Origin of the sequence: Lutibacter holmesii (assembly GCF_042679665.1) — a bacterium.
GTDB lineage: Bacteria > Bacteroidota > Bacteroidia > Flavobacteriales > Flavobacteriaceae > Lutibacter > Lutibacter holmesii.
Genome location: NZ_JBHTMV010000003.1, coordinates 1 through 57,671, shown reverse-complemented (window position 1 = coordinate 57,671; position 57,671 = coordinate 1). Strand labels below are relative to the sequence as shown.

Genomic DNA, 57,671 nt, shown 5'->3' with positions numbered 1-57,671 from the left:
ATTAAAAGGAAGAACTATTTTAAAAGTAGTTTAATGCCTTTAAAAAAGTAAAAAAAAGCCGAAGATTTCTCTTCGGCTTTTTTTGTTTCTTGTCATTTTGAGCGAAACAAAGTGAAGTGAAAAACCTCTAGATTCTTCATTTCATTCAGAATGACATCTATTCTTTTAATAACTCATTTCAACAATTTTGGCAACCATAGTTGGCGTTACTTTTCCTTTTTCTCCAATGCCTTTCCAACCTCTTTCGGTAAAACGTTTTTTAATTTCTTGTGCAGTTCCTTTATAGTTTTCAGTATAATCAGAAAGCTTTGTGTTTATTCCTAATGATTGGAAAAAAGCAGTTGTTTTTTCAATTCCAGCTTTAGCTTTTTCCTCTAAAGTACCTTCAGTAATGTTCCAAACACGTTCCGCATATTGTGCTAGTTTTTCTTTCTTGTCTTCAAAATTCACGGTGTAATGACTATCGGCAATAATTGCCAAGGTTCGTGCGTGGTCAATGCCAAACAAAGCTGTTAATTCGTGCCCAATTGCGTGAATTGTCCAATCACTTGGTACACCTTTTTGAATCAATCCGTTTAAAGCCATAGTACAACTCCACATAAAGTTAGAAGCTGCTTTATAATCAAACGCATCATTCAACATTGTAGGCGCAATTTCAACCAAAGTTTGTAAAATGCTTTCAGCAAAACGATCTTGTAATTTTGCATCTACCGAGTAAGTCATGTATTGTTCTAAAACGTGTGTAAAAGCATCAGCTAAACCATTTGCTATTTGACGTTTAGGAATAGATTTTATAACCTGTGGATCTAAAATTGAAAACTGTGGAAATAATCCTGGTCCGCCCATAGCAAATTTTTCTTTGGTTTCAGATCTAGAAATTACTGCACCCGAATTCATTTCCGATCCTGTTGCTGGTAAAGTTAAAACTGTTCCAAAAGGCATTCCTTTAAAAATTCTAATGTTTTTAGTTAATATTTCCCAAGGTTCATCACCTTCAAATAAAGCTGCAGCAGATAAAAATTTGGTTCCATCAATTACAGATCCGCCACCAACAGCTAATAAAAAAGTAATGTTTTCAGTTTTAATAATTTCTAAAGCTTTCATTAAAACTTCATATTCTGGATTTGCTGGAATTCCACCAAATTCTAGTACTTCAAAGTCAGCAAGTGCTGCCGAAACTTGTTCGTAAATTCCGTTCTTTTTAATGCTTCCTCCACCATAAAGTAGTAATACTTTTGCATCTTTAGGAATTTCATTTGAAATTTTAGCAATTTCATCTTTTCCAAAGATAATTTTAGTCGGATTTTGAAAATCAAAATTATTCATAATTGCTGTTTTTAATTATTATTCAATAACTGTTACTAAATCTTCTGTTGATTTTCTAACTTTTTTAAGGTTAACCAACCAATCGTTTTCAGTGTCTCTGTACCCAACAGGTAATAGTACACAGCTACGTAAACCTTTTTCGCGTAAGCCTAAAATTTTGTCTACCGCTTCTGGTTCAAATCCTTCAATTGGAGTAGTGTCTACACCTTCATAAGCAGCAGCAATAATTGCTGCACTAAAAGCAATGTACGCTTGTTTTGCAGCGTGATTAAAATTGATTTCTGCATCTTGTTTTGGGTAAAAACTCAACAATTTTTGGCGATAAGCTTCCCAACCTTCGTTTTTAAAACCACGTACTTCATTTACCAAATCAAAAGCCTCGTTAATTCTATCTTCAGTGTAGGTATCCCAAGCGGCAAAAACCAATAAATGAGAACAATCTGTAATCATAGATTGGTTCCAAGATACAGGTTTAATTTGTTCTTTAATTTCTTGATTTGTGATAACTAAAATTTCAAAAGGTTGCAATCCGCTTGAAGTTGGTGCTAAACGCGCAGCTTCAATAATATTGTCAATTTTATCTTGTGAAACTTTTTCTTTATTCATTGCTTTAGCAGCGTATCTCCAATTTAATTTGTCTAATAATTCCATTTTTTTAGTTTTTGTTTATTGCTATGTTTTTTATTTTTTCTGAAGTAATAATTTGTGTTTCTGAAGTTGAATTTGCTAAGTTTATCATAGCTTGAGCAATATGTTCAGCCTCAGTAATGTTATATTTTTTTAGTTTTCCGAAGAAAAAAGGTTGTAGTATTTTAAAAAGTACCAATCCAATATTTTCGCCAAAACGTTGTTCATTTCTGTTGCCTTTAATTATTGAAGGCTGTAAAATGTAGGTGTTTTTAATTTTTGTTGAAAGCACATCACTTTCCATTTCACCTTTTGTTTTGTTGTAAAAAACGCTACTGTTTACATTTGCTCCAATTGCAGAAACTACACAAAAAGTTTGAATGTTGTTTTCTTTTGAAAGTTTTGCAGCCGTAACAGGAATTCCGTAATCAATGGCTTTGTAAATTTCCTTATCTGGTGTTTTTTTAGCAGTTGATCCAATACAACAATATACTTCGTCAGCTGTAAAATCTGCCTTAAAATTTTCTAATTCCAATAAATTTCCTGTAAACTGAATTACTTTTGAAGGTAAACCTTCTATCTTTTTTCTAGAAAATAATTTAATGGTTTTGTAACGGTCATCATTCAATAATTTTTCTAAAACTAATGATCCTGTTAATCCTGAAGCACCTAAAATAATTGCTGTTTTTTTCATAAGTTATAGTTTTATGCTATCCCAAGCAATTTCAAATGCAGCGTTTAAAGTTTCCTGCTTTAATTCACAACTGTTTTTATATTGTTTGTTTGTTAAAAATGCCAACGGATAAATTGTAAATGCATATAGTAAATAGGGTGAAATAGGTTTTATAATTTGTTCTTGTTTTCCTCTTTCCCACAAATCAAGTAATGGTTGTAAATGTTTTAAACCTTCTTTCTTAATGGCATCATCAACAATTGGTGTGTTATCGCACTGTGATAAAAAATTAGACTCTTCAGTTTGTTGTAACTTAAAATGCGCAATATTATACCAAATTTGTTTGAAACTTTCTTTAATACTTTGTTTTTCGTTGTAATTTTTAAAGGCATTTGTACTAAACAACACCTTCATTTCTAAATACAATTGATTGATTAAATCTTGTTTGTTTTCAAAATAAATATAAATAGTTGCAGGAGACATTTGGGCCAACTTTGCAATTTTGCTCATCGGCGCTGCATGAAAACCTTGGTTATTTACCAATTGAAGTGTTGCGTTTAATAAAGCAGCACGTTTTTTATCGCATTTTTGTCTAATAGCCATTTTATTTGAGTAAAAATTATAGACAAATATACATCACAAAAAGAATGAATATTCATTTTGTAAATATAAATTAATGTTAAAATTTAAAAAGAGTACTTTTGTAGCTTAATGAAACATATGAAAACTAAAGGTAAAAATAGCGGGCAATTACATCCAAACAATATTCATAAAAATGGCTATAATTTTAAAGAATTATGTGAAGCCTATCCAAATTTAAAAGAATTTGTATTTGTAAACCAATATGGGACAGAAACTATAGATTTTGCAAACCCAAAAGGTGTAAGAGCTATTAATACGGCTTTGTTATTTAAATATTACAATATTTCATTTTGGGATTTTCCTGATGATAATTTATGTCCGCCAATTCCTGGTCGGGTAGATTATATTCATTATTTGGCTGATTTGTTGAAATCTTCTGGTATTCATGAGCAAGTGAATGTTTTAGATATTGGAACAGGAGCAAATTGTATTTATCCATTGCTTGGAAATGCTGCTTACGGTTGGAGTTTTGTTGGAACCGATATTGATAAAAAATCATTAGACAGAGCAGGTGCTATTGTAAAAAAAAATAAGCTTGGTGCTGTTATAAAGTTAACACAACAAAAAGATGCCACGCACATATTTGAGGGTGTTTTAACAAACGAAGATAAGTTTGCCGCAACTATGTGTAATCCGCCGTTTTTTAAATCGCAGCAAGAAGCAATGCAGGCAAATGCACGTAAATTAGAAGGTTTGGGAAATGCAGATACTGTTGAGCCACGAAATTTTAGTGGGAAACAACAAGAGTTATGGTATAAAGGTGGCGAAAAAGCATTTATTCATACCTATTTGTATGAAAGTTCTAAGTTTAAAACGCAATGTTTTTGGTATAGTACGTTGGTTTCAAAAAAGGAGAATGCAGAAAGTATGTTAAGTTCTTTAAAAAAATTAGGTGCAACTGAAATTAAAACCATTCCAATGCATCAAGGTAATAAAGTAACACGTGTTATAGCGTGGACATTTTTAACTGCTGAAGAGCAAAAAGAATGGAATAATTAGTGGTTATTTATTCACAATTAATTCCCAAAAACCAACATCAACCCAATTATTAAATTTATAGCCTACTTCATGAAAGTGTGCTATTTTTTTGAATCCTAATTTTTCGTGAAATTTTTCACTTGCTTCATTTGGAAGTGAAATGCAACCCAAAATAACGTGAAAATTTTTACTAGTTAATTGCTTAATTAATTCTTTATATAAAAGCGTACCAATTCCTTTTTTAGGCGTATTGTGTTTTAAATAAACCGTGCTTTCTACGGTATGTCTATATGAAAATCGTGAGCGCCATTCGCTTCCGTAGGCATAACCAATAATTTCTCCGTTTTCTTCATAAACAATCCATGAAAATTTTGCTGTTACTGCTAAAATTCGCTTTTCAATTTCCTTAGCATCTATAACTTCTTCTTCAAAAGTAACTATTGAATGAAGAATGTAGTAATTGTAAATATCTGCAATAGCTTGCGCATCTTTTATTTGAACACTTCTAATCATTTTCTTGAATTAATACCAACGCTTTTTTTTCTTTTTTGAAGCTTCTGATTTTCTGCCTGATCTGTGTTTACTTTTTCCTGGTGTTCTGTGAACTTCTTTTTTAGCTTTTGGATCTAAAACATACGGATGCTCATTCATAACCGGAATAGTGGTATTTATAAGTTTTTGAATGTTGGCAATGTATGGTTTTTCATCTGCAGCGCAAAAAGAGTACGAAACGCCAAGTTTACCTGCACGACCTGTACGTCCAATTCTATGCACATAGGTTTCAGGAACATTTGGAATGTCAAAATTAATTACAGCATCAAGGTTGTTAATATCAATTCCACGAGCGGCAACATCGGTAGCTATTAAAATATTTATGTCGCCATCTTTAAATTTCTCTAAGGCATTTTCACGATCATTTTGTGTTTTATCACCATGAATACTATCTACTTTATAGCCGTTTCCTTTCAGCATTTTTTCCAATTTAGCAATACCCATTTTGGTGCGTCTAAATATTAAAATATTACCTTCAATATTGTTTCGTAAAAGGTACAAACACAATTCCATTTTATGTTGTTTGTGTACATAAAACAACAATTGTTGCACATTTTGTGCTGTAGAAGATGAAGGTGTTGCGTTCACCGTTTCAGGTTCTTTTAAAATAACATTTGCTAAATTAATAACCTTATTAGGCATTGTTGCAGAAAATAATAAAACTTGTTTTTCTTGCGGACATAAACGTTCAATTTTTCGAACATCATCAATAAAACCCATATCTAACATTAAATCTGCCTCATCTAAAACTAGGGTTTCAACATAATCTAAATTTATAAAGTCTTGTTTGTGTAAATCCAACAATCTACCTGGTGTTGCCACCAAAATATCTACACCTTTTGTAAGTATATCTTTTTGAGGTTCAATAGATGTTCCTCCGTACACAACAGCTGTTCTTAGATTTGAATATTTTCCGTAGCGTTTAAAACTTTCTTGAATTTGCAAGGCCAATTCTCTGGTTGGACTAACAATTAATGCTCTAATTTTTTTGCCTTTTTTACCCGAATCTTGTTTGTTAAATAACAATTGTACAATAGGCAATGCAAAAGATGCTGTTTTACCTGTTCCTGTTTGTGCTGTTGTAATTACATCCTTTTTTGCTAAAACTAGCGGAATGGTTTGTTGTTGAACAGGCGTTGGAACGTCGTAATTTTGTTCAGCAATGGCTTTTAAAATTGATTTATTAAGCTGTAAGTCTTTGAATTGCATAGGTGTTGTTTAAAACAAGTTTTATGCAAAGATACAGTAAAATAGGGAAGTGTGTTTATAAAACTAATAAACCAAAATTTCGCATTTTTTTTAAAGGTTTTGAATACCAAAACAACTCAAAATCGCTGAATGAAAGTTCAAAATCTTCTTTTAATTGAGAAAATGACAAGGTGTTTTCTTGTTGTACAGATAGTTTTTCTAATGCAGCAAATAACCATTCGCCTTGTTCTTTTTTAAATGAAATTTCTAACAATTCATTTTTAGAGTGAAATGCGAAATGTACAAGGTTTAATGTTCGTCCTCTTTTGGTTTTAGAAGTATAAGAAATCAAAGGTTCTGTACCCAACCAAACAATTTTGGCTGAAGGTTTTGTAGTTAAATTTTCTTCAGAAGTTAAACAATCTTCAATAAAATACGATTGAATATTTGTAGGTGGAATTTCAAAATCAAACCAATCTTGAAGGGGAACATCAAAACCAACGCCGTGCATAAAATTAAAGATAGATTTTTTTAATCCGTAACTAAACTGACTGTGATCAATGCCGGTTTCGTCTAAAAAATCAATATCATTATTGGCAAATGTAATTTCTTTATAGTCTGGAATTACACCATATTTTTCAGGAGCTAATCCAATTGGACTGTGCGTTGTTAGTGCAAATTGATGCCAAAATCCAGAATTGATAATGCCTAATTCAAATAGTTGACGTACCATTTCTAAACTATCTACCGTTTCTTGTACTGTTTGTGTTGGAAAACCATACATTAAATAAGCGTGTACTAAAATATCGGCTTCAGTAAAATTAAGGTTTACCTGAGCAACTTGCTCCACAGTGACACCTTTGTCTATTAATTGTAATAAACGGTCTGAGGCTACTTCTAAACCTCCTGAAACGGCAATTAATCCTGATGCTTTTAAAAGAATGCACAAATCTTTGGTAAAACTTTTTTCAAATCTAATATTTGCCCACCACGTAACGGTTAAATCACGTTTTAAAATTTCTAAAGCCAAAGCTCTCATTAAAGCTGGTGGTGCAGCTTCATCTACAAAATGAAAACCTGTTTCTCCAGTTGTTGCAATTATTGCCTCCATTCTGTCTACCAACAATTTGGCAGTTATGGGTTCATAAACTTTAATATAATCTAAAGAAACATCGCAAAACGTACATTTTGCCCAATAGCAACCATGCGCCATAGTGAGTTTATTCCAGCGGCCATCACTCCATAAACTGTGCATTGGGTTTGCTATTTCAATTACTGAAATGTATTTATTTAACAGCAAATCGTTATAATCAGGTGTGCCTAATTCACTTTGTTTGTAATCTTTTTTTGTGGAATTATTTACATAACTAACCTTGTTGTTTTCAACTAAAAAAGTGCGTTTAAACTCTTTTTTTTCTTCGGAAGGATTTAGAATGTTGTTTAATAATAATTCTACCGGTAATTCGCCATCATCTAAGGTAATATAATCGAAATAATCAAAAACGCGTACATCTGAGACTGAACGTAATTCGGTATTTGGAAATCCGCCACCCATTGAAACAGTAATTTCAGGATGCTTATTTTTTATGAATTCAGCACAACGAAAAGCGCTGTATAAATTTCCCGGAAACGGAACAGAAATACACACTAGTTTTGGTTGAACTGTTGTTAATTTTTTGGCTAAAATTTGAAGTGTAACTTCATCAATATAAGTGGTGTTTTCTTGTAGCTTGTTGTAAAGCTCATTAAAACTGTTGGCGCTTTGCCCCAAACGTTCTGCATACCTACTAAAGCCAAAATTTTCATCAACACACTCTTTTATAAAATCTGAAATGTCTTCTAAATATAATGTTGCTAAATGCTTTGCCTTGTCTTGAATTCCCATCGATCCAAAAGCCCATTCTAAATCGTCTAATTGATCAAATCTTGATGCTTTCGGTAAAAATGAAGTGGTGCAAATTTGGCGTGCTAAAGTTTGATTATTTCCTTGAAGAAAAGCTAAAACAGAATTTATAGTGCTTAAATAATTATTTTTTAACGCATAAATTCGTTGAGAATTTTCTGAAGTTATGGTTTCGTTTTCTACTGCATATTCAAAAATAGAAGTCAAGCTATTTTTTGAAAATAATTCTAAAATAACTTCAATTCCTAAATCTATTTGATAAGAACTAATGTTTTTAGTGTTTAAAAAACCTTTTAAATAAACGGTCGCCGGATATGGCGTATTTAATTGTGTAAAAGGCGGCGTTATGAGTAGAATATCTTTTGCCATTTTAATCTTTAATAGATCTTAAATATAAGTTTTCTACTTTTTCTCTAGCCCAAGGTGTTCTGCGTAGAAATTTTAAACTTGAATTTATAGTTGGATTGCTGTTAAAACAATTTATTTTTATTCTTTTTCCTAACTCTTCCCAACCATAAAATGATACTAGAAATTGCACAATTTCAGCAAGTTTAACACCGTGTAACGGATTGTTTGGTTGAATTTGAGGTTGGTTTTTATTTTTCTCCATAAATTGCTTGTTGTGAATACATTATTTTTTTAATTCAGCAGCAATAACTGCAATCATTTCATTAAATTCTTTTTCATCGTACAAGCGAGAAAGGAAAATAATTTTTCCGTTTTTATCTAACACAATATTTCTGGTAACTCCTGCTTTTGGTAAAGTAAAACTTTCAAATAACGAGCCATCTTCATCAATAGTAAACGGATATGTAACTTGCATTTGAGTAATAAAACGTTCCACTTTTTCGCGTTTTTCTTTCAAGTCAATTCCAACCAACAAAAAGTCTTCATTTTTAAATTGTTGCCAAACTTCACTTTCTAAATGTGGCATTTCTTTTCGGCAAACGCTACACCAAGAAGCTGTAAATTGAAGTACAACTACTTTTCCTTTTAAACTTTGGTTGGTATGTTTTGTGCCATCCATTAAGGTAAAATTTAACTCAGGAGATTGCTCACCAACTTTAACTTTGTAACCTCTGGTAGCATCTTCTTGTGCGAAACTTATGTGTGCAACTAATACCAGTGCAATTAGTAGTAATTTTTTCATGTGTTTAAATTAATTTTGGCAAAGATACTTTAAAATTAAATAGCTACTGCTTACGTGCTATTAGACGTGCTGATCTATAAGAATTACGTTTCCATCAGGATCTAAAACAATCATATTTGCTGGTCCTTTTGTGTTTTCTTTAGCTTCAGTAATTGGTTGTATGCCTTTGGATTTTAAATGTTGTTGTATTTCACGAACATCATTAAAATTGGTTAACTCGTTGGCATTTTCATCCCAACCCGGATTAAAAGTAATTATATTGTTTTCAAACATTCCTTGAAAAAGTCCTATTAATGAGTTTTCGTTTTTCATAATAAGATAGTTTTTTTCAATATTTCCTCCAAAAACAGTGAAGCCTAAATTTTCGTAAAATTCTTTGGAAGCGTGAATGTCTTTTACGTTTAAACTAATTGAAAATGCACCTAATTTCATATGTTGTAATTTATAGTTAAAGCTATAAAGTTACATTTTTTAATTTTTGGGTAGCAATGGGTTTGCTACCCAAAAATTAGAGTATTTTTTGAAAACATAGGCTGTTTTCAACGTTTTCATAAAAGCCAAAATTTTGTGTAATGGTGTAGCCACATTTTTTATACAATGCAATGGCTTCGGGTTGTTGTTTGCCGGTTTCAAGAATACATTTGTCAAAATTTAGTGTTGTTGCCCATTGTTCAAGTTCGTTTAAAACTGCTGAAGCAACACCTTTTCTTCTACCTTGTATGCTCACATACATTCGTTTTATTTCAACAAAATTTCCTTCATGAATTTTAAAAGCACCACAGCCAACAGCTTGGCTATTTTCATAAGCAATAACTACATGTTGTAAACCGTCAATTTTATTAAATTGATCGTAAAAACCGTGTTCAACACCATCACGTATTTTTAAATCGGCATCTAACAATTTTACGAGTGCAACAAAATCACTGTTTTGAAAATTGGTTCTTTTTAGCGTAATCATTTCAATTTAATTTTTAGCAACAACCAGAGCTTGGTGAACAACAAGATTCAGTAGGTTTATTTAAATCTGATAAACTTACTTTTTGCTTTCCTTCAGGAATACCACAGTTGTCTTTTGCCAAACAATCTGTGTGTTTAGATGTTAGTAAAAAAGTGCGACCATCAAAATCAACATTGTATTTTTCAATGGTTTTTCCTTGGTACTCAACTTCAACTTCTAAATCTTCAATACCCAAAACTTTTTCTGAAAGTTCAATAATATGCACTAATTTTTCTGGATGTAATCTGTGGTCATAATCATCAGCTTCCCACAATTGAAAGTTTACAACTTCTTCATTTCTTACGGTACCACCACAATCAATAAAATGCTTTGTAATTTTACCAACTTCAGTTACGTGAAAATGATTTGGAACTAAGGTTCCGTTTGGTAATTGAAAAGCAATTGTTTGTAGCGTGTTTAAGTGTTTTTTAATTTCAGATAGTTTCATTTTTTTAGTTTTAGCAGCAATTAGTTGATGGGTTAGTAGTTAAAAATTGCGTTAAGGTTTTTTGAATTTTCATCCAATTTTCTTCATCAATACAATAGCAAACGCTTGTTCCATCAATATTTCCTTTAATTAATTGTATGTTTTTTAATTCTTTTAAGTGTTGAGAAATTGTAGGTTGTGCCAAGCCAATTTCTTGTACTAGATCTCCGCAAATACAAGATTTAGATTTTAATATGTATTGCAGAATGGCAATTCGAGCCGGATGTCCCAGTACTTTTGCAATTTTTGCAATGTTATTTTGTTCGTTTGTAAATATTTCTGATTTGGTAATTCCCATACTTAAATTATTATATTGCAATATTACGATTAATAACAAAAAACCACAATAAAAAGTGTAGAAATAGGAAAATTTTAACGTTTAAAAATTTTTAAATACACAGTTCACCTTTAAACACAATAACAGCTTCTCCTTTTATAATTAGTTGGTTGTTTTCTATTAATTCAACCTCCATAGCGCCAGTTCTTTGTGAGGCTTGAAAAGATTTCATAGCTGTTTTATTCAATTTTTCACTCCAATATTTAGCTAAAAAAGTATGAGTAGCACCGGTTACCGGATCTTCGTTAGAACCGCTCCAAGGCCAAAAATATCGAGAATGAAAATCGTATTCGCTTGTTGAAGAGCTTGTTACTAATACACCATTTATAGAGTTATTGGTTTTTACCAAGGCTTCAAAATCTGGGGTTAGTTTTGCTAATGCTGAGGTACTTGAAATTTCTAATAATAAAATATTAGTCTCTTTATTGTAAACGCAATTATTTATTTCAGAAATACCTAAAGCAGTTAATAATTCTTTTGAAACTGTTGCTTTTGTAGTTTCATAAACAGGAAAAACCATTGAAATTTTTTCACCTTCTTTTTTTGTAACAAGTTCAATATTTTGAAACGTTGTAAAGTGAATTTCTTCAACCGAAGTATTTTCAAATATTATTTTTGCTGAAGCCAATGTAGCGTGTCCACACAAAGGAATTTCCATAATTGGTGAGAAATACCGAATGGAATAATTGTTGTTTGAAATATGTTGAACAAATGCTGTTTCAGATAAATTTAATTCGGCTGCAATTGCTTGCATTTTTTCATCAGAAATAAGTGTTGTTACTATACAAACGCCAGCCGGATTTCCTTTAAATGCTGTATTAGTAAATGAGTCAACAATATAAGTTTTCATAATTACATTTGAGGTATGCCGCCTGAAGCAATTAATAAAATAGCCGCAATAAAATTAATGGCTAAAATAATAAGTACAGGTTTCCAAATAGCTTTTTTCTTGTATTTTAAATCTTCAGGAACTTCTTTTTTCCAAATAAAATTATACAACAAATAAATTCCAATTAAATTTGAAATAATTGAAATTAAAAAGGCGGTAATTAGATCAGAAAATGTAGCTAAATTGGTAAGTGAAACTTTTTCAGTAAGATTTAAAAACTCATAAATATAAGTTAGTGAAAAGGAGTACATAAAGGTTCCAATAATTACAAACCAACCACTATTTTTTTTATTGAGTTGAAACAAGTTTAAAATCATTAAAACACTGCCACCAAAAACTGAAAATAAGGCTCCAAAAATAAAGATAGATTGCGTGCTATACAATGCCGGAATTTCTTTTGATTGGGCATTTGCTGTTGTAAAAGGTGTTTCAATTTTTGTAGCTTCAGCAGCTTTTATTGCTTGTGCTTCTTGTTTAATTTCATCAGCATTTTCAACAATAATTCCTCTTTTTTCTAATTCTAATACTGCAGAAAGTACTGCGTATTCTTGAAAATGATCTTTATTTTCGGTATAGTTTTTCAATTCAGAATCAGACATTTTTGCCATTCTTAATGAAAGTAAACTTTCGTTGCTCATTGTTTTAAAGTTATGTATTTTGTTAAGTTAGACTTTAAAATTTGCTGAATTTCTAGTTCATTTTCAGAAATTGTTTCGGTAAATAAAAATCCAAAAACAGCATATTTTCTAAAATCTACTTTTCGCAAATTTAAGGGTTTTTTAAAGTCTTTTAATAAAAGATCATAATTAAACAATTCTATTTGATTTTCTGCAATACCAGAATTGTTATTAATAACCAGCAGCATTTCCATCTTTTCTAGACTCTGATGCACCGTAATACACACCGTTTTCTTGATCGAACATAATGGCTTGATAGCCGCCATAACTTCCTAAACCAAAACCAACTTTGTGTCCTTTACTCATTAAAGTTCTAATAACTTCGTATTCAAAACCAGACTCCAATAAAACTTGTCCGCCATTGGTCATTTTCCCACCCGTTGGCTCTGTAGAACCTGTATGTTGCATACGTGGCGCATCACCGGCAGCTTGCAAATTCATATCAAAATCTATTAAGTTCATTACAATTTGAGCGTGACCTTGCGGTTGCATTGCGCCGCCCATAAGTCCAAAACTAATCCACGGTTTTCCATCTTTTGTTATAAATGCCGGAATTATGGTGTGAAACGGACGTTTATTTGGTTCAATAACGTTGAAATGACCTTCTTCTAACGAAAACAATTCACCTCTATCTTGTAGCATAAAACCTAAACCTGGAGGCACCATTCCTGAACCCATTCCGCGGTAATTACTTTGAATAAGAGACACCATATTTCCTTCTTTATCTGCAACAGTTAAATACACAGTGTCTCCGTGTTCTAATTCCCCAGGAGAATATTTACGAGCCGCATATTTTCCTATTAATGCTCTACGTTCATTGGCATATTCTTTTGAAATTAATGTTTCAACTGGTAGTTTATTAAAAGCTGGATCTGCATAATATTTTGCACGATCTTCAAATGCTAGTTTTTTAGCTTCAATAAAATGATGTACATAGTCTGCACTTCCAAATCCCATGTTTCTAACATCATAGCCTTCCATAATATTTAAAATTTGCAAGGCTGCTATTCCTTGTCCGTTTGGTGGTAATTCCCAAACATCGTATCCTCTGTAGTTTGTTGAAACAGGTTCAACCCATTCTGAAGTATGGTTTGCTAAATCTTTTTCACTTAAAACACCACCTTCAGCTTGTAAAAAATCTGCAATTGTTTTGGCTATTTCGCCTTTGTAAAAAGCATCTCGACCACCTGTTGCAATTTTTTGATAAGTGTTTGCTAAATACGGATTTTTAAAAACAACTCCTTTTTTTAAGGCGCCATTTGGCATATACGTTTCACTGAAATTTGGGTAATCTTTAAATCTTTTAGAAGACATGTTTAAGTAATACCCAATTAATTCTGTAACAGGAAACCCTTCATTTGCATATTTTATGGCAGGTGCTAAAAGTTGCTCCATTTTCATACTTCCAAACTTTTTGTGCATTTCAAACCAACCATCAACACAACCGGGAACACTCACAGGTAAGGCTCCAAAAGCTGGAATACTGGTCATGTTTTTGTCTTTAAAGTACTGTAAATTCAATTTTTCAGGTGAACGCCCGCTTGCATTTAATCCGTACAATTTTTGTTCTTTTGCGCTCCAAATAATGGCAAATAAATCGCCTCCAATTCCTGATCCTGTTGGTTCCATTAAACCTAAAGCTGCATTGGCTGCAATTGCGGCATCAATGGCATTTCCGCCATTTTTTAAAATATCTAAACCTATTTGGGTAACCAAAGGATGGCTGGTTGCAACCATTCCGTTTTGTGCAATTACTTCAGATCTGGTGGTGAATGCTTTTCCGTTTACTCTATCTTGTGCTTGTGCAAATGTTATGTTTAGTAAAAGTGCTATTGCAATAAATTTCAATGTTTTTTTCATTGTGTTTAAAATTATTTTTAAGTTGATTCTGGAAAAATGAGTTGCATAAAAATACAATAAACTTTAAAATAAAGCTGCTACAAATGTTATTGAAGCTAATTTTATTAAAAATGAAGTAAGTTTTTGTAACTTTAACAATATGATAAAAGATATAAAACTAGCCGTTTTAATTGACGGCGATAATATTCCTTCAAAATACATTAAAGAAATGATGGAGGAAATTACAAAATACGGAACACCTACAATTAAACGTATTTATGGCGATTGGACCAAGCCACATTTGTCTAAATGGAAAAATATTTTGTTGGAAAATGCCATAACACCAATTCAACAATATGGTTATACAACGGGTAAAAATGCAACAGATTCGGCAATGATTATTGACGCTATGGATATTTTATATTCAGAAAAAGTAAATGGTTTTTGCTTGGTTTCTTCAGATAGTGATTTTACAAAATTAGCCACGCGCTTGCGTGAGGCAGGTTTGGTTGTTTACGGAATTGGAGAAAAAAAGACACCTAATCCGTTTATTGTTGCTTGTGATAAGTTTATTTATTTAGAAATTTTGGCGATGGATGAAGATGATATTCAAGATGGAAAAGCTGTTCATAAAAAAGCAAATATTGATAAAGTAACGCCAAAAGTAATTCGTTTTTTAAGAAACTCTGTTGAAGATGCGGCTGATGAAGATGGTTGGGCTTTTATGGGTGATGTTGGGTCTCTTATTTTAAAAAAGCAACCCAATTTTGATTCGCGAAATTTTGGATTTGAAAAATTAACACCATTTTTTAAATCGTTACCTCAATTTGAAATTGAACAAAAAGAAGGTGGAGGTCGTTTTAAATTAATTTATGTGAGGAACAAGCGTAAAAAATAAAGCAAAGTTGCTATGAAATTCAACACTAAAAAATGGAGCGTTATTCTTGGAGTGCTTCTTCTTCTAATTTTTTCAATAAACAGTATTTTAAGTGTTGTTGTTTCTAACCTTGTAAACACACAATTACAAGAAATTAATGAACAGAAAAAGTTAACTATTTCTGTAGGTAAAATTAATTTAAATGTGTTTACTGGAGATTTAAATCTTAAAAATGTACAGGTAAAACCTGATAGCTTGTTTTTTGAAAACTTTAAAAAAGGCCTTGCAGAAAAAGCAAGTACTTCTGAATTTACTTTGTCTGAACTGAAAATAAAAGGATTTGGTATTTATGCTATTTTAGTACATAAAGAAGTGTATGCGCGTAAAATTATAGCAAAAGGATTGCAATTAAATTTGTATAAATTAGACAATCCTTTAGATGTTGAAAGTAATTCTACCGAAGGGAAAATAGCAAGAATTGATTCTATTTTTATAAAAGAAATTAAACAAATAGATTTTAAACGTGTTGTTTTTGAAGATTTTGATTTTAGAATTATGAACGTTAAAAATGCCGATACACTATTTTCTTATAGTGGAGAAGCTTGTGAAATTTCAGGTGTTAATTTAGATGCGCATCCTACTATTGAAAATTATTTTGTAGTTGATAAAAAAGACTTAGAAATTAACTTTAAAGAGCAAGAAATAAAAACCAACAACGGAGATTATACAATTGGTCTAAATGACATTAAATACAATTATAAAAGCAGCTCATTGGTTATATCTAATTTTAAATTAAACCCCACTTTAGATAAGAAAAAATTGGCAGCAACGTACCCATACAATACTGAAGTTTATGAAATAAACACCAAAAACATTCAATTTAAGGGGTTTTATTTAGATAGTATTTTAAGAAAAGGAGTTGTTAGTTTAGACACAGTTTTAGTTGAGCAACCAATATTTGGTATTTATATTGACCAAACAAAACCACAAGATTTAAATAAACGGCCTAAATTTTTAAATGAATTATTAAAAGGAGTCACGGAACCTTTTAATATTGAAAAAATACTGCTAAAAAATGGAGAACTTAATTACCGTGAAAAGCACGAAAAATTTAAAGAATTAATGGTTTTAGACATCTCAAATTTGAATGCTGAATTTAGTAATGTTACCTCTTTAAAGGATAGCTTGGACTTTGGAAGCGATTTAAAAATAAATTTAAAAGGAAACATTTGTAAAGTAGCTCCGTTAAACTTAGATGTTGTAATGCATTATAACACTTATAATAATTCGTATTTGTTTACAGGAAGTGTTGGAGCAGCAAATTTTATTAATTTTAATGATGCGCTGTACGCAGGAACTGGTGTAAAGTTTGAAAGTGGTAAATTACAGCAAATGAATTTTACGGTTACAGGTACTACTGCCGGATCAACAGGTAAGTTACTTATGCGGTATACCAATTTAAATGCCAAAATTTTTAAAGATCATAAAAAGAAAAAAACCATTTCTTGGATTGGAAACTCTATAATTGTTGACTCTAATCCTACTAAAAAAGGGAAACTAAGAGTTGGTGCAATTGAGTTTGAAAGAGAACCCCATAAAGGTTTTGGAAATTTACTGTGGAAATCAGTTTTATCTGGAATGGTAAACACTGTAAATCCTGTAGGTAAAATTGTAAAAGAAGAAAAAAAGAAAACACAAACAGTGCATAAAAAAGAAAAAAAGAAGTGGTTTTCTAAATTTTAAAAAACCTCTATTTTTTTTTCAATAAAAATTAAAACTATCTTTAGAATAGCAATGTTTTTTATTCTAAAGATAGTTTTGTGTAAAAAATAAAGATCTAAAGACCAATGTTTTTTGGTGGGTATTTTTTAAAAGTTAAAGCGTGTTGTTTCATTTTTGCGCCTAATGTTGCAAGCCAAGCACTTCTTCTATGACCAACAGGCATTTTTTCTTGTGGGTCTATGTATAAATTAAATAACCAAGGTGCTAAACCAACATCTTCAATAGTAGCATAATCAATATACATATGTGTTGAATGTGGAATAATAACTTTTACGTGTTCCTTGTATTCTTTCATTCTCATAGCCATAAACTCTTTTCCCCACCAAAAATAAGCAGCTTCTCGGTTTGTTTTTCCTTCGGGAAGGAATAAAAAACTACTTTGATCAATAAAATCAAAATATTTATCGCTTGGTAAAGTTGTTCTATCAACACCAGCCAATCTTAAACTTACGCCAAATAAATCCATTAAATCAAAAACTCCGTTACTTTCAGATCCTGGAGCAATCATTCCTGGCCAATAAGCAATTCCTGGAACTCTAACTCCACCTTCAAAAGTTGTTCCTTTAGCTCCTCTAAAAGGCGTGTATCCTGAATCTGGCCAAGAATCCATTTGCGGACCATTATCAGAAGTTACAAAAACAAACGTATTTTCTAGTAAACCTTCATCAGTCAAGGCTTTTACAATGTTTCCTATGTGCATATCAACTTCAGCTATGGCATTTTTATATTGGTATTTTGCGGCGCTTAATCCAGGGTAATCTGGGTTGTCATGATTGTCTGCGTGCACTTTCATGAAACAATGTTCTAAAAAGAAAGGTTCGCCAGATTTTGCAAAATCTTTTATTTTTGAAATAGAAAAATCTGTTAATACTTGATCAGCTCTACCAATATCTTCAAGAGATTTTACTTGGCTTACTTTTTCGGTTTTACCACCTTTCCAGCCATGTTGTAAATGGTCGTCAGGTTTAATACTTTCAAAATCTTTCATTCGTTCTTCATTTAGAACTAAATCAGGATAACGTCTAGGATCAAAACCTTGTGAAATTTCCTTTTGAGCAGGGTAATAACCTAAATATTCATCAAAACCAATATCGTGAGGTCGCATACCAATACTTTCACCAACATGCCATTTTCCGGTAAGTAAAGTGTAGTAACCTGCATCACTTAAAATTTTGGCCAAACTTAATTCGTCTTCCCAAGGGTTTGAGGTAATTTTGTCTCCGGCTAAAATAGGTCTAATAAGTCCAGTTCGTACTGGAAGCCTTCCTGTTAAAATTGCAGATCGGGTAGGAGTACAGGTTTGTTGTGAGTAGCATGAGGTTAGTTTTAAACCTTGTGCTGCCAATTTATCCATATTTGGAGTTTCAGCACCAATTGCGCCTCCACCACCGTAGCAACCAGGATCACCGTAACCCATATCATCAACAATTAACCAAACTATGTTTGGTTTTTTGCCAGTCTTTTTTTCAAGGTCGGCTAATTTTTTTGTAATTGCTTTTTCTTGTTCAGGGTGCGGAATTGAAGGTTCAAAATTTTCAGCTGTTTTTACAGATCTGTCAAAGCTTTGTGCGTATATTTGAAAAGTAGCAGTTGCTATTAAAATAAAGCATAGAAACAATTTTTTCATAAGTGATTAATTAGTTTAGTAGTTTTTATTCTTCTTTCATTGAAAAATTGACTTTCAGCATAGGTTTAGTACCTAAATTTTCAGGTGCCTCCTTACTGGCCGTTTCAATGTTAATTTGTGTTGAGTCTTTAGTTGTTTTTAAATATTTTTCTACGTTTGTTAAAAGTGTTTTATTGGTTAAAGCTACAATTGAGTCTATAACCGTTGGTGTTGTAAGTGCTAAACACGCTTTGTTAATTGATAGTGTGTCTTGTGCAATTTTTTTACGTACAAAGTGCTCAAAACCTTTTTCATCTTTCAAATAATCTTTTTTCTTTTTTTTGAAATAAAGTTTACCTACTTCAGCTTTAGCTATGGCTTCTTTTTGTAGCTCAGGATCAACATAATGCACTAAATCTATTTTAAGCTCTGGCTTTTTGTCTTCCAAATCTAGCAACATGTTTAATTGTTTTATATGTTGATCTGAAGGGATTGAATCTAAATAATTAAAGTGAATAGCTTCAAAATCTTTAGGATCTCCACCAAATAAACCAGCTAATAACTTACCTGGACTTGCAGCTACTTTAACAATTAAATTTTTAAACGTTGACCAAACAATTGTTTTTATATCTAACGAAGGATCGTTTAAATCACCTCTTACAGGAATATCAAGGTTTACTTCTCCATTTTTATCGGTTAAAATAAACAGTGCAAATTTAAGCGGTAAATTATATAAACCTTTTTGCGTACTGTTGAGTGATGGGTTTTTAATAAGTAATTTGTTTTCGCTGGTAATTTGTCCGTTTATTACTTTTGAGTTTGAATAATAATACATATCACCTTCTAAAATGGTATGCCCCATATAATAACCTGTGTAAATATTAATATCTGGCAGTTTAAATTTTTCAATAGAAATATCAATATTAAGGTTGTTTAAATCCAAAGGGTTTAAGCCTAATTCAGCTTTTAAAGTCCCTCGTTTATTTAGCAACATATTTGAATAAATAGTTAACCAGTCTGCATCACTTAAAATACTATCTGAATTGATGGTAATATCACTTAAATGATAGTTAAACGGACTTCCAGTTAAATTGTCTGTGTAATCTGTAATTCCTTGCTGAACAGTTAAATGATTGATTGCATAAAACAAGGAGTCATTTTGGGTAGTAGTTTTGTTTTCTTCTTCTTTTTCTTGTATTTCTTCGGAAGTGATTTTAAATATGTCGAAAAAATTATTACTAACAGAGTCTAACTTAAAAAACACATAAGGTTCTTTAATTTGTAAAGTATCTATTATATACGAACTTTTGGCATTGTTAATTTCTTTTAAAACACAATTTATTTTTTTTACAGCTAAAAACTTTTTATCCTGTTGGTCATTCATTGCAAAGTCTTCAACCTGCACATTTCCTGAAACGGTTGAATTATCTACTTGGTTAATGTTTCCTGAGATACTTAATTTGCTGTTAACTAGTCCTTTCAGGTAATTAATATTGACTGACTGTTGTGCATACTTTATAAGTGGATCTAAAACTAAATGATGTACCGTTAAATCAGCTTTGTACTCACCACTTTTAGGATCTACTTTTACTGAAGATTCAAAATAACCATTATTGGCTAAATTAAACTTAATACCTGCTTCACTTTTATTATTTTGATCCCATCCTATAAATGGTACAAAAAATGATAAATCGTTTATTTTTGCTGTGTGATCTATATTTTGATTGTTAAAATAAAAGTTAGCACCTTTAATTTCTATATTAGAAAGGCTGTATTTAATAGGTTCTGCAGTTGTATTTTCTTTAGGTATAGTATCTGTTGAGGTGTGAAATGCAATTAAATCATCAAAGTTAAAAACAGAATCTTTTTGTACGGCATTTAAATACAACCCTTTTACATAAAATTGCTCTAAAACAAACTCATCATATAACATTTGGTAAGGCTCTAAATCAACAATTAAAGTATCAAACGAAATAAATGGTGTTGCTTCATCTTGTTCAAGCATTTTAAAATCAAGTACTTTTGCTGTTCCTGTAAAATAATTAATTTTTAATTTTTCAATTTCTACCTGCCGCCCAATTAGTTCTTTACTGTGTTTTATTACGTAGTTTTTCCCTAAAGTTGGCAATGCTAATAAAGCTATAACAACAATTGTAAAAATTGATAGTAGTGTTATAAGAATAATTTTTTTCAATTTCATAGCTAATGAATTTATAGAACCTGACTTTTTTTGAATGTTTTATTTATTAACTTGTTGTTTAATATTTTCTTTTAAATCTTGTAAAGTTAAAACAAATTCTCGTTGTCTAATAACTTGCAGTTTATATTCCTTTAATTTTTGGGTAAGTAAATTCCAAAGCACCATATTTTCATGAAAATTATTGTAGTTGGCTTTTGGGCCGCCTTCAATAAATAAGTCTTTTTCGTTTTTTGGTGAAATAGTTACATAATTCATGTGTTTGTTAGTAAAAGGTTCAATACTAAATAAATATCTGTTCATGCTGTATTCATGCGCCTCGTTTATGTTTAGCAGTTCTTGCTGCATTTTACGTAAAAGTTTTACGGTTTCTTTATTCTTTATTTTTGAAATATATCCATTTGAAGATAGTTCTTTTGTTGCAGGAAAATTGAAAATTTGTTTAGGTACTTTTACAAATGCACCTAAATTTTCTTGTAAATACGCAAGCGAATCTTTGTTGGGTGACGTTATAATTTTAAGGCAGTTGGTAACTTGTAAAATAAGCGTATCAATTTCTTTATTTTTTATTTTACCATTTTTTATAGCAGGTTCTAATTCGTGTTGAATGCTTACAAAATAGGCTTTTACTTTTTGTTGTTCCACGTGATCTGTGTACATTCCATAAATTGCTAAAGCCAGTAAAATTGCAATTTTAAATAGAATTATTTCTAACAAACCATTTTTTATAAACCTACCTGATTTATCTTCTTTTTTTGAATGCGCTACAAGTCTTTTTACAAATGGATTCATAGTTTTAAAGTGTTTGTTTTAGTTTTTTTAAATTAATATAAGCAAAAACTACACTTACCCTTAACATGTTAGATTTTGCATTATTGTCACCAGCTAAAATTTTATCGTATCCAGCAAATATAGAAAGTGGTGCTGAAATTTGATAACCTAAGTTTACACCACCACCTAAAATATTGTTTAAGTTATCATCTGAAATACCATCTGCTTTTGTTGTTCCTCCGTATTGGTATCGTAAGTCAATACCAGCCCAAAGTTTTTTAGTGAAATTATGTGTTAAATGATTTTCAATAATTAATAACGGATCTTGTTCAACCACATTTGCAGAGTTGGAACGTGCAGGGTCGTTATTTTTGGTATAAAATTGAACACTTGGTATTATTTCAAGCCAAGTAGCATTTTCTGAAATGTTTTTATGAAATGGAATTGCCATAGTTGCTCCAAACTCAAATGCAGAACGATTGGTTCCTAAATTTAAAAGTTTTTCGCTATTGTATGTTCCAGAGTACCAATATTTAAATAAGGCATTTAAGCTAAATTGTGGTTGGTGTTTAGAAAATTCCAGCGCGTTTAAAGCTGGTGCTCCAATTAAACCATATTCCAACGCTACATATCCATCTGAAAAACCAGAAGCTGTTAATCCTTCATTTATTTCTTTTATAGGTGTAGCTATATTAGCATTTAATGAACCTGGATTCAGCATAAAAAAAACACGTGCAAATTTTTTACCAATACCAAATGTATGTACAAAAGTAGTTGGAAATAGTTGAATTTTTATATCAGCATTTTTCACCAAAATGTTATCTCCAGGTAATAAATTTTGATCTAAATGTAAATATTTAACATTCAAAGCCCATACGCCTTTTGGCGCAAATAGATGCGCTCTTGGCCCATCTCCTTGCGCAAATAAACCGCTACTAATACTAAAAAAAAGAAGTATTAATATGTATTTATTTTTTAACGGCATTTATAAAAGTTTAATGTGTACAGCATTAATTTTATTGTCAAATTTAAATGGTGCTTTTTCAAGGTAATCAAAAGAAACAGGTGAGCCTAAGTCTATACCTACGTCTAAAGTTTCACTTGCCGAAAATGCGGCAGGAACAGTACCTAATGTTTGTACATTTCCTACTTCTTTACCATCTACAGTTAAGGTTATTTTTGCTGGTGCACCAGGTTTATTGTCTTTTATAACGGTAGTTATTTCAAAGGTGTGTTTTCCTTTTTTAATTTTTGAAGCACTTGCCACTTTAAATTGATGAATAATCATCATATTATATTCATATTTTAAATAGCCATTTTCCATATAACAAGTTAATCCGCCACCAATACCTCCAAGTGCGTACAATACACCATTTTGGTTGTCATTTACTTCTAAGTCAATTACAACTGTATTGCTTTTTTTACCAAGCCCTGGAGCTGCAAATTCTGGCATTCTGGTAGTGTTTTGGTCAAAGTGCCATTCAGTATAAGGAGATGTAATAATATCTTCAGGGTGTAATCTTAACCAAATACCTGCACCAATTGGAAAAACTTTATTTTCTTTGGCTTCGGTTAAAAATAGTTGTTGTAATTCTGCTAGTTTTTCAGGGTATTGTTCTGATACATCTGTAGCTTGAGAAAAATCGTTACTTAAATCATATAATTGCCAAACATCTTTTTCAGAATCCCAATCAGCCAATCCTTTTTGTGCAGATAGCCAAGGGTATAATGGCCCAAAAGTGCTTGCAAACCAACCTTCGTGATAAACACCACGACTTCCGTTATTATCAAAAAATTGAGTTTTTTTCAAGTTTTCAGCATTTGCATCTGTAAAAGTTGCTGCAAAGCTTTTACCATCAATAGGATCTTGTTCAAACCCATTCACTACTTTAGGATTTGGTATATTTAAAATATCATATAATGTAGGTGCAATATCGTTTACGTGTAAGAATTGTGTTCTTGGTGTGTTGTCAGGTTTAATTCCTTTAGGCCAAGAAATAACCATTGGGTTTCGTGTTCCTCCAAAATGTGCTGCAACTAACTTTGTACTTTTAAAAGGTGTGCTTCCTGCCCAAGCCCAACTTGCGTGATACATGTTTTCAACTTTATTTGTACCTAAGGCATCTAATCCGCCAATTTTATTTAAAGCTTCAATTTGTTGTTCTATAGTGTTTGGAATTTGATTTTGAGCTAACAATTCACTAATACTACCTTGTTGACCTTCGGCACTAGAACCATTGTCTCCAAAAATGTAAATTACAATGGTATTGTCTTTATAACCCATTTCATCCATTCCATCTATTAATTTGGCTACTTGGTGGTCTGTGTGTTCAACAAATCCAGCAAATATTTCCATTAATCTCAATTGAAATGCTCTTTCTTTTTCAGGAATGTCTTTCCAAGCAACCATTGTTGAATCTCTTGGAGTTAGTAAGGTACCTTCAGGGATTATTCCCATTTCTAACTGACGTTTATACACGCGTTCGCGATACGCATCCCATCCTTCGTCAAATTTTCCTTTGTACTTTTCAGACCATTCTTTAAAAACGTGGTGAGGTCCGTGTACAGCTCCTGGAGACCAATACATAAAAAACGGTTTGTCTGGTGCGTATGCTTTGTGTTCTCCCAACCATTTTAAGCCTTTGTCAGCCATATCTTCTGTTAGGTGATATTTTGGGTCGTGTGGAGGTTCAACAGGGTTGTAATTTTCAAATAAGCGAGGTTCGTATTGCGAAGTTTCACCCGCCATAAACCCATAAAAATATTCAAATCCATAACCGTTTGGCCAAAAATCTTTTGGTCCCATTGCGGTGGTTTGGTTTGCAGGTGAGTTATGCCATTTTCCAAATGCAGATGTATTATAACCATAATTTTTAAGCACTTCAGCAATGGTTGCAGATGTTTTTGGAATAATACCTGTATAACCGTCAAAATTTACAGCACGTTCTGCTATAGTTCCGCTACCTACGCGTGTATGATTTCTTCCGGTTAGCAAAGAAGCACGTGTTGGTGAACAAATTGCTGTTGTATGAAATTGTGTATAAATAATTCCTTCTTCGGCTAGTTTATTTAATGCAGGTGTTGCTACCTCACCTCCAAAAGTTTCTGAAATACCAAAACCAACATCATCAATTAAAACTATTAAAACGTTAGGTGCATCTTTTTGTAAATGTGTTTTTTTTGGCCAAGGAGCTAGTTTACTTTCTGCTAAAGTTTCTCCCGTTTGACTGGTTGATGGAATGGTTGGAAAAGGAAGAATACTACCATCTTGCTTTAAATTGTTTTGGGAGTTGGCGCTTTCATGTTGCTTGTTACACCCAACCAATAGAATAATGGCTGAGGTTAAAATAATTAGTTGCTTTTTCATTTTTTAAGTTTTAGTAAACTCAAAAATAAATATTTTATGATAGTTGTAAGTGAAAAAAAAGTAATTTTTATGTATTTAATCCTGAAAATAAGTGAATTGGGGTTGAATTATGACTAGCATGTGTTGTTTTAGGTTCGATTACTAATGTTTTGGTATAGAGGTTTCTAGATAAACTCTCTGTTTAGAATAAAAGCTTACCTAAAAACATACATTTATTGTAACAATTGTTTATTGAATGGAAAGTTAACAGTTACACTATAAAAAACTTGAAAGGGGTTTGTTATTTTGTTTTTTTACTGTAAAACTTTTTTTTATTGCTGTTGCTGTCTCCTTTTTTAGCTTTTTGTTTTGCTCTATAGTTTTTCTTTTTTCGTTGATTTTTTGTAAGCTTTGGAGCTAGAGGAATTTCTTCATTTTCATCTAAAGGGAAAGGGTGCTCTTTAATAACAGGAATTTGTTGATTAATTAATTTCTGAATATCTTTTAAATATTCTTTTTCTTCTTGGTTACAAAATGAAAGTGCTATTCCACTTGCTTTTGCTCTTCCTGTACGCCCAATTCTATGAACATATGTTTCAGGGATATTTGGTAAATCGTAATTAATTACTAGCGATAAATCAGAAATATCAATACCTCTTGCAGCAATATCTGTGGCAATTAACACATGTAAATCTCCATCTTTAAAATGACCTAAAGCGCGTTGACGTGCACTTTGAGATTTGTTTCCGTGAATGGCTGCCGATTTAATTTGAGATTTTGCTAATAAGCGAACTACTTTATCTGCACCATGTTTGGTTCTTGAAAACACCAATACAGACGCATCAGGATTTTCTTTTAATAAATGAATTAATAATTTAGACTTATTTGGTTTACTTACAAAATAGATTGCTTGTTCTACTTTTTCAGCTGTTGCTTGTTTAGGTTTTATGGTTACTTTTTCATGTCTTCCTAAAATTTTAGTAGATAATTCGACAATTGAAGCAGGTATAGTTGCCGAAAAGAAAAGAGACTGACGTTTTGCTGGTAACTTGGCAATTAGTTTTTTAATATCGTGTATAAAGCCCATATCTAACATTTGATCAGCTTCATCTAATACAAAAAATTTGATATCGTTCAGTGAAATATATCCTTGAGAAATTAAATCTAATAAACGACCTGGTGTAGCAACTAAAATATCTACACCACGCCTTAAAGCATCAGTTTGTGCATGTTGTTTTACACCTCCAAAAATAACCGTGTTTTTTATATTGGTGTACTTTCCGTAAGCAGTAATATTATCGTTAATTTGAATGGCTAATTCACGCGTAGGCGTTACAATTAACGCTTTAATTTTACGTTTTCCTTTTATTTCTTGAATTCCGTTGTATAAATGTTGAATAATTGGAATTGTAAAAGCAGCTGTTTTTCCTGTTCCTGTTTGTGCGCAACCTAATAAATCTTTTCGGTCTAATAAAATAGGAATAGATTGTTCTTGTATAGGTGTTGGGTTTGTGTATCCTGCGTCGTCAAGTGATTTTAAAATAGGCTCAATAATCCCTAATTCTTTGAATGTCATATAATTTAAATAAGTTGGCAAAGGTAAGTGAATAGTTTGGATAAATAGTGTTTTAAGCTAAAACGCATAAAACAAGTAGTTTAAATACATAGATTTTATCAACTTGGTTATTCTAAGATTGTTTACTTTTGCCAACTTAAAAATAAAACATAGTATGAGTTACCAATTAATTTGTTCAGATATTGACGGTACATTGTTGAATAAAAATAGAGAGTTATCTAAAGCAACAATTGAAGAAGTACAGCGTGTAGCACCTATTCCAATGGTGTTAATTTCATCGCGTATGCCAAAAGCATTACGTCACTTACAGATTGAATTTGGGAATGTTTCAACACCATTAATTGCGTATAACGGTGGTTTGGTGTTAGATAAAGACCGTGTATTGCATTCTACTTTTATTAAAAATGAAGTGTTGGCTGAAATTATTAGTAAAAGTGCTGATACAAGTATTCATTTAAGTTTATATCATGCTGATGAATGGTATGTTCCTTCTATGGATTATTGGGCAAAACGTGAAGAAAACAATACAAAAGTAACGCCTGAAATAAAATCGTCTGTTGAAGTTTTAAATACTTGGATTCAAGAGGGGAAAGGAGCGCATAAAATTATGTGTATGGGCGATGCTGAAGAAATTGATGCGTTGTACAAATCATTAGAAATAACTTTCTCTAATGAAATTATGTTGTACCGTTCAAAAGATACCTATATTGAAATTTCTCATAAAGATATTTCTAAAAAAACGGCTATTGAAGTGTTGTTAAATAATCATTACACAGATATTTCAATGAACAAAGTAATTGCTTTTGGCGATAATTACAATGATATTGAAATGTTAAAAGCTGTTGGTTTAGGTGTTGCAGTAGCAAATGCAAATGAAGAAGTTTTACAAATTGCTGATGCCGTTACAGACACGAATAAAAATGATGGCGTTGCAAAAGCAATTAAAGAATTTATAAAGTAGTTGGTATTTACAAATAATAGTACTTAAAATTATTGATTGAAATAAAAAACGGTTATTCAGTAGATCTAAAATGTAGTTTTATTTAATTTTTCCTATTATTTCTGAAGCTGACTCGGCGCAACGTTCACCATCCATAGCAGCTGAAACAATTCCGCCAGCATAACCACCACCTTCACCGCAAGGGAATAAACCTTCAATTTCAGGGTGTTCTAATTGTTCGTTTCTTGGAATATTTACAGGTGATGAGGTTCTAGATTCTACACCAATAATATTGGCTTCTTTAGTGTAATAACCGTGCATTTTTTTTCCAAAAGCATCAAAACCTTTTCTTAGTCTTCCACCAATTTGCTTTGGTAAAATTGAATGTAAATTTGCCGATTTTAACCCTGGTTGGTATGATGTTGGGTTTAAGGTGTTAGAGTATTTTCCTTCTACAAAATCAGTCAAACGTTGTGCAGGTGCAGTTTGAGTTTTTCCACCAGCAATCCAAGCTGTTTTTTCTAAATCTTTTTGAAATTCTAGGCCTTTTAATACACCAAACTGTTCATATTTACGCAAATCTTTTTCGGCATTAATTTCAACCACAATTCCAGAATTGGCATACAAATTATTTCTTTTTGAAGGTGACATTCCGTTTACCACAACTTCGCCATTGGCTGTTGCAGCTGGGACTATAAATCCGCCCGGACACATACAAAATGAGTATACACCTCTGTTTTGTACTTGATGCACCAAACTATACGAGGCCGCTGGTAATAATTCGTCGCGTTTGCCTTTGCAATGATATTGAATGGAATCTATAATTTCCTGTGGATGCTCTACACGAACCCCCATAGCAAATGATTTAGCTTTTAATGAAATATTTTTACGATGTAATAAATAGTAAATATCTCTAGCTGAATGTCCTGTTGCCAATATTACGGCATTCACAGGCATTTCAGTGTCGTTTTTAAGCTGAATTGCAGTTAGTTTATTGTTTTTTATAACAAAATCTGTGACACGACTTTCAAAATGAATTTCTCCACCATATTTTAAAATGGTTTCACGAATATTTTTTACAACAGTTGGTAATTTATTGGTACCAATATGTGGATGTGCATCTACTAAAATTTGATCTGTTGCACCATGATAAACTAAATTTTCAAAAATACGTCTAACATCGCCTCTTTTTAAACTGCGTGTGTATAATTTTCCATCAGAATAGGTACCTGCTCCACCTTCACCAAAACAGTAATTTGAATCTTCATCAACCAAATGAAATTGATTGATAGCACGTAAATCACGTCTTCTATCTTGTACATTTTTACCACGTTCTAACACAATTGGTTTAAAACCTAGTTCAATACAACGTAAAGCTGCATACATACCGGCAGGTCCAAAACCTATAATATGAATTTCTTTGGCGTTAGAAACATCTTTGTAATTAAAACTGTAAGCTGGCTTTTCAGGAATAGCTTCGTTTATATAAACAGCTAACTTGTAATTGAAAATAATTTTTGCTTTACGGGCGTCAATTGATTTTCTAAGTACTTTTATGGCAGTAATTTCACTTTTATCAATATCCAAATGGTGAGCAGCTTTTCGTTCTAAAAAACCTGTAAATTTTTCTTCTCTAAGCTGTACTCTAATTTGAATTTCTTTTACCATAGCGGCAAAATTAATGAAATTAAAGCGATTAAACTATTGTAGCGGTAAGTGTAGTTGCTTTTTTAAATATAGCAAATAGCATTGTTACGTTTACATCCAGTTTAGTAGAGATAAGCCTATACCAAATGTGGTTTGTTTATGGTTGAAATCAATTAAACTTTCTCCGTAGCCGTGAGAAAATTGAGTGTAAATTCTTAAATTATTATAAAGCTCAGCAGCATAATCTATTTGAATACTTCCGCGGTTGTTACTGCCGGTATTTAAAGAATGCCTTCCTCTAAAACTTATTTGATGCTTTTTGTATTTATGCGCCACTAACAATTCTGCTCTTCCAACATAGTTTTCAATGTTTGGATTGTTGTCATCTTCAAAATCTTCTGAAATTCGAATCCAAGGTTTAAAAATAACTGCCCATCCTTTGGCTTCTAAACCAAAACGAAAAACAATACGATTCCAACTTCGTGAAAGCGGGTTTGATCTTCCGTTGCTTTGATGCATTAATCCGATACCTGAATAAACGCCTTGTAAACCAAATAACTTATATTTTGTGGGAAGCATAAATATTACTTCGGGTTCGTAATTGGTTTCTCTAAACGGTCTAGAGTATGCTTCATTATACACTTGCCAGCGTGAAGATTGTGTGTAGGCAATCCATAAGTCTCCACCTGTTTTTTCTCCTAAAATATTTTGTAAAACTTTTGTTTTAAAACTTAGCTGAAATTTTAATTCAACTTGATTTAACTCTAAAGGAACCGGAACTGTATTTGCAGGATTTTCACTTGTAGGTTGCTCGTTAATATCGTTTGTGTAATTGGCAAATAAAATATAAACAGGTTTATAAGGTTCAAATTTAAATAGCTGTTTTTTATTACTAGGTTGCACTAAACCCCAGCGTTGAGAAAGCGAAACGGTTTCCATGTCAAATTCATTTTGAGCATTTAAAACCAAAATAGTTATAAAGAAAAATAGAAAAGTTAGTTTTAAGTTCATGCTATTTTCTTATTAAACTAAAATGACCTTTTTTCTCACGAATATTCCCGTTTTCATCAATTAATTGTGCTGAAAACCAATAGTCTGATGAAGGTAGTTGATCGTTATTGTACAAACCATTCCACCCTTCAGAAGTGGCATTAATTTGTGTAATTAATTTGCCATACCTATCAAAAATATAAATTAGAGATGAAGGATAAAAATCGGCATTTACACCTTTAATTTGCCAAGTGTCATTATATCCGTCATTGTTAGGTGTAAAGAATTTTGGAAAACCAATAACTGAAACTTCAATAGCTGCTAAACCACAATTGTTTTTATCTTGAACATAAATAGTGTGAATTCCAGGAGCAACCATTTCAAAAACAGGTTCATCTTGAAACGGGCCATACATTTCATCAAGAGAATATTCATAGTCGCCAATCCCTAAATTGGTTGGATTTATGGTAATTGTATTGTTATCTGAATCATCATTAATTGTAATATCATTTAAAGTAATTGTAGCAATATTAGACTCTGTAACGGTAATTGTTTGTGGAAAAGAAGTACAGTTTGAACCTGAAGTTGCAATAACCGTATAAACACCACCTTCTTTAATAGTAGCAGTGGTTTGATCACTTATTAACGTGCCACTTTCATTAAACCATTCATAGGTGTAATTACCTTGTGCATTTGTGGGACTTACTGTAATTGGGGGTAAGTTTAAACAAACAATTTCTGTTGCATTTACTTCAAATTCTGGACGAGGATACACCGTTAAAGTTATATGTGGACCAATTCCAAAACAATCGCCATTATCTTCACTTTGAACACGAACATATAAAACTTGTGAGAACGGAGTTTCATTTGTGTAACTGTTCTGCGGAAGAATTTCATTTTCTGCTAATTGCGCATCGTTTAAATTTTTAAAATAATGCACGCTTAAATTTTGTCCACTAGGAAATTGGTTAATAATATCTGCGGAAGCTTCAGTTAAATCAAATGTTTCATAACCATCTATGTTTTGGTCAGCATCACACTGTTCTAAAAAAATCATATAATCTGTTGGGAAACTTGTTGTTGAAACTTCTAATATTACAGTTGCAACTCTGTGGCAACCGTTTGTGTTTTCGGCTCTAGCGTATACTATATTTGCTGTTGTATTGTTAAATGGAGAAGGAGTTATTGGATTGTTTCCGGTATCTGCATCAGCAAAATTAAGATAATAACTAACTGTTAAAGTAGTATCTCCATTTGTAATAAAAGTGTCAGCTTCAGTTAAATTAAAATCGGTAAAACCATCTGGAGAACCATCTTCATCACAATTTTTTAATGTTATAGTATCTTGAATTACAGGTAATGCATTTACCTGTATTTCAAAAGAAGTTTTTGTAGAACAAGCATTTTCTAAATTATTTGTAATTTGAACATAAATTGTTTGCCCGTTTATAATTGTATTTTCAAAGTTTGTTGCATTTGTAATTTCGCTACTCAACGTATAAGCAGGGTCAGTGAAATACGAAAAAGTAAAGTCAGACGCATTTTTTCCGTTTAATAAAATAGTTTCATTTACGGTTAAATCAAAAAATGAAAATCCGTTAGTATCATCTCCATCCATGCTGTTGTCACACTCTTCAAGTGTTGGAATATTGGCTGGAAGTACAGGTGGAACAGTTTCAAAAACTGAAATATCTATAGCTAACCTAGATGAACTTTCGCAACCGTTTATAGTTTGTGTTGCGTAATACGTTGTGTTATTTACTAATAATTCTGAAGGGTTTAAAGCTACTCCTCCGTTTGAGTTTTCATACCACAAAATAGTTGTCCCTGTTATTGCAATATCATTTAAAGTTGCGTTTTCTATATCGCAAAAGTTTTGTGGAGTTGCTGCAATTGGTGCTGCCGTATATTCAACGGTTATAGTAACAGGAGTTCTGGTTAAAGTTGTACAGCCATTATTTGTAGCATCTACATAATAAGTTGTACTCATTGTTACTATTGGAGTAGTAAAACTGGTTCCTTCAAACAACGAAGTTCCTCCTGTTGCATTTTCATACCAGTTTATAATTCCCTCAGATGCACTTGCAGTTAAAACACCAGAACCTGCTCCGCAAATTGTTGTGTTTGACACGTTAGTAATAGTTGGAATAGTATAAACAGTTGCTGTAATTGGGGTTCTTTCACCTGTTTCACAAATACCATCAGAAGATGCAAGTGCATAGAACGTGGTGCTTGTTGAAATTTCATTTGTTGTATAAGAATCACCACTACCAATTTTTGTTCCGCCAGTTAAAGCATCAAACCAAATAACAAAACCAGTATTTGAGGTTGCAGAAAGTGTTGCTTTTCCAGACTCGCAAACAGGCGTTACTATATTTGTTTCAGTTATTTTTGGAATGTAAATTTTTGTGCTTGCTGAAATATTTAAAATAGGATCTCCGGGCATACCACCAAATTCTACTACATATCCTTTAGGTTCATAATAGCCTTCGTCTCCATAATCAGAGCCTTCATTTGGTAAATCATTCCACTCACCTTTACTAGCCGAAGGTAAATCGGGGTGTACAATATGTGCGTAATCTTCGTTGTTGTTGGCATCATTAGGCTCGTTTGGTGCATTCCAGTTAGCATACGGGTAATCTGCACCATTGGTATTTCCTCCTCCGTTTCCAAACCAAAAAGTACCACCAGCTTCAGGTCCAGTAACCCATTTCCAAACATCTTCAGTTCCTTTATCAGTTCCACCAATCCATCCGGCACCGGCAGCTTGTTCTCCGCATAGTTGTGTTTCTTCAGGAGTAGTTAATGTGGCTAAATAACCTTGTAAACCATAATAATCGCTATTTTCAGCTGCTATTTTAGCTTCTTCCCAGGTAATGCCTAATTTTGAAATATATTTGTAATAATGACCTGTTAATGGAAGATAATCTGCTTCACCTGCGGTTATTGAAAATGCTTTGTCACTTGATGGGTTTTGGGAGCTGCTTTTAAATTGAACATCTTTTACAGCTGCTTCTATTTCACTGTCAATTGCAGTTCCTGTTCCTGTCCATTCTAATTCTAATTTACCTTCGGTTATGTTAAATGTTTTTGCTGTTATATTTAGATGCGTTCCGGTTAATTGTAAAATATCTTCTCCTTGAGCATAACCTTCGGAAATTTGTATAAACACTTGCTTAATTTCAGTGTTATCAGGATTTGTAATATTAAAACTAGTTACAATTGGAATATAACTTAAAGGACAGTAGGCTTCATTACCAGTTGCGGTTAATGTTGGTGGTGTTTGCGCCCAACAATTGAAAGAGATAATTAGGGTGCAAACAAACAGGTAATAAGTGTGATTTTTGAGAAAAAGCATTAAATGTTACATAAAAAATATTATTCGAGTAAAAATAAGGAAACCATTTTAGTTTTCTTGCAATTAATTGATAGATTTATTTTTTGATTTGAAGTAGGTATAAAATAAAAAAGAGCGTTTAAAACGCTCTTTTTATTTTCACAACAATTAACCTCACTATTTACTACCTAGCAATAACAATTCATTTACAATTACTTCAGTTATATAGCGTTTATTTCCATCTTTATCATCATAATTTCTAGTAGTTAATTTTCCTTCAATTGCAATTTCTTGCCCTTTTTCAACATACTTTTCAATTAGCTCAGCAGTTTTATTCCAAGCTACACAATTGTGCCATTGGGTTTCCGTTTGTTTTTCACCTTGCGCATTTTTATAAGTTTCATTTGTTGCCATTGAAAATTTTGCAAGCTTTTTACCAGATTCTAAATTCAAAATTTCAGGTGCATTTCCTAAGTTTCCAATTAACTGTACTTTGTTTCTTAACGTATTCATAAGATAAGTTTTTAAATTATTGCTGAATGTCATTTGTTCAATTCAACACTGCAAATATTGGGTGCTTTTAAAATTTTATTCGGTTGAAATGTATTTACTTTCGGATGTAAATGTTTGTAGTCGTTTGTAAACGGATAATATTATTGTATATTTGAGCAACTACAAACTAAAAATTAATATATAATGATACGAGATTTTAGAGATGAAATTTGGTTGCCATATGCGAATGATTTATGGTGTGAAGATGATGAGTATTTAATTTCAAATTTTGGCAGAGTACAACGTAAAAAAAGTAATTCAGATACATGGGAACTTTCAAAATCATCGTTAATCGGTGGCTATGATTCTTTTTGGATTCGGAAAAAAGGGAAAAAAGCTTCGTCATCATTTTATACACATAGAGCTGTTGCTTTATTGTTTTGTGAGCGTTTAAATGATGAGAAATTTGTAATTCATTTAGATTTTGACAAACTAAATAATAAGGCTTCAAATTTAAAATGGGTGCATAAATCAGAAATGTTTTTACACCATAAAAAGAACCCTAAAAAAATTGCTAGAATTGGTAAAAGAACGTATTCAAAATTAACAGAAGGAAGGGTTAAATTAATTAAAAAGAAAATATTTGATCCTAATAGAAAAACTAGAATGCGTATGATTGCCAAACAATTTGGAATTTCTGAAATGCAATTGTACCGTATAAAATCTGGTGAAAATTGGGGTCACGTTCAAATAGAAAAAGATTAAATTTAGAAATAGTGAAAAAAAATTGCTTAGAATGTGGTGAGCCACTAAACGGTAGAATTGATAAAAAATTCTGCTCAGATTATTGTAGAAATTCGTACAATAATAAAATAGACAAGGAAAGTAAAAATTTGGTTAGAAATATAAATAATAGATTGCGTAAAAATTATCGTTTGTTATGTGAGTTGAATGGTTCAGGAAAAACAAAAGTTACTAGAACCAAGTTGCTAAACGGGAATTTTGACTTTAATTATTTTACATCTACATATACTACAAAAACTGGAAATACGTATTATTATATTTACAATCAAGGATATTTAATGTTAGAAAACGACTACTATTTATTAATAAAAAAAGAGTAGTCGTTTTCTTTGTTTTTAGTTAAAATTTATTTTCTACTTCTGCAGCTTCAAGTATTAAGTAATGCAAGTCGGTATTTTTAATAAAAGGTTTTAGCAAGTCACTACCCGGACCAAACATAGCTAACTCTACATAATCTGCAGAGTGGTGCATGCTAATCCATCCTACTGAGTTGTGTTGTTTTTGGATTTCGCCTAATACTTTAAAAGGAAGGTGACGTGCATTGTATAATCCGTCTTCAGATTTTAGATCTGTATAATAGCTTAAAATTAATTTTGCCTCTTCATCTGTTACGCCAAAATTATTAGCGTACTCAATACGTTCTTTAATTTGAGAAATAGAAGTTTCTTTTCCAAAACCATTTAAAATCCATTCGTTTGAATGTTTGTATTGTTGGATTGAATCAAAATTATCATTTGCTTTGCTTCCTGAAATAACTCCAGGGTTAGAGTTTCCGTGATCGGTAGTAATAATAACTAGTGTATCGTTGTCTTTTTCAGCAAAATCAATAGCAACTTTTACCGCTTCGTCGTGTGCAGTTTGATCGTATATTAAACCTGCAATATCGTTCCCGTGTGCAGCCCAATCTACTTTACCAGCTTCAACTTGTAAAACAAAACCTTCAGGATGATCTTTCATACGGTCAATGGCCTTTTGAGTCATTTCACCTAGAGTAGGAGTGTTTTGGGTAAGTTCTTTGCTGTTATTTCTATCTATGGTATAAGGTAAGCCACTGTCTGCAAAAACGCCTAAAATAGGCTTCGTATTGTTTGCAGCAATCATTTCCTCTCTGGTTTTTACAACTTGATATCCTGCAGTTTCAAATTCCTGATACATATCGCGATTATCTTTTCTGTATTCTGAAGAAAAATAAAGGTTTCCACCACCCATCATAATATCAAAACCAAGCTCTAAATATTTGTCAGCAATTCCTTCTTGATCTTTTCTTGTTTTGCTATTTACACAAAAACCGGCTGGAGTAGCGTGCGTTATTGGTACAGTTGTAACGCAACCTGCCATTTTACCCGCTTTTTTAAACTTTTGCCAAATTGGTACGTGGTTTTCACCAGTTGGGCTAACATTTACGGCTCCATTGTTAACTCTAAAACCTCCACCCCAAGATGAACTTGCTGCGGAAGAATCTGTAACAATAGAATTTGCAGATGCCATATCCATTAATGCGCGGCTTATTTTAGATTCTTTATATAATTGTAGCCAATTACTTCCTGTTCCAGTTTTTCGTGATAAATATAAGTCGGCCATATTAAGCGTTCCTGTACTCATACCATCACTTACAACTACAATAATATTTTTTGCTTTTTTATTTTTTTTAAGTGTGTCTAAGTTTAATTGAGTTGCACTTAAATCAAACGGATTTAATAAGGATGTTCCTAAGGCAAAAAGAGAGCCGTTTTTAAAAAATTTTCTTCTATCCATACGAAGTTTTTGAAAATAAGTAACAAATATAATGTAATGCGGTTAAAATAGTGTAGCTTTTATAACCTATTGGCTGTTTCAAAACAATTTGTTTGACCTTGCTACTTTGAATTTTAATTTTTTAAATTAAATTAGTCTATAATTTATTTACTTATGAAGAAAATTGGTGTTTTAATTTTGTTTTTTATGAGTGTTGTAGCTTGTAATAATCCATCTAAAAAAGTTGAAGAAACTAAAGTTGCTGAAGAAATACAGTATCATAAACCTGTTTTAAATACAAAAAGTGCTGCATATTTATATCATTTTGCATATGACTGTATTGATCAAGAATATCCTAATAAATTAGGTCAGGTATTGGGTGATGCTTCTTATTTAAAAGAACCTTCAGAATTACATCCTGCTTTTTATGGTTGTTATGATTGGCATTCATCAGTTCATGGACATTGGACTTTATTAAATATTTTGAAAGAATTTCCTGATTTTGAAAAGCGAGATGCCATTTTAACAAAGCTTCAGCGTAATATTTCAAAAGAAAATATTTTAAAAGAGATATTGTATTTTGATGATGTGCATAATAAAACATTTGAGCGTACATATGGTTGGGCGTGGTTGTTAAAAGTTGCAGAAACGCTAAAAGATTGGGATACAAAAGAGGCTCAAAAATTAGCTGAAAATTTAGATCCTTTGGTGCAATTAATTGAACAAAAATATATAGATTTTTTACCAAAATTAAAATATCCAATTAGGGTAGGAGAGCATCCAAACACTGCTTTTGGAATGTCCTTTGCCTTAGATTATGCAAAAAAATATTCTCCAGAGTTAGAGCAAATAATTATAGCTAAAGCAAAAGAATATTATATGGCTGATGCTGGTTGTCCTATTTCTTGGGAACCAGGCGGTTTTGATTTTTTATCACCTTGTTTACAAGAAGCATCATTAATGCTAAAAGTTTTACCTAAAGAAGAATTTATTACTTGGTTAGATAACTTTTTACCTAGTTTTAGAAACAATCCTGAGGCATATTTAAAAGTTGCTGAAGTAACCGATAGATCTGACGGAAAATTAGCGCATTTAGATGGTTTAAATTTTAGTAGAGCTTGGTGTTTGTATGAAATGGGTATTGCTCTTAACAACAATAAAATGACAAATTTAGCCAATAAACATTTTGACTATAGCTACAAAAAAATGGATTCCGGCGAATATGCCGGAACCCATTGGTTAGCGTCTTTTGCGCTATATGCTATATTAAAAAGTAATTAGTTTTTACCGTATTCAGTAATACGTAAAGTATTTGCCATACCTCTTGCTTTTACAGGCATAGAGGTAATGTTTATTGCGTAATCACCTTCTTTTAAGTAACCACGTTCTGCAGCTAGTTCATTAATATCTTCAATAGTTTGATCTGTACTTACAAATTTATCATAGTACACACCTTTAACACCCCAAAGTAAGTTTAGCATTGCTAAAATTCTTTTGTTTGAAGAGAAAACTAAAATATTTGCTTCTGGTCTCCAAGACGAAATATGGAATGCTGTAAATCCTGAAGCTGTTAACGTAGTAATTACTTCTGCATTTATAGATTCAGCCATTAATGCTGCTTGATGACAAATTTTCTTTGAGATAAAACGCTCATTAATGCATTGTGCATAGTGCTCAGGAGGTGAAATTAATGGTGAGTTTTCTACACTTTCAATAATTCTTCTCATTTGTTGAATTACTCCAACAGGGTAAGCACCCATTGCAGTTTCTCCAGAAAGCATTACCGCATCAGCACCATCCATAATAGAGTTTGCAACATCATTTACTTCAGCTCTAGTTGGAACTTGATTTTCAATCATAGTTTCCATCATTTGAGTAGCAATAATTACTGGTATGTGCGCCTTTTTAGCTTTTGCAACTAATTTCTTTTGAATTAATGGAACTTTTTCCATTGGTACTTCTACACCTAAATCTCCACGCGCCACCATTAAGGCATCACAATAAGGAGTAATTCTATCAATATTTGCAACTGCTTCTGGTTTTTCAATTTTTGCAATAATTGGAATTCTATGGTCAGAGTTATCAGCAATTAATTTTTGTAATTGCATTAAATCTTCAGGAGTTCTAACAAATGATAAAGCTATCCAATCAACTGCTACTTCTTTAATGGCAAATAAAGCGTCATTAATATCTTTTTCAGTTAAAGCAGGAACAGAAATATTTGTATTTGGTAAATTAACACCTTTTTTAGAGTTTAATGGACCACCTCTTAATACTTTTGTAGTTACTTTTTTATCTCTATCTGTAGCAGTTACTTCAAACATTAATTTTCCGTCATCTACTAAAATATGTTCACCAACTTCTACATCTTTTGGGAAGTTTTGGTAAGTCATATAAGCTTGTTCTTTTGTTCCTTCACACTCTTCAGTAGTAAATGTAAAAGTATCTCCAAGATTTAATTGAACAATCTCTTTCATTACACCAACGCGTAATTTAGGTCCTTGTAAATCAGCTAAAACTGCTACGTGGTATCCTTTTCTTTCGTTGATTTCTCTAATAATATTCACACGTTTTTGAACATCTTGATAGTCAGCGTGTGAAAAATTGATACGGAACACATTTACTCCGCAATCCATCATTTCTTCAATTATCTCTTTAGTGCTCGTTGCAGGGCCAAGTGTGGCTACAATTTTTGTGCGTTTTCTGTTTAATGCCATATTTAAAAAATTAAGTGATCTTTTGATTTTAGGGTTGAAGTTTCTATAGAATATGCGGTTATTATTTGGTTGATTGTATTTAGTTTTTCTGTTAAATTATTTATGAAAATTTTACGGTAACATCCTTCAACTTTTAAAAAAAAATCTATTTTCTTCTTTTCTGGAATTAAATATGAAATGGTACTGTAATTTCCTCCAAATAACCCTGCATTTTCTTGATTATGAACAAACTGTGTGTGTTTGTTGTTTATTAAATAATAATTTATAAAATTATGCTCATCTTTAAATTCAAATAATGGAAACTCAGCTTTTGAGTTTTTAAAATCCAAATTATCCTTATATCTTTTTAACTTTAACTGTAAATATTTGTTCATTAAAAATGCGAGTCTATAATCTTCTTCAGTGGAATGTATTCCAACTAATGAATAATCATCTTCTTCCATTTCAAATGTTAATACTTGCATATATAAAATGATAAACAATTATGCAAAAATACCATTGTTTAATTTCAGATGCTAATAATTTAACGAAAACGTATTAGTTTGTAAGCTTAAGTATTTGAAATTTCTTGCTGAAACGCGTAATAAGCTCTTTTTGAGGCTGTTTCCTCAGCTTTCTTCTTTGAAGTTGCTCTTCCTTTAGCTATTATTTTTCCGTCTAAAAATAATTTTACGCTAAAATGTTTGATGGTATTTTTACCTGTATCTTCGTAAACTTGGTATTTAAAGTCCTTTTTTTGCTTTTGACACCACTCAATAAACAAACTTTTGTAGCTTGTAATTTTCCCTTCTAATTTAGGAACATCAACGTACGGAATAATAACTCTTTTTTGGACGAATTTTTCACAATATTTATAACCTCTGTCCAAATAAATTGCTCCAATTAAAGCTTCAAAAACATTTCCATGGATGTTTTCACCAAATTTAGATTTTGCAACGGTGCTTTTTACAAATTTTAGTAAATCTAAATCTCTTCCTAATTCATTTAAATGTTCTCGACTAACAATTTTTGAACGCATTTGCGTTAAATAACCTTCGTCACCTGAAGGAACTTCTTCAAATAAATATGCGGCAATAATTGAGCTTAGCATAGCATCACCTAAAAACTCTAGGCGTTCATAGTTTTGTGGCAGTCCACTTTCTTTATCAATTTTTTTAATTGATCTGTGAATAAATGCTGTTTTATAAAAATGTAAATCTTTGGGTGTGAACCCTATGATTCGTTTTATTTCAATAAAGAAGTACTCGTCACGAATAGAGCGAGTTTTAATAATTTTACGAATGAAACCCATTCATGGATATTGTTAATCAAGTTTTTTAAAGAGTACACAAGCATTGTGTCCTCCAAAGCCAAATGTGTTGCTCATAGCAACTTTTACATTACGTTTTTGTGCTTTGTTAAACGTAAAATTTAATTTACTGTCAATTCTGTCATCATCTGTAAAATGATTAATTGTAGGAGGTACAATACCGTTTTTAATGGCTAAAATAGAAGCAATTGCTTCTACAGCTCCGGCAGCACCTAATAAATGACCAGTCATTGACTTAGTTGAATTTATATTAATTGTATATGCGTGTTCACCAAATACATCTAAAATTGCTTTGGATTCAGCAATATCTCCAAGAGGAGTTGATGTTCCGTGCATATTAATCGCATCTACATCTTCTGGTTTTAAACCAGCATCTTTTAAGCAGTTTAACATTACATTTTTAGCACCTAATCCTTCAGGATGTGGAGCTGTAATGTGATGTGCGTCAGCAGATAATCCACCTCCACCAACTTCAGCATAAATTTTTGCGCCTCTTGCAATGGCGTGTTCATATTCTTCTAAAATAAGTGCTCCAGCGCCTTCTCCTGAAACAAATCCATCACGATCTTTATCAAAAGGTCTTGATGCTGTTTTAGGATCGTCATTTCTTGTAGAAAGTGCTTGTAATGCATTAAAACCACCAATACCTGCAGGTGCTACGGTAGCTTCAGAACCTCCTGAAACCATCACATCAGCATAGCCTAACCTAATGTAGTTTAACGCATCAATAATTGCATTTGAAGAAGATGCACAAGCTGATACTGTTGCAAAATTTGGTCCTCTAAATCCGTATTTAATAGAAATTTGACCAGGAGCAATATCAGCAATCATTTTTGGAATAAAGAACGGGTTGAATCTTGGAGTTCCATCGCCATTAGCATAGTTAATTACTTCATTTTGAAAAGTTTCTAAACCACCAATTCCGGCACCCCAAATAACACCAACTCTATCTTTATCAATAGTTTCTAAATCTAAATGAGAATCTAAAACGGCTTCATCTGCAGCTACCATTGCGTACTGCGTGAATCTATCCATTTTTCTAGCTTCTTTTCGATCTATAAATTGTTTAACGTCAAAATTTTTGACTTCACAGGCAAAACGAGTTTTGAACTTGGACGCATCAAAATGCGTTATTGGAGCTGCCCCGCTAACGCCGTTAACAAGTCCGTTCCAATATTCATCAACAGTATTTCCAATAGGTGTTAATGCACCAAGTCCAGTTACTACTACTCGCTTTAATTCCATATAAAAATTACTTTTTCGCTTCTTCTATATAGCTAATTGCTTGACCTACAGTCCCAATATTTTCTGCTTGATCGTCTGGAATTTGAATATCGAATTCTTTTTCGAATTCCATAATTAACTCAACAGTGTCAAGTGAATCAGCTCCTAAATCGTTTGTGAAGCTTGCTTCTGTTGTCACTTCGTTTTCGTCAACGCCTAATTTATCCACGATAATGGCCTTTACTCTTGATGCAATGTCTGACATAATTTTTTAATTTTAAATTTAATTACGCGGCAAAAATATGAAACTTTATTTAAATCAAAATCATTTCTACCATAAAAGATGTTAATGAATTTGTAATTTTCAATTTTTTAGCGGTTTATACGTTAAAAGTTAGTAATTATTTAGTTTATTTGTTGATCAATTTAATTTTATTCAATGAAAAGAATTGCAATTCTAGCTTCAGGTTCTGGCTCTAATGCTGAAAACATTATTAAGTATTTTAAAAACAGTGATTTGGTGTCTGTAGAACAGGTACTTTCAAATAAGAAAGATGCTTTTGTTTTAGAAAGAGCAAATAGGTTAAATGTTAGTAACTTAAGTTTTAATAGGGCTGATTTTTATGCTTCTGATAAAATTGTTGAACTTCTTAAAAAAAATGCAGATTATGTTATTTTAGCAGGTTTTTTATGGAAAATTCCTCAAAATATTTTAGATGCTTTTCCAAATAAAATTATAAATATTCACCCTGCATTGTTGCCTAAGTATGGCGGAAAAGGGATGTACGGTATGCACGTACACGAAGCTGTTGTTGCTAATGCTGAAAAAGAATCAGGGATTACCATTCATTATGTAAATGAAAATTATGATGAAGGTGCTATAATTTTTCAAAATAGTTTTGAAGTGACTGCTACCGATACTGCAAATGATGTAGCAAATAAAGTACACACATTGGAGTATGCTCATTTTCCTGAAGTGATTGAAAAAGTAATTTTACAAAATGGCTAAAAGAAAGTTTTATGTAGTTTGGAACGGACATAAAAAAGGGGTTTTTACTTCTTGGAATGTTTGTAAAAAACACATTACAGACTTTAGTGGAGCCCAATATAAGTCGTTTGCTTCAAAAGATGAGGCTGAAAAAGCTTTTAAAGGAAGGTATGAAGATTATGTTGGTAAAAACACCAAAAAAGTGGTGCTTTCTGCTGATGAATTAAAGAAATACGGCAAGCCAATTTTAGAATCTTTGTCTGTTGATGCGGCTTGTGCTGGTAATCCTGGTAAAATGGAATACCGTGGTGTAGATACCAAAACAAAAAAACAATATTTTATACAAGGTCCATTTGAAAAAGGAACCAATAATATTGGTGAATTTTTAGCATTGGTACATGGTTTAGGTTTTTTAAAACAAAAAAAGAGTGATATACCAATTTATTCAGATTCGCGCATAGCAATGAGTTGGGTAAAAAAAGGACAATGCAGAACAAATTTGCAAATTACTTCAGAAAATAAAGCGTTGTTTGATTTGGTGAAACGTGCTGAAAAGTGGTTGAAAGAAAATACCTATACAACCCAAATTTTAAAATGGGAAACCAAAGCTTGGGGTGAAATTCCAGCAGATTTTGGTAGAAAATAAAGGTATAGTTATTTACAGTCTATATGTAAAAAGCAAACCGTTAGGTTTGCTTTTTTATATTTTGTTACGAGAGCATCATTTGTGCTCTAACCAGCGCATCGTATAAAGCGTCTATTTCATCAAATGTATTGTAAAAAGCAAAAGAAGCTCTAACAGTTCCCGGAATATTGTAAAAAGCCATAATAGGTTGTGCACAATGGTGACCAGTTCTTACAGCAATTCCTAATTTGTCAATAATAGAGCCAATATCAAATGGATGAATATCACCTATGTTAAAAGAAATTACTGCTGTTTTTTGTTTGGCTGTTCCATAAATTTTTAAACCTTCAATTTGCAATAATTTTTTAGTAGCATAAGTTAACAATTCATTTTCATAGGCTGCAATGTTTTCAAAACCAATTTCGTTCATATAATCTATGGCTACACCAAAGGCAATTCCGCCTGCAATATTTGGTGTTCCTGCTTCAAATTTATGAGGTAAACCAGCATATGTGGTTTTTTCAAAGGTTACCTGTTTTATCATTTCACCACCACCTTGGTACGGAGGTAATTTATTTAACCACTCTTCTTTTCCGTATAAAATTCCAACTCCGGTAGGGCCACATAATTTATGAGCTGAAGCTACATAAAAATCAACATCAAGCGCTTGAACATCAGGTTTAATATGTGGGCAACTCTGTGCGCCATCAATTAAAACGGCAGCACCAACAGCGTGCGCTTTGTCAATAATTTCTTTAATTGGGTTTATGGTTCCCAAAGCATTTGAAACATGGTTTACAAAAACCAATTTTGTTTTATTTGTAAGCAGTTCATCATACGAATCCATTAATAATTCTCCTTCGTGATTGATTGGAATTACTTTTAAAATAGCACCAGTACGTTCACAAAGCATTTGCCAAGGCACAATATTTGAGTGGTGTTCTAAAGTTGAAACTATAATTTCATCTCCTTTTTTTAATAATGAAGTAAAACCGGTTGCTACAATGTTAATACTGTGTGTTGTACCCGCGGTTAGTATAATTTCATAACTGTTTTGAGCATTGAAATGGTGTTGTAGTTTAACACGAGCTTCTTCATAAGCATCTGTTGCAACTTGACTTAAGGTGTGAACACCTCTATGAATATTTGCATTTATAGTAGAATAATAATTTACAATACTGTCAATTACTACTTGTGGTTTTTGACTTGTAGCGGCATTGTCTAAATAAACCAAAGGCTTTCCGTTTACTTTTTCTTTTAAAATAGGAAAGTCAGCTCGAATTTTATCAATATCTATCATGTGCTCTTTTTAGAATGATTCTAAATACAAAATTACAAAATTGAGATTGTTTTAAGCTGTTTTTTGTAGCTAATTACAGGTAATTGTTCTTTTAGCAGTGCTTCTATAGTGTTTTTTGTTAACTATTTAGTTTAACCAAAAGGTTAATAAAATATATTGCTTTGTGGTTGTTGCAAAATAATTGTTATTTTTAGAGGACTAAATAATTTGATGGAATGAGAAAGTTTTTTAAGTATGGATTGTCTTTACTTGTTGTGGTTATAGCCATAGTTGTGGTTACTAATTATAAGGTGTTAAACATTGTTACTGGTTTTGCTGCAAAAAGTACGTGTTCTTGTACTTTTGAAGGTAACCGTAATTTAGCATCAATTGAAGCAGGTGATAATGATATTTTTCCTGTGAAGTATGCAACAAATACTATTAATTTTGAAGAAAAATCGGTGTCTTCTACTTTTTTTGGATTAAAAAAAAGAACAGCAATTTTTAAGAAAGGTGTTGGTTGTGTACTTGTTCCTGAGGGTGATAAGCCAGTTGAAAGTTTTACACCAAACCGTACTTTTGTAAAAAATGAAATCCCTTATCCGTATGGTAATTTGCCTCAAAAAGATACTGTTTTTCCTGAAGTTGATTATAAAAAATTAGACAAAACTGTTAGTCGTGTTTTTGATGAAGGTGCTCAAAAAATAAAACGCACAAGAGCTGTTTTGGTACTTTATAAAGATAAAATTATTGCTGAAAAATATGCAAATGGATTTTCTAAAAACAGTCAGTTGTTGGGTTGGTCTATGACAAAAAGTATTGCTAGTGCAGCAATTGGAGTGCTTGAAAAGAAAGGGGTTTTATCTAAAGATGATGCGAATTTATTTCCAGAGTGGTCGCAAGATAAACGCGCAAATATAACTTTAAATAACGTGTTGCAAATGAACACAGGTTTGGAGTGGGATGAAAATTACAATACCATTTCTGATGTAACAAAAATGTTATATTTAGAAGAAGATATGACCAAATCTCAATTAAGTAAATCACTTGTTAGTGAACCAAATAATAGCTGGAATTATTCTTCTGGAACTACAAATTTATTAACAAGAATTATCAATAATAAATTCAATACAAAGCAAGAAGCATTGGATTTTTGGTATGCCGAATTAATTGATAAAATTGGTATGAATTCTATGATTTTAGAAACAGATTTATCAGGCAATTACGTTGCATCTTCCTATGGTTGGGCTACAGCTAGAGATTGGGCAAAGTTTGGGTTATTGTATTTACATAAAGGCAATTGGAATGGCACTCAAATTTTAAATGAATCTTGGGTAAATTATTCAGTAACTCCCACAAATGGTTCAAACGGAAGATACGGTGCGCAATTTTGGTTAAATGCTGGGGGAGAATACCCAAATGTGCCTAAGGAATTGTTTTCTTGTAATGGTTATCAAGGGCAATATGTTTTTGTAATTCCAACAAAAAACTTGGTAATTGTAAGATTTGGGTTGTCAAAAGAACCCGCTTTTAATATTGATGAATTTTTAAGTGGAATTATTGCTTCAATTAATTAAAATGCAATGTTTTGGTAATGTAAAATAAAAAGTTGTCTCCAGCTGATTCTAGTTTAGAGTTTAAAATGATGATTTTAGTTTAATAATTGTGAATAGATTTGAGTTAAAAAAAATATATAAAAAAGTGTGTTTATAGCTTTTAAATTGAAATTTTTTTATGATAAATATCATATTTTAGTGTTAAAAAGTGAGAAAACATCATTTTTTTTGGTGTTTTAGATGTGATTTAGCTAGGGAAATAAGCTATTTGTTTAAATTTATTTGTGAATTATATTGTTTTTGTGTAAAACAATGTATGTTTTTTTAATTATTTTTAAATTAGCAAATTGATCATTTTTTTTAAAGTTATAATCAAGTATAAATGTTAACTGTTTATTTATGAGTAAAAACTACCCAATTAAAAAATCACTTCAAATTGTAAGCGCTTTTTTTGAAGCTTTTAATATAAAACGTTCATATTTTTCTTTTGTTTTTACATTAGGATTGTTTTTAGTCTCATTTGTGGCATCTTCACAAACAGCATCATTTACAGCTGATGTTAGTGCAGGTTGTTCTCCAATAGCAGTTGTTTTTACAGATACTTCAACAGAAGTTGTAGGGAATGAAATTGTTAGCTGGGCTTGGGATTTAGGGAATTCAAATACTTCTACATTTCAAAACCCTTCGGCCAATTATCCAGAGCCGGGGTTGTATACAGTTTCATTAACAGTAACATATGATGATGGTTCTACAAGTTCAACATCTCAAGAAATTTCGTCTTATCCAGCACCATCAGTATCATTAAACGCAGCTTTCGAAGGTTGTGAACCTTATACAGCTACTTTACAGCCTGTTTCAAGTCCGATAACCGTTCCTGCCATTCCTTCAGGATCATTGTATCCGTCAGGAGTTGGCGAAATCACGGGTGGTGATATTGTAAGTTACGAATGGAATTTTTTCGGATTTTTACCAACACAAACTACTACAGTAGGTTCACCTGATTTAACGCTTACAAATATTCCTTACGGTAGTTATGATGTGTATTTAACCGCTTATGATGAGTATGGTTGTTCTACTTCGGTGTTTGTGCAAAAGGCAGTTGTTGTAAACGCAAAACCCGAAGTTTCTTTTACATATTTGAAAGGTGACCCTTGCGGTACGGGTAATGTGGATTTTGATGGAGAAGGTGTTATAGAAAGTGGAAGTATTGCTAGTTACGAATGGTTTATAGATGGTGCAAGTACTGCTAACACAGAAGATTTTAGTTATAATTTTACGGCTGCAGGAGATTATAGTATACAATTAATTGCAACTTCTGATAATGGTTGTGTATCAGACCCTGTTACACAAATTATTTCATTTAATAATAATAATACCACAGACTTTTCTTTTAGTTTTAATGCAAGTGGTGGAAATTGTAATGGAGAAGCAGTTTCATTTACCAATACCTCAAACGGAAGTAGTTATGTTTGGGATTTTGGGGATGGCAACTCTTCTACCGATGTAAATCCTAGTCATTCTTTTGGTGCTCCAGGAGATTATACCGTAACACTAACTTCTACTTTTAGTGATGGATGTACAATTCCAATAACCAAAACAGTAGAAGTAAGCGGTGCAACAGCAGATTTTACTTTTGGAACAGGTAATGCATGTAACCCTGATTATACCGCTAATTTTGATAGTTCAACATCAACAGCTGTAGGAACGACCATAACTGGGTATGCTTGGGATTTTGGAGACGGAAACGCATCTGTGGATCCAAATCCAGGACACGATTATGGGGCACCAGGGAGTTATACAGTTAATTTAACAGTGACAACGGCAAATGGCTGTGAAAATACAACAGAACAAACAGTAGTGATTGAGCCAACTGAAATTGATTTTTCGGCTGACAGTTTAGAATTAGAAGGTTGCAACCCTGTGTCTACTACTTTTACAGCGATTTATCCTCATAGTTCAGATACTATTGCTACGTATTTATGGACATTTAGTGATGGAACTACTTCAACAGATGCAAGTCCTACTCATTCTTTTAGTGGAGCAGGAGAATATGATGTTTCCCTTGAAGTAACCACTGTAAATGGATGTACACTTTCAACTTCAGAATCTGATTATGTTCAGGTTGGGGAGCGTCAAGTAATTTCAGATGTTCAATATTCTCAATTAAATTTTTGTAGAACAAGTAATGTTATTTTTACCGCAGATTTTACAGACCTTGTTGATGAAGTTGTATGGATTTTTGATAGTGGAACTGGTAGTGCTTACTCCGAAACACAATATGTAAATAATGTAACTTCTAGTTCTATTAGTCATAGATTTTCTGACCCAGACGTTGATCATTCTGTAACCGTTATTGTGTATTATAACGGTTGCCCTTCACTGCCATATACTGTAGATAATATAGTAATTGATGAACCAGAAGCGCGTTTTGAATTTACGCCAACAACGGCTTGTGATGTACCAACAACTGTAACCTTTACAAATACAAGTAAAAGTACAGTTAATGTGTCTACATATGAATGGGATTTTGGAGATGGTACACCGTTAGTAACCATTGTGGGTGATGATTCTCCTATAAACCATACCTATACCACAGCAGGTGATTTTACAGTTTCACTTACAGTTAGAAACAGTGCAACGGATTGTGATGATAGAATCAGAGAAGATATAAGAGTAACAACTTCAACACCTTTATTTTCAGTTGATAACCAAATTGTTTGTGCTGGAAGTCCTTCGGTATTTACCAATTTAGTGGCTGCAAATTCATCGTCTAATTTTGTACCAGCAACTTATGAATGGGATTTTGGAAATGGAGATACTTCAACAGACGAAAACCCAACATATACTTATAATACACCAGGATTGTATACTGTTACGCTTAAAGTAATAGAGCAAAACGGCTGTGAATATACTCATGAGGAGATTAATTATATGACGGTTAATGGTCCAATTGTAGCTTTTGATGCAGATCCAATTCAAATATGTTTAGGTACTGAAGTTAATTTTACAGATTTAACAACCAAAGCTCCAACTGATGATAGTACCAGTTTTACATATTTGTGGGAATTTGGAGATGGTAATTCATCAACTGCTCAGAATCCAACGCATACATATACTGCTAATGGTGGTTATACAGTTACTTTAACAGTGACAGATAATAATGGTTGTTCTGCTTCTATCTCAAAAAGTGATAATGTTGTGGTTCCACCGGTAACAGCTGGTTTTACAACAACAAGAGACAATTATTGTATTGAAGATAATACTGTTGTATTTACAGATACTGCAGTAGGTAATGGTTTAACCTATGAATGGGATTTTGGTGATGGAAATGGTTTTGTTGCAGGAACTTCGGCAGCTTCATTTACATATGCCGCTACAGGAACATATACCGTAATACAAAGAGTTACTAGTGATTTAGGTTGTATTGATGAATTTTCAAAAGATATTTCAATAGTTGACGATGTTGCAGATATTCTTATTCCTGATACAGATTTAGGATGCGCACCAGGTTTAGCGCAATTTTCTACAACAGATACTGACAATGTGGTGGCTTCATATTCTTGGGATTTTGGTGATGGTTATATTTCAACTGATAAAGATCCAGATCATTATTATATACTTCCAGGAACTTATACAGCTACTTTAACAGAAACTCTAATTGGTGGTTGTACTAGAACAAGTTCTGTTGAAATTTTTGTAGATGGTGCAATAGGTGAGTTTTCATTTGACTCTACTTTAGGTTGTGCTCCTCATACTGTTAATTTTACGGTAGAAGGATTAGAAGGAGTTGAAAAAGTAACTTGGGATTTTGGAGATGGCACCACTGAAGTAGAAGATAACATAGGTACTAAAACTTCGGCAACTGTTTCACATACATATAGTTCTTATGGAAGTAGATTACCAACGGTTATTTTAACAAATTCTACTTGTGGAGATTATGCGTATACTTACCAAAGTGATACTCGAATAAACACCACAGAAGCACCAAACGCAAATTTTAATATATCATCTATTGATACAGGATTAGATTGTGAGAACAAGTCCATTCAATTTACAGATACTTCAACTTTAAATGATCCACGATATCCAATTTCAAAATGGTTGTGGGATTTTGGGGATGGAACTACTTCTACACAGCAAAATCCAATGCATACATATACTAGTGCAGGAGCTTATATAGTTAGTTTAATAGTTGATAATGGAGTAATTGATGAAAGCGATGGTGGTTGTCCAGCTGCCGTAACTCAAGAAATTTTAATAAGGCAATTACCAATTGCAGTGGCCACACCAGACACACAAACTATTTGTGATGGAACTTCTAGTGCAGATATTGTTTTGTCAACATCAAATTCTATTGATTTTACAACGTTTGCTTGGACAAGAGATAAGCCGGCAGGGATCTCTGGTCCACCGGTATCTGGGGCAGGAGATATTACAGGAGCTGTGTTTAACAATTCAACAGCTGATCCTATAACAGTTACTTATACCATTATACCTACTGGTCCGGCACCAACATATTGTGAAGGTGATTCAATTACAGCAGAAATTACAGTAAACCCAACACCAAAAGTAAATAGTGCAAGTACAAATTTAATTTGTAATGGTGAAAGTGTAAATTATGATATTACGTCGTTAACAGCAGGAACAACATTTACTTGGACAGCTTCAGAAATAACTGCTCCAACAGGTGGAGCTATTACTGGTTTTACAGCTTCAGGATCAGGGGCAGATATTGATGATACTTTAGTAAATTCAGGATCATCTATTGGAGTTGTTCGTTATGTAATTACGCCAACAGGACCAGCTTCAACAAATTGCCCTGGAGAGGTGTTTAACTATGATGTTACGGTAAACCCAATACCTGATGTTATTGCAACGCCAGCAACACAAATTATTTGTAGTGAAGAAACTACAAGTATTACTTTAAGTTCAAATACCACGGGAACAGAAGCAGTTACGTATTCTTGGACCGCAGCAGTAATAAGTGGTTCAAATACTACAGGTTTTTCAGATGCTAGTGGGGCAACTATTGCGCAAACTTTAACAAATAACGGAACCACACAAGCAGTAGTACAATATACAATAACGCCAGCAATTGGAAGTTGTATAGGAGTAGCAGAAACTGTAAATGTAACGGTAAACCCATCTGGACAAGTTAATAATCCTGGAAACCAGAGAGTTTGTAATAATAATAGTACGGCTGAAGTAATTTTTGACACTTTAAATACTGATGGAACTACTACATACGAATGGACAAATAGTAATACATCTATTGGGTTGGCAGCTGCAAGTGGAACTGGAAATATACCTTCTTTTACAGCAGTTAATACAGGAACATCTCAAGCTGTTGCAGTATTTACTATAACTCCAACATACACAAATGGAGGAATAAGTTGTGAAGGATTAGCAATGCAATTTCGTATTCGGGTAAATCCAACAGGTCAAGTGGATCAACCAGCTGATGAAGTGTTTTGTAATGGAACTGAGAACACCCTTAATTTTACTACAGTTAACGAAATTGTAGATGGAACAACAACATACGCTTGGACTGGTGGTACATCAATTGGTTTGGCGGATGGTTCTGTAAACTCTGTAGCTTCTGGAAATACTGGGCCAACATTTACTGCAACAAATAGCACTACAGCTCCAATTGTGGCTACTATAACAGTTATACCAACGTATACACGAGGAGGTGTTGGTTGTCCAGGGCCTTCAAAATCGTTTACAATTACGGTGAATCCTTCAGGTCAAGTTAATGCTTTAAGTGATCAGGTTGTGTGTAATGGAGGTGCTACTAGTTTGGTAACTTTTTCAACAAATAATACAGGAGGTACAACTACATATACATGGGATAATGATACTGAATCTATTGGTTTGTTAGATGGCTCTGGGCCAACTATAGATTCGTTTACTGCTGTAAATACAACAACAGCTCCAATTGTTGCAACTATTACGGTAACACCAACATTTACAAATGATGGAGTAAGTTGTGAGGGTACAACTCAGGAATTTACAATTACAGTAAATCCAACTGGGCAGGTTAACCCAATTGCAGCTCAAACATTTTGTAATGAAGATTCCCCTTCAGAAGTAACTTTTTCAACAAATAATACAGGAGGTACAACAACATATTCTTGGACCAATACAAATGAAGATATTGGTTTAGGAGGTTCTGGTACTGGTAATTTGTCTTTTACAGCTAGTAATACAACAAATGCACCAATAATTGGTACTATTGAAGTTACTCCTACTTTTGAAAATGGAGGAGTAAGCTGTACAGGTCCTTCAGAAAGTTTTACAATAACAATTAATCCAAAAGGTCAGATAAACGACCCAACCGATGAAATTATTTGTAGCAATACCAGTACCAATATAGCCTTGAGTACAACTGTACCAGGAACTACCTTTTATTATGATGCGCCAACAATTTCAGGAGCCGCAGGAAATATTACAGGAGGAACAGCACGTTTAACTCCTGGAAACATAAGTAACATTACAGATACTTTGGTAAATACAACTGCTGATATTCAAACAGCAACTTATACTGTTTACCCTATTTATGATGGTTGTATTGGAACCTCGGAAGAAGTGGTTGTTACTGTAAATCCAACACCAAAAGTAAGTAGTGCAAGTACAAAAAATATATGCGATAATACAGCTGTAGGGTATACAATTACTTCAGAAACTGTAGGAACTACGTATACTTGGACAGCTTCTGTTCTAACTACTCCAGCAGGTGGAACTATTAGTGGTTTTACAACTTCAGGAGTAGGAGCAAATATAGATGATACTTTAGTAAATACAGGAACATCTCCAGGAGTTGTTCGTTATGTAATTACACCAACAGGACCAGCTTCAACAAATTGTCCTGGTGAGGTGTTTAATTTTGATGTTACAGTGCATCCAACACCAAAAGTTAGTAGTGTTGCTGCTAATACTATTTGTAACAATACAGCTGTGGGTTATACAATTACTTCAGATACAGCAGGAACAACATTTACTTGGACTTCTTCAGTAACAACAGCTCCAACAAGTGGAACTATTACTGGTTTTAATAATGATGCAACTGGTTCTAATACACAAATTAATGATGTTTTATTGAATAATGGGACATCTCCAGGAGTTGTTACATATGTAATTACTCCAACAGGACCAACAGGCTGTCCAGGAGAGCCATTTAACTTTGAAGTAACAGTAAATCCTTCAGGTCAAATAAATACAATTTCAAATCAAGAGTTATGTAACGGAGATGCTACTAGTTCGGTATCATTTTCAACAAATAATACAGGAGGTACAACTACATATACATGGGATAATGATACTGAATCTATTGGTTTGTTAGATGGGTCTGGGTCAACTATACCTTCGTTTACTGCAATAAATAGCACTGCAGCTCCAATTGTTGCAACTATTACGGTTACACCAACATTTACAAATGATGGAGTAAGTTGTGAGGGTACAGCTGAGGAATTTACAATTACAGTAAATCCAACACCAAAAGTTAGTAGTGCCGCTGCTAATACTATTTGTAATAATACAGCTGTGGGTTATACAATTACTTCAGATACAGCAGGAACAACATTTACTTGGACAGCTTCTGTATTAACAGCTCCAACAGGTGGAACTATTACTGGTTTTAATAATGATGCAACCGGTTCTAATACACAAATTAATGATGTTTTGGTAAACACAGGAACATCTCCAGGAGTTGTTCGTTATGTAATTACGCCAACAGGACCAGCTTCAACAAATTGCCCTGGAGAGGTGTTTAATTTTGATGTTACGGTAAACCCAACAGCTCAAGTAAATCCAATTTCAAATCAAACACTATGTAGTGGAGATGATACTTCATTGGTAACTTTTTCAACAAATAACTCTGGAGGAACAACAACATATACTTGGACCAATACAAATGAAGATATTGGTTTAGGAGCAAATGGGTCTGGGCCAACTATAGATCCATTTACTTCAACAAATAGCACCACATCTCCAATTTCTGGAACAATTACGGTTACACCAACTTTTACAAATAATGGAGTAAGTTGTATAGGTCCTTCAACAGATTTTACAATTACTGTAGAACCAGTACCAGTGCTTACCAGTGGTTTAACAGAAGATTTGTGTGTGGATACTGTGTCTTCTCAAGCAACCTCTAATTTAACATTGACAACAAACCCTAATATGGCAGGTGTCTTATTTGAGTATGAAGCACCAACGCTTACTGGAGGAATGACTGGAGGTTCAGCAAGAACAACACCTAGTTCAGATCCAATTACTGATACTTTTACAAATAATACTCCTGATGTACAAACAGCAACATATTTAGTAACTCCAATTGCACCTTCAGGTTTAAGTTGTGAAGGTGTTCAAGAAACAGTAGTAATTACTGTATATCCAATTATAACAATTACAAGCTCACTAACTGATCAAGTTTGTAGTGGTGAAGAGTTTTCATACACTATAACAAGTAATGTATCTAATTCTGATTTTTCTTGGTCAAGAGCTGCAGTTGCAGGAATTAGCAATGCTTCAGCAACCGGAACAGGTTCGTCAATTGAAGAAACTTTAGTTAATACTACAGGAAACCCTATTGATGTAGCATATGTTTTAACACCAACTGGCCCAACAGGGTGTTTAGGGGTAGAATCTACTTTAGTTGTTACGGTGAACCCTACACCAGCAGTTACTGTTGGTTTAAATCAAGCAATTTGTAGTGGTACAAATGCCAATTTAGTTTTAACAACTACCCCATCAGTTGCAGGAACAACATTTACATGGCCTGCACCAACTACAGAAGGTTCATTTGGTACTGTAACCGGTGGTACTGCTAGAATAGTAGGAAGTACTAGCCCAATTACAGATAATTTAGTGAATACTACAAATGCACCATTAACATTAGTATATTTAGTAACACCAACAAGTTCGTTAGGTTGTATTGGTACGCCTGAAGAAGTTAAAATTACAGTTTATCCTATTCCAACAATTAATAGCGATGCTACTAAAGAAATTTGTAACAACACAAGTGTTGCTTATAGTCCAACATCAGCAGCAGCGTCATCATTTACTTGGACGGCTTCATTAACAAGTGGAAATGTAACAGGGTTTAATACAAATTCTGGTACAACTATTAATGATGTTTTAGAAAATACTGGAACAACAATTGGTACAGTAACATATACTATTACACCTACAGGAGTGTATCCAGCCAATTGTATGGGAACACCATTTGATTTTGTGGTAACTGTAAATCCTACGCCTGATGTTGTTGCAACACCAACTTCTGAAGAAATTTGTAGTGGAGATACAACATCAATTGCATTGTCTACCAATGTTACAGGATCAACTGTTACATATGATTGGACAGCTACAGTAATAAGTGGTTCAGCAAGTGGTTTTTCAAATGATAGTGGTAATACAATTGCAGAAACATTGGTAAATTCTGGAACTACACAAGCAGTAGTTCAATATACTATTACACCATCTATTGGTATGTGCGAAGGCTCACCTATTACGGTTGATGTTACCGTAAATCCAAGTCCAACATTTAGTGTTTCAACACCTGTTCAAGGAACTTGTGCATCTCCTTTAGGAAGTTTAGAATTAACTGATTTACCATCTGGAAATTGGACAATAACACAAACAGGAACAGCTTCAAATACATATGCCGGATCAGGTTCAACATATACGGTTTCAGGACTAGCTTCGGGAACATATAATTTTACAGTTACAAATGATGATGGTTGCACTTCTGCAATAAGTTCAGATGTTGTAATAGATAATATTATTTGTGCAATTGTAGATGATTTTACAAGTTCACCAGTTGATGAGGTAACCGGAGGAACTGCCGGAGATGTTACAGCAAATGATACATTAAATGGTATATTGGTTACAGATACAGACATTACAATTACCTTAGATGATAATGATGGAATTAGTGGTTTAACAATTGATGCTAACGGAAATATTATTGTACCTGCCGGAACTTCTGAAGGTACCTATACAATTGATTATACAATTTGTGAAATAGCTAATACTTCAAACTGTAGTAGTAACTCTGCTACAATTGTAGTTGATGATGCTGGAGACCCAATTGCAGTTAATGATCCAGATTCAGGAACTTATTTGGTTGATGAAGATAGTTCAAGTAATACGTTGGATTGGATTACAAATGATACAATAATTGATGGAGCTGCTTTAGCTTCATTTGACACAGCAACTTCAAATGGAGGAACTGTGACAGATAATGGTGATGGTACATTTGATTATGTTCCAGCGGCTGGTTATGTTGGTTTAGATCAATTTGAATATACAATTTGTGATAATGATTCACCAACAGCTTCTTGTAGTACCGCAACTGTTTTTATTGAAGTTGAAAATGTGAATGACGCACCGGTAGCAACAGACGATAGTTTTAGTGGACAAGAAGATACTACTATAACTGGAAATATTATTACAGACGGAAATGGAAATGGGGCAGATTATGATATTGATTTAGATGCCTTATCAGTTGATCAGTTTATTATTAGCGGAGCACCAGGAACCGTATATTCAATAGCGCCAGGTTCAGATAATTCAGCAACTATTATTGGTGTTGGAACTATTACTATAGCATCAGATGGAGCTTTAACGTTTGTTCCTGCTAATGATTATTTTGGACCTGTTCCACAAATATTATACAGGTTAACAGACGGAGCGTTAACAGATACGGCTATTATTACAATTACAATTACACCAGTAAATGATGCTCCTGTTGCTGATGCAAATGCAACAACTACGGTTGAAGATGTTCCGGTAACATTTAATGTTACTTCAACAGATACAGATATTGATGGAACTATTAATTCTGCTACGGTAGATCTAGACCCAACAACAATAGCCTTAGATAATAGTATTACAACAGCCGACGGTACTTGGACTGTTGATAACAACGGAGATGTTACTTTTTCTCCAGTATTAGCATTTGTTGGTACGGCAAGCTTGTCTTATGTTGTATATGACAATCAAGGTTTAGTATCAAATGAAGCAAATTTATCTGTGGTGGTTAGTGATGAAGGAGATCCTGTTGCGGTTGCAGATTCAGGTACAACACTTATCAATACTACGTTAACAACAGTAAATGTATTATTAAATGATACTGTAGTAGATAGTGCAACAATTACAAGTTTTGACAATACAAGTGTTGAAGGCGGTACAGTAACTAATAATGGAGACGGTACATTCAATTATGTGCCTGCAACAGACTTTGTAGGGACTGATACATTTACATATACGTTATGCGATGATGATTCTCCAGCTAGTTGTAGTACAGCAATAGTTACAATTACTATTCCTGAAGCTTCAGAGTTAGTGGTAACCAAGTTAGCGAGTACCCTAATGCCGAATGTAGGAGAGCATATGACGTTTACAATTTCGGTATTGAACAATGGACCAAGTGATGCTACAAGTATTGAATTATTAGATGTATTGCCAAGTGGTTACAGTTATGTGAGTGATGATGGTGCAGGCGCTTATAATGCCGCAAGTGGCTTGTGGAGCATTGCAAGTTTAGCAGATGGAGTTACTACAAGTTTAACGATTACAGCCCTTGTCAATGCGAGTGGTGATTACAC

Annotated in this window: 46 protein-coding genes (1 of these 46 running past the window's edge); 12 read left to right on the top strand and 34 right to left on the bottom strand. The window is 32.7% G+C overall.

Features of this window, described 5'->3' with window-relative positions; all coding sequences use genetic code 11:
• A protein-coding gene (locus ACFQ5N_RS03050) for a YhdH/YhfP family quinone oxidoreductase (RefSeq protein WP_386807656.1) crosses the window boundary here: on the top strand, nt 1–34 show its 3' portion. The gene continues 965 nt to the left of window position 1, outside the view; the window shows 34 of its 999 coding nt (coding positions 966–999); its start codon lies off the left edge, out of view; the stop codon is at nt 32–34.
• Between the two features lie 131 nt (nt 35–165).
• Here the strand turns inward: ACFQ5N_RS03050 and ACFQ5N_RS03045 are convergent, their stop codons facing one another.
• From ACFQ5N_RS03045 to ACFQ5N_RS03030, 4 genes are read right to left on the bottom strand one after another with little or no spacing between them, the layout of a single operon-like run.
• Nucleotides 166–1,326 carry an iron-containing alcohol dehydrogenase gene (locus ACFQ5N_RS03045; RefSeq protein ID WP_386807655.1) on the bottom strand — a complete coding sequence of 387 codons (1,161 nt, stop codon included), beginning with the start codon at nt 1,324–1,326 and terminating at the stop codon, nt 166–168.
• An 18-nt stretch (nt 1,327–1,344) separates the two neighbouring features.
• Nucleotides 1,345–1,977 (bottom strand): nitroreductase family protein, encoded by a 633-nt coding sequence (locus ACFQ5N_RS03040; protein ID WP_386807654.1) that lies wholly within the window; start codon nt 1,975–1,977, stop codon nt 1,345–1,347.
• A gap of 4 nt (nt 1,978–1,981) precedes the next feature.
• The gene (locus ACFQ5N_RS03035) at nt 1,982–2,647 is read right to left on the bottom strand and encodes an NAD(P)H-binding protein (protein WP_386807652.1); all 666 of its coding nucleotides are present in this window, start codon (nt 2,645–2,647) and stop codon (nt 1,982–1,984) included.
• 3 nt (nt 2,648–2,650) lie between these two features.
• Nucleotides 2,651–3,229 carry a TetR/AcrR family transcriptional regulator gene (locus tag ACFQ5N_RS03030; protein ID WP_386807650.1) on the bottom strand — a complete coding sequence of 193 codons (579 nt, stop codon included), beginning with the start codon at nt 3,227–3,229 and terminating at the stop codon, nt 2,651–2,653.
• Between the two features lie 117 nt (nt 3,230–3,346).
• Here ACFQ5N_RS03030 and rlmF point away from each other — a divergent pair, with 117 nt between their 5' ends.
• Entirely contained in the window at nt 3,347–4,267 is a 921-nt protein-coding gene (rlmF, locus tag ACFQ5N_RS03025) for a 23S rRNA (adenine(1618)-N(6))-methyltransferase RlmF (RefSeq protein WP_386807649.1), read from the top strand.
• Between the two features lie 3 nt (nt 4,268–4,270).
• Here rlmF and ACFQ5N_RS03020 read toward each other — a convergent pair whose 3' ends face one another.
• The 13 genes from ACFQ5N_RS03020 to ggt all read right to left on the bottom strand — a co-directional run bounded on the left by ACFQ5N_RS03020 (nt 4,271) and on the right by ggt (nt 14,286).
• Nucleotides 4,271–4,759 carry a GNAT family N-acetyltransferase gene (locus tag ACFQ5N_RS03020; RefSeq protein WP_386807648.1) on the bottom strand — a complete coding sequence of 163 codons (489 nt, stop codon included), beginning with the start codon at nt 4,757–4,759 and terminating at the stop codon, nt 4,271–4,273.
• A gap of 9 nt (nt 4,760–4,768) precedes the next feature.
• Nucleotides 4,769–6,007 (bottom strand): DEAD/DEAH box helicase, encoded by a 1,239-nt coding sequence (locus ACFQ5N_RS03015; protein ID WP_386807645.1) that lies wholly within the window; start codon nt 6,005–6,007, stop codon nt 4,769–4,771.
• Nucleotides 6,008–6,062: 55 nt separating this feature from the next.
• Entirely contained in the window at nt 6,063–8,258 is a 2,196-nt protein-coding gene (locus ACFQ5N_RS03010; protein ID WP_386807643.1) for a B12-binding domain-containing radical SAM protein, read from the bottom strand.
• A gap of 1 nt (nt 8,259) precedes the next feature.
• Nucleotides 8,260–8,499 (bottom strand): VF530 family protein, encoded by a 240-nt coding sequence (locus tag ACFQ5N_RS03005; RefSeq protein ID WP_386807641.1) that lies wholly within the window; start codon nt 8,497–8,499, stop codon nt 8,260–8,262.
• Nucleotides 8,500–8,520: 21 nt separating this feature from the next.
• A complete protein-coding gene (locus ACFQ5N_RS03000; RefSeq protein ID WP_386807639.1) occupies nt 8,521–9,039 on the bottom strand; it encodes a TlpA family protein disulfide reductase in 519 nt (172 codons plus the stop codon).
• A gap of 60 nt (nt 9,040–9,099) precedes the next feature.
• Nucleotides 9,100–9,471, bottom strand: a complete 372-nt coding sequence (locus ACFQ5N_RS02995; protein ID WP_386807637.1) for a VOC family protein — start codon at nt 9,469–9,471, stop codon at nt 9,100–9,102.
• Between the two features lie 76 nt (nt 9,472–9,547).
• Nucleotides 9,548–9,997: a GNAT family N-acetyltransferase gene (locus tag ACFQ5N_RS02990; protein ID WP_386807635.1), complete on the bottom strand. Its 450-nt coding sequence runs from the start codon at nt 9,995–9,997 to the stop codon at nt 9,548–9,550.
• A gap of 13 nt (nt 9,998–10,010) precedes the next feature.
• Nucleotides 10,011–10,484, bottom strand: a complete 474-nt coding sequence (locus ACFQ5N_RS02985) for a DUF6428 family protein (RefSeq protein WP_386807633.1) — start codon at nt 10,482–10,484, stop codon at nt 10,011–10,013.
• A gap of 10 nt (nt 10,485–10,494) precedes the next feature.
• Nucleotides 10,495–10,821 (bottom strand): ArsR/SmtB family transcription factor, encoded by a 327-nt coding sequence (locus tag ACFQ5N_RS02980; RefSeq protein ID WP_386807630.1) that lies wholly within the window; start codon nt 10,819–10,821, stop codon nt 10,495–10,497.
• A gap of 91 nt (nt 10,822–10,912) precedes the next feature.
• Nucleotides 10,913–11,710, bottom strand: a complete 798-nt coding sequence (locus tag ACFQ5N_RS02975; RefSeq protein WP_386807628.1) for a PhzF family phenazine biosynthesis protein — start codon at nt 11,708–11,710, stop codon at nt 10,913–10,915.
• Between the two features lie 2 nt (nt 11,711–11,712).
• Complete coding sequence (locus ACFQ5N_RS02970) at nt 11,713–12,387, bottom strand: hypothetical protein (protein WP_386807626.1); 675 nt, start codon at nt 12,385–12,387, stop codon at nt 11,713–11,715.
• Nucleotides 12,384–12,614 (bottom strand): hypothetical protein, encoded by a 231-nt coding sequence (locus ACFQ5N_RS02965; protein ID WP_386807624.1) that lies wholly within the window; start codon nt 12,612–12,614, stop codon nt 12,384–12,386. Before ACFQ5N_RS02965 ends, ACFQ5N_RS02970 begins: the two co-directional genes overlap by 4 nt.
• On the bottom strand, nt 12,598–14,286 hold the full coding sequence (gene ggt / locus ACFQ5N_RS02960; RefSeq protein ID WP_386807622.1) for a gamma-glutamyltransferase: 1,689 nt from the start codon (nt 14,284–14,286) through the stop codon (nt 12,598–12,600). The genes ACFQ5N_RS02965 and ggt overlap by 17 nt, the downstream gene beginning before the upstream one ends.
• A gap of 139 nt (nt 14,287–14,425) precedes the next feature.
• Here ggt and ACFQ5N_RS02955 point away from each other — a divergent pair, with 139 nt between their 5' ends.
• Nucleotides 14,426–15,163 (top strand): NYN domain-containing protein, encoded by a 738-nt coding sequence (locus ACFQ5N_RS02955; RefSeq protein ID WP_386807620.1) that lies wholly within the window; start codon nt 14,426–14,428, stop codon nt 15,161–15,163.
• A gap of 12 nt (nt 15,164–15,175) precedes the next feature.
• Nucleotides 15,176–16,885 carry a hypothetical protein gene (locus ACFQ5N_RS02950; RefSeq protein ID WP_386807618.1) on the top strand — a complete coding sequence of 570 codons (1,710 nt, stop codon included), beginning with the start codon at nt 15,176–15,178 and terminating at the stop codon, nt 16,883–16,885.
• A 94-nt stretch (nt 16,886–16,979) separates the two neighbouring features.
• On the opposite strand, the gene ACFQ5N_RS02945 is transcribed toward ACFQ5N_RS02950, so the two are convergent.
• The 6 genes from ACFQ5N_RS02945 to ACFQ5N_RS02920 all read right to left on the bottom strand — a co-directional run bounded on the left by ACFQ5N_RS02945 (nt 16,980) and on the right by ACFQ5N_RS02920 (nt 26,420).
• Entirely contained in the window at nt 16,980–18,551 is a 1,572-nt protein-coding gene (locus tag ACFQ5N_RS02945) for an arylsulfatase (RefSeq protein ID WP_386807616.1), read from the bottom strand.
• A gap of 25 nt (nt 18,552–18,576) precedes the next feature.
• Entirely contained in the window at nt 18,577–20,730 is a 2,154-nt protein-coding gene (locus ACFQ5N_RS02940) for a DUF748 domain-containing protein (RefSeq protein ID WP_386807614.1), read from the bottom strand.
• Between the two features lie 39 nt (nt 20,731–20,769).
• Nucleotides 20,770–21,519, bottom strand: coding sequence for a hypothetical protein (locus ACFQ5N_RS02935; RefSeq protein WP_386807612.1), 750 nt, complete (start codon nt 21,517–21,519; stop codon nt 20,770–20,772).
• Nucleotides 21,520–21,523: 4 nt separating this feature from the next.
• Nucleotides 21,524–22,483 carry a transporter gene (locus ACFQ5N_RS02930; RefSeq protein ID WP_386807610.1) on the bottom strand — a complete coding sequence of 320 codons (960 nt, stop codon included), beginning with the start codon at nt 22,481–22,483 and terminating at the stop codon, nt 21,524–21,526.
• Nucleotides 22,484–24,865 (bottom strand): arylsulfatase, encoded by a 2,382-nt coding sequence (locus tag ACFQ5N_RS02925; RefSeq protein ID WP_386807608.1) that lies wholly within the window; start codon nt 24,863–24,865, stop codon nt 22,484–22,486.
• A 280-nt stretch (nt 24,866–25,145) separates the two neighbouring features.
• Nucleotides 25,146–26,420 carry a DEAD/DEAH box helicase gene (locus tag ACFQ5N_RS02920; RefSeq protein ID WP_386807606.1) on the bottom strand — a complete coding sequence of 425 codons (1,275 nt, stop codon included), beginning with the start codon at nt 26,418–26,420 and terminating at the stop codon, nt 25,146–25,148.
• Nucleotides 26,421–26,574: 154 nt separating this feature from the next.
• Here ACFQ5N_RS02920 and ACFQ5N_RS02915 point away from each other — a divergent pair, with 154 nt between their 5' ends.
• Complete coding sequence (locus ACFQ5N_RS02915) at nt 26,575–27,381, top strand: Cof-type HAD-IIB family hydrolase (protein ID WP_386807604.1); 807 nt, start codon at nt 26,575–26,577, stop codon at nt 27,379–27,381.
• A gap of 78 nt (nt 27,382–27,459) precedes the next feature.
• Here ACFQ5N_RS02915 and ACFQ5N_RS02910 read toward each other — a convergent pair whose 3' ends face one another.
• From ACFQ5N_RS02910 to ACFQ5N_RS02895, 4 genes are all read right to left on the bottom strand, one after another.
• Nucleotides 27,460–29,028, bottom strand: coding sequence for an NAD(P)/FAD-dependent oxidoreductase (locus ACFQ5N_RS02910; RefSeq protein ID WP_386807602.1), 1,569 nt, complete (start codon nt 29,026–29,028; stop codon nt 27,460–27,462).
• Nucleotides 29,029–29,118: 90 nt separating this feature from the next.
• The gene (locus ACFQ5N_RS02905; RefSeq protein ID WP_386807600.1) at nt 29,119–30,018 is read right to left on the bottom strand and encodes a phospholipase A; all 900 of its coding nucleotides are present in this window, start codon (nt 30,016–30,018) and stop codon (nt 29,119–29,121) included.
• A gap of 1 nt (nt 30,019) precedes the next feature.
• Nucleotides 30,020–33,355 carry an Ig-like domain-containing protein gene (locus tag ACFQ5N_RS02900; protein ID WP_386807598.1) on the bottom strand — a complete coding sequence of 1,112 codons (3,336 nt, stop codon included), beginning with the start codon at nt 33,353–33,355 and terminating at the stop codon, nt 30,020–30,022.
• A 156-nt stretch (nt 33,356–33,511) separates the two neighbouring features.
• A complete protein-coding gene (locus ACFQ5N_RS02895) occupies nt 33,512–33,847 on the bottom strand; it encodes a single-stranded DNA-binding protein (protein WP_386807596.1) in 336 nt (111 codons plus the stop codon).
• A gap of 183 nt (nt 33,848–34,030) precedes the next feature.
• Here ACFQ5N_RS02895 and ACFQ5N_RS02890 point away from each other — a divergent pair, with 183 nt between their 5' ends.
• A complete protein-coding gene (locus ACFQ5N_RS02890; protein WP_386807594.1) occupies nt 34,031–34,591 on the top strand; it encodes an HNH endonuclease in 561 nt (186 codons plus the stop codon).
• Nucleotides 34,592–34,602: 11 nt separating this feature from the next.
• Entirely contained in the window at nt 34,603–34,950 is a 348-nt protein-coding gene (locus ACFQ5N_RS02885) for a hypothetical protein (protein WP_386807592.1), read from the top strand.
• A 19-nt stretch (nt 34,951–34,969) separates the two neighbouring features.
• Here the strand turns inward: ACFQ5N_RS02885 and ACFQ5N_RS02880 are convergent, their stop codons facing one another.
• Nucleotides 34,970–36,385 carry an alkaline phosphatase gene (locus ACFQ5N_RS02880; protein WP_386807590.1) on the bottom strand — a complete coding sequence of 472 codons (1,416 nt, stop codon included), beginning with the start codon at nt 36,383–36,385 and terminating at the stop codon, nt 34,970–34,972.
• Between the two features lie 153 nt (nt 36,386–36,538).
• Here ACFQ5N_RS02880 and ACFQ5N_RS02875 point away from each other — a divergent pair, with 153 nt between their 5' ends.
• Nucleotides 36,539–37,645, top strand: a complete 1,107-nt coding sequence (locus ACFQ5N_RS02875) for a DUF2891 domain-containing protein (protein WP_386807588.1) — start codon at nt 36,539–36,541, stop codon at nt 37,643–37,645.
• On the opposite strand, the gene pyk is transcribed toward ACFQ5N_RS02875, so the two are convergent.
• The 5 genes from pyk to ACFQ5N_RS02850 all read right to left on the bottom strand — a co-directional run bounded on the left by pyk (nt 37,642) and on the right by ACFQ5N_RS02850 (nt 41,879).
• A complete protein-coding gene (gene pyk, locus ACFQ5N_RS02870) occupies nt 37,642–39,081 on the bottom strand; it encodes a pyruvate kinase (protein WP_386807586.1) in 1,440 nt (479 codons plus the stop codon). The genes ACFQ5N_RS02875 and pyk overlap by 4 nt on opposite strands.
• A gap of 2 nt (nt 39,082–39,083) precedes the next feature.
• Nucleotides 39,084–39,545, bottom strand: a complete 462-nt coding sequence (locus tag ACFQ5N_RS02865; RefSeq protein ID WP_386807584.1) for an IPExxxVDY family protein — start codon at nt 39,543–39,545, stop codon at nt 39,084–39,086.
• A gap of 86 nt (nt 39,546–39,631) precedes the next feature.
• Nucleotides 39,632–40,372 (bottom strand): ribonuclease III, encoded by a 741-nt coding sequence (rnc, locus tag ACFQ5N_RS02860; RefSeq protein WP_386807582.1) that lies wholly within the window; start codon nt 40,370–40,372, stop codon nt 39,632–39,634.
• Between the two features lie 12 nt (nt 40,373–40,384).
• The gene (fabF, locus tag ACFQ5N_RS02855; RefSeq protein ID WP_386807581.1) at nt 40,385–41,635 is read right to left on the bottom strand and encodes a beta-ketoacyl-ACP synthase II; all 1,251 of its coding nucleotides are present in this window, start codon (nt 41,633–41,635) and stop codon (nt 40,385–40,387) included.
• 7 nt (nt 41,636–41,642) lie between these two features.
• Nucleotides 41,643–41,879 carry an acyl carrier protein gene (locus ACFQ5N_RS02850; RefSeq protein WP_068209181.1) on the bottom strand — a complete coding sequence of 79 codons (237 nt, stop codon included), beginning with the start codon at nt 41,877–41,879 and terminating at the stop codon, nt 41,643–41,645.
• A 174-nt stretch (nt 41,880–42,053) separates the two neighbouring features.
• Between ACFQ5N_RS02850 and purN the strand changes: the two genes are divergently transcribed.
• A complete protein-coding gene (gene purN / locus ACFQ5N_RS02845; RefSeq protein WP_386807578.1) occupies nt 42,054–42,623 on the top strand; it encodes a phosphoribosylglycinamide formyltransferase in 570 nt (189 codons plus the stop codon).
• Nucleotides 42,616–43,248, top strand: coding sequence for a ribonuclease H1 domain-containing protein (locus ACFQ5N_RS02840; RefSeq protein ID WP_386807576.1), 633 nt, complete (start codon nt 42,616–42,618; stop codon nt 43,246–43,248). The genes purN and ACFQ5N_RS02840 overlap by 8 nt, the downstream gene beginning before the upstream one ends.
• A 64-nt stretch (nt 43,249–43,312) precedes the next feature.
• On the opposite strand, the gene ACFQ5N_RS02835 is transcribed toward ACFQ5N_RS02840, so the two are convergent.
• The gene (locus ACFQ5N_RS02835; protein ID WP_386807574.1) at nt 43,313–44,527 is read right to left on the bottom strand and encodes an aminotransferase class V-fold PLP-dependent enzyme; all 1,215 of its coding nucleotides are present in this window, start codon (nt 44,525–44,527) and stop codon (nt 43,313–43,315) included.
• A gap of 215 nt (nt 44,528–44,742) precedes the next feature.
• Between ACFQ5N_RS02835 and ACFQ5N_RS02830 the strand changes: the two genes are divergently transcribed.
• The gene (locus ACFQ5N_RS02830; RefSeq protein WP_386807572.1) at nt 44,743–46,083 is read left to right on the top strand and encodes a serine hydrolase domain-containing protein; all 1,341 of its coding nucleotides are present in this window, start codon (nt 44,743–44,745) and stop codon (nt 46,081–46,083) included.
• 378 nt (nt 46,084–46,461) lie between these two features.
• Nucleotides 46,462–57,671, top strand: an 11,210-nt coding sequence (locus ACFQ5N_RS02825; protein WP_386807570.1) for a PKD-like domain-containing protein, incomplete at its 3' end; no start/stop codon positions are given.

Coding starts and splice junctions, on each gene's coding strand:
- ACFQ5N_RS03045 (WP_386807655.1), bottom strand. CDS start 1,326: ATGAATAATTTTGATTTTCAAAATCCGACTAAAATTATCTTTGGAAAA.
- ACFQ5N_RS03040 (WP_386807654.1), bottom strand. CDS start 1,977: ATGGAATTATTAGACAAATTAAATTGGAGATACGCTGCTAAAGCAATG.
- ACFQ5N_RS03035 (WP_386807652.1), bottom strand. CDS start 2,647: ATGAAAAAAACAGCAATTATTTTAGGTGCTTCAGGATTAACAGGATCA.
- ACFQ5N_RS03030 (WP_386807650.1), bottom strand. CDS start 3,229: ATGGCTATTAGACAAAAATGCGATAAAAAACGTGCTGCTTTATTAAAC.
- rlmF (WP_386807649.1), top strand. CDS start 3,347: ATGAAAACTAAAGGTAAAAATAGCGGGCAATTACATCCAAACAATATT.
- ACFQ5N_RS03020 (WP_386807648.1), bottom strand. CDS start 4,759: ATGATTAGAAGTGTTCAAATAAAAGATGCGCAAGCTATTGCAGATATT.
- ACFQ5N_RS03015 (WP_386807645.1), bottom strand. CDS start 6,007: ATGCAATTCAAAGACTTACAGCTTAATAAATCAATTTTAAAAGCCATT.
- ACFQ5N_RS03010 (WP_386807643.1), bottom strand. CDS start 8,258: ATGGCAAAAGATATTCTACTCATAACGCCGCCTTTTACACAATTAAAT.
- ACFQ5N_RS03005 (WP_386807641.1), bottom strand. CDS start 8,499: ATGGAGAAAAATAAAAACCAACCTCAAATTCAACCAAACAATCCGTTA.
- ACFQ5N_RS03000 (WP_386807639.1), bottom strand. CDS start 9,039: ATGAAAAAATTACTACTAATTGCACTGGTATTAGTTGCACACATAAGT.
- ACFQ5N_RS02995 (WP_386807637.1), bottom strand. CDS start 9,471: ATGAAATTAGGTGCATTTTCAATTAGTTTAAACGTAAAAGACATTCAC.
- ACFQ5N_RS02990 (WP_386807635.1), bottom strand. CDS start 9,997: ATGATTACGCTAAAAAGAACCAATTTTCAAAACAGTGATTTTGTTGCA.
- ACFQ5N_RS02985 (WP_386807633.1), bottom strand. CDS start 10,484: ATGAAACTATCTGAAATTAAAAAACACTTAAACACGCTACAAACAATT.
- ACFQ5N_RS02980 (WP_386807630.1), bottom strand. CDS start 10,821: ATGGGAATTACCAAATCAGAAATATTTACAAACGAACAAAATAACATT.
- ACFQ5N_RS02975 (WP_386807628.1), bottom strand. CDS start 11,710: ATGAAAACTTATATTGTTGACTCATTTACTAATACAGCATTTAAAGGA.
- ACFQ5N_RS02970 (WP_386807626.1), bottom strand. CDS start 12,387: ATGAGCAACGAAAGTTTACTTTCATTAAGAATGGCAAAAATGTCTGAT.
- ACFQ5N_RS02965 (WP_386807624.1), bottom strand. CDS start 12,614: ATGCTGCTGGTTATTAATAACAATTCTGGTATTGCAGAAAATCAAATA.
- ggt (WP_386807622.1), bottom strand. CDS start 14,286: ATGAAAAAAACATTGAAATTTATTGCAATAGCACTTTTACTAAACATA.
- ACFQ5N_RS02955 (WP_386807620.1), top strand. CDS start 14,426: ATGATAAAAGATATAAAACTAGCCGTTTTAATTGACGGCGATAATATT.
- ACFQ5N_RS02950 (WP_386807618.1), top strand. CDS start 15,176: ATGAAATTCAACACTAAAAAATGGAGCGTTATTCTTGGAGTGCTTCTT.
- ACFQ5N_RS02945 (WP_386807616.1), bottom strand. CDS start 18,551: ATGAAAAAATTGTTTCTATGCTTTATTTTAATAGCAACTGCTACTTTT.
- ACFQ5N_RS02940 (WP_386807614.1), bottom strand. CDS start 20,730: ATGAAATTGAAAAAAATTATTCTTATAACACTACTATCAATTTTTACA.
- ACFQ5N_RS02935 (WP_386807612.1), bottom strand. CDS start 21,519: ATGAATCCATTTGTAAAAAGACTTGTAGCGCATTCAAAAAAAGAAGAT.
- ACFQ5N_RS02930 (WP_386807610.1), bottom strand. CDS start 22,483: ATGCCGTTAAAAAATAAATACATATTAATACTTCTTTTTTTTAGTATT.
- ACFQ5N_RS02925 (WP_386807608.1), bottom strand. CDS start 24,865: ATGAAAAAGCAACTAATTATTTTAACCTCAGCCATTATTCTATTGGTT.
- ACFQ5N_RS02920 (WP_386807606.1), bottom strand. CDS start 26,420: ATGACATTCAAAGAATTAGGGATTATTGAGCCTATTTTAAAATCACTT.
- ACFQ5N_RS02915 (WP_386807604.1), top strand. CDS start 26,575: ATGAGTTACCAATTAATTTGTTCAGATATTGACGGTACATTGTTGAAT.
- ACFQ5N_RS02910 (WP_386807602.1), bottom strand. CDS start 29,028: ATGGTAAAAGAAATTCAAATTAGAGTACAGCTTAGAGAAGAAAAATTT.
- ACFQ5N_RS02905 (WP_386807600.1), bottom strand. CDS start 30,018: ATGAACTTAAAACTAACTTTTCTATTTTTCTTTATAACTATTTTGGTT.
- ACFQ5N_RS02900 (WP_386807598.1), bottom strand. CDS start 33,355: ATGCTTTTTCTCAAAAATCACACTTATTACCTGTTTGTTTGCACCCTA.
- ACFQ5N_RS02895 (WP_386807596.1), bottom strand. CDS start 33,847: ATGAATACGTTAAGAAACAAAGTACAGTTAATTGGAAACTTAGGAAAT.
- ACFQ5N_RS02890 (WP_386807594.1), top strand. CDS start 34,031: ATGATACGAGATTTTAGAGATGAAATTTGGTTGCCATATGCGAATGAT.
- ACFQ5N_RS02880 (WP_386807590.1), bottom strand. CDS start 36,385: ATGGATAGAAGAAAATTTTTTAAAAACGGCTCTCTTTTTGCCTTAGGA.
- ACFQ5N_RS02875 (WP_386807588.1), top strand. CDS start 36,539: ATGAAGAAAATTGGTGTTTTAATTTTGTTTTTTATGAGTGTTGTAGCT.
- pyk (WP_386807586.1), bottom strand. CDS start 39,081: ATGGCATTAAACAGAAAACGCACAAAAATTGTAGCCACACTTGGCCCT.
- ACFQ5N_RS02865 (WP_386807584.1), bottom strand. CDS start 39,545: ATGCAAGTATTAACATTTGAAATGGAAGAAGATGATTATTCATTAGTT.
- rnc (WP_386807582.1), bottom strand. CDS start 40,372: ATGGGTTTCATTCGTAAAATTATTAAAACTCGCTCTATTCGTGACGAG.
- fabF (WP_386807581.1), bottom strand. CDS start 41,635: ATGGAATTAAAGCGAGTAGTAGTAACTGGACTTGGTGCATTAACACCT.
- ACFQ5N_RS02850 (WP_068209181.1), bottom strand. CDS start 41,879: ATGTCAGACATTGCATCAAGAGTAAAGGCCATTATCGTGGATAAATTA.
- purN (WP_386807578.1), top strand. CDS start 42,054: ATGAAAAGAATTGCAATTCTAGCTTCAGGTTCTGGCTCTAATGCTGAA.
- ACFQ5N_RS02840 (WP_386807576.1), top strand. CDS start 42,616: ATGGCTAAAAGAAAGTTTTATGTAGTTTGGAACGGACATAAAAAAGGG.
- ACFQ5N_RS02835 (WP_386807574.1), bottom strand. CDS start 44,527: ATGATAGATATTGATAAAATTCGAGCTGACTTTCCTATTTTAAAAGAA.
- ACFQ5N_RS02830 (WP_386807572.1), top strand. CDS start 44,743: ATGAGAAAGTTTTTTAAGTATGGATTGTCTTTACTTGTTGTGGTTATA.